Raw genomic sequence first — 55,864 nt, 5'->3', positions numbered from 1 at the left:
CCGCCTGCGTGCTGGCCCTGGGCGTCCACCAGAATGATGGTCTTGGCCTTGTGCTTCTCCAGCTCGCCAACGCGGGCGATGAGTTTGTCCTGGGGAATGTTCAGGGCGCCGACGATGTGGCCGCTGGCGAAATCCTTGGATGGACGCAGGTCGATCACAACGCCCTGTTCGCTGTTGACCAGTGCAGTCAGTTCACGGGTGCTGAGGCTGCGGCCGCCGCGGCTCAACTCGTGAGCGATCAACAGAGCCAGCAGGATGGCGAAGGCGCCGACGAGCAAGTAGTGTTCAGTGGCGAATTGAATCAGGTGAGCAACCATCTAAGGAGGTTCCAGGGCGTTAAAATGTCGGCCAGTATACACAGCCCTCTGGGTCGGCCAAACCCCGCCCGGCGGTGACGCCACCGGAACTTCGCTTTAAACTGCCACTCCCTTTTTCAACACCTCCCTATCCAGCCACGAGTGGACGCCATGACTACCACGCCTAAACCTTTGGTCCTGATGATTCTGGATGGCTTCGGTCACAGCGATAGCCACGAATCCAACGCCGTTTATGCGGCCAACAAGCCCGTCCTGGACCGCTTGTGCGCCAGCATGCCGAACGGCCTGATCTCGGGCTCGGGCATGGACGTCGGCCTGCCCGACGGGCAAATGGGCAACTCCGAAGTCGGCCACATGAACCTCGGCGCCGGCCGCGTGGTGTATCAGGACTTCACCCGGGTGACCAAGGCCATCCGCGATGGCGAGTTCTTCGACAACCCAACCATCGGCGCTGCCGTGGATAAAGCCGTAAGCGCCGGCAAGGCCGTGCACATCCTCGGCCTGCTCTCGGACGGCGGCGTACACAGTCACCAGGACCACTTGGTGGCCATGGCCGAACTGGCGTTCAAGCGCGGTGCCGAGAAGATCTACCTGCACGCCTTCCTCGATGGCCGCGACACCCCGCCGAAAAGCGCCCAGTCGTCCATCGAACTGCTGGACGAAGCCTTCAAGACCCTGGGCAAGGGCCGCATCGCCAGCCTGATCGGCCGTTACTTCGCCATGGACCGTGACAACCGCTGGGACCGTGTGGCCCAGGCCTACAACCTGATCGTCGACGGCAACAGCGAGTTCCAGGCCGACACCGCCCAGCAAGGCCTTCAAGCCGCCTACGAGCGTGGCGAGAGCGACGAATTCGTCAAGGCCACCAGCATCGGCGACAAGGTCCGGGTAGAAGACGGCGACGCCGTGGTGTTCATGAACTTCCGCGCCGACCGTGCCCGGGAACTGACCCGGGTCTTCGTCGAAGACGGCTTCAAGGACTTCGAACGTGCGCGCCAGCCCGCCCTGGCCGGTTTCGTGATGCTGACCCAATACGCGGCCAGCATCCCGGCGCCATCGGCCTTTGCCCCCGGCAGCCTGGAAAACGTCCTCGGCGATTACCTGGCGAAAAACGGCAAGACCCAGCTGCGCATCGCCGAAACCGAGAAGTACGCCCACGTGACCTTCTTCTTCTCCGGCGGCCGCGAAGAGCCCTTCCCGGGTGAAGAGCGCATCCTGGTGCCGTCGCCCAAAGTCGCCACCTACGACCTGCAACCGGAAATGAGCGCGCCGGAAGTCACCGACAAGATCGTCGATGCCATCGAGCACCAGCGCTACGACGTGATCATCGTCAACTATGCCAACGGCGACATGGTCGGCCACAGCGGCGTGTTCGATGCCGCGGTCAAGGCCGTGGAATGCCTGGACCTGTGCGTGGGGCGGATTGTCGATGCCCTGGAAAAGGTCGGCGGCGAAGCCCTGATCACCGCCGACCACGGCAACGTCGAGCAGATGGCCGACGAATCCACCGGCCAGGCGCACACCGCCCACACCACCGAGCCGGTGCCGTTCATCTATGTTGGCAAGCGTGACCTGAAAGTGCGTGAAGGCGGCGTACTGGCGGACGTGGCGCCGACCCTGCTGAAGCTTCTGGACCTGGAAAAACCGGCGGAAATGACCGGTACTTCGATCCTCGTCTGATAGCAAATGGCCCAATAATTGGCTGGAAACAGCTTTTTATGACGAACGCCTCAAAGCAGTTGGCTTTGAGGCGTTTTTTTTGCAGCGATGGGCGGGCATACTAGGCCGTCCCTTTCCCTGGTGTCACCCGCCTCTATGCTTCGCGCCCTGATTGCCCTCGCTTTGACCTGCCTGCTCCAACCGGCCTTTGCCGATGAGCGCGCGCAAACCCAACAACAGTTGGATGCTACGCGCCAGGACATTACCGAACTGAAGAAGCTCCTCGGCAAGCTGCAAGAGGAAAAGTCCGGCGTGCAGAAAGACCTGCGCGGCACCGAGACCGAAATGGGCAAGCTGGAGAAGCAGGTCGAAGCCCTGCAGAAAGAGCTGAAGAAAAGCGAATCCGAGCTGCAGCGACTCGATGAGGAGAAAAAAAAACTCCAGAGCGCGCGCACTGAACAGCAACGACTGATCGCCATCCAGGCCCGCGCGGCCTACCAGAACGGCCGTCAGGAGTACCTCAAGCTGCTGCTCAACCAGCAGAACCCGGAAAAATTCGCCCGCACCCTCACCTATTACGACTACCTGAGCCAGGCCCGCCTGGAGCAGTTGAAGAACTTCAACGAGACCCTGCGCCAGCTGGCCAATGTGGAAAAGGACATCTCCCTGCAGCAGGCCCAGTTGCTGGTGCAGAAAAGCAGCCTCGACACCCAGCGCGAAGAACTCGACAAAGTCCGCAAGGAACGGCAACTGGCCCTGGCCAAGCTCAACGACGACGTGAAGGCCCGCGACCAGAAGCTGCAAGCCCGCGAACAGGACCAGGCCGACCTGGCCAAAGTCCTGAAAACCATCGAAGAGACCCTGGCTCGCCAGGCCCGCGAGGCGGAGGAAGCGCGTCAGAAAGCGCTGATCGCCCAGCAGGAAGCCGAAAAAAAGCGTTTGCTTGAAGCCCAGGCCGATGCCAGCGATGCGCCGCGCAAGCCCGTAAAACCGGCGCCCGGCCCACTGGTTTCGAGCAGTGGCGTGTCCTACGGCGGCCCTTTTGCTTCAGCCCGGGGAAAACTTCCATGGCCAGTTGATGGTCGATTGCTAGCGCGCTTTGGTGAAACCCGTGGCGACGATGCCCGAACCAAGTGGGACGGGGTGATGATCAGCGCCGCCGCCGGCAGCCAGGTGCACGCCGTGCATGGCGGCCGCGTGGTCTTCGCCGACTGGCTGCGAGGCGCCGGCTTGCTGGTGATCCTCGACCACGGTAACGGTTATCTGAGTCTGTACGGGCACAACCAGACGCTGCTTAAAGAAGCGGGCGACATCGTCAAAGCCGGTGAGTCCATCTCCACTGTGGGTAATAGTGGCGGACAAGACACACCTGCGCTGTACTTCGCTATTCGTCAGCAGGGCCGCCCCAGCGACCCGGCACAGTGGTGCCATGCGCAAGGATAAGCGCTGCTACCCCATTTAGGAGTTCGTTCGACATGCTGCATTTGTCTCGCCTCACCTCGTTGGCCCTGACGATCGCCCTGGTGATCGGTGCGCCGCTGGCGTTCGCCGCAGAACCCGCGCCATCGGCCAGCGCCGCGACCACCAAGGCGCCGCTGCCCCTGGACGAGCTGCGCACCTTTGCCGAGGTCATGGACCGGATCAAGGCTGCCTACGTCGAACCCGTGGACGACAAGACCCTGCTGGAGAACGCCATCAAGGGCATGCTCAGCAACCTTGACCCGCACTCGGCCTACCTGGGCCCGGAAGACTTTGCCGAGCTGCAGGAAAGCACCAGCGGCGAATTCGGCGGCCTGGGCATTGAAGTCGGTGCCGAAGACGGCTTTATCAAAGTGGTCTCGCCCATCGATGACACCCCAGCGTCCAAGGCCGGGATCCAGGCCGGCGACCTGATCGTCAAGATCAACGGCCAGCCGACCCGTGGCCAGACCATGACCGAAGCCGTGGAAAAGATGCGCGGCAAGATCGGCCAGAAAATCACCCTGACCCTGGTTCGCGACGGTGGCACGCCATTCGACGTGACCCTGGCCCGCGCCACCATCCAGGTGAAGAGCGTGAAGAGCCAGTTGCTGGAGTCGGGCTACGGCTACATCCGCATCACCCAATTCCAGGTCAAGACCGGCGAGGAAGTCTCCAAGGCCCTGGCCAAGCTGCGCAAGGACAACGGCAAGAAGCTCAACGGCATCATCCTCGACCTGCGCAACAACCCGGGCGGCGTCTTGCAGGCGGCGGTGGAAGTGGTCGACCACTTCATCACCAAAGGCCTGATCGTCTACACCAAGGGCCGCATCGCCAACTCCGAGCTGCGCTTCTCGGCCACCGGCAAGGACGAAAGCGAAGCGGTGCCGATGGTGGTACTGATCAACGGCGGCAGCGCCTCGGCGTCGGAAATCGTCGCCGGCGCCCTGCAAGACCAGAAACGCGCCGTGCTGATGGGCACCACCAGCTTCGGCAAGGGCTCGGTGCAGACGGTGCTGCCGCTGAACAACGAGCGTGCGCTGAAGATCACCACCGCGCTGTACTTCACCCCCAACGGCCGCTCGATCCAGGCCCAGGGCATCGTGCCGGACATCGAGGTGCGCCGCGCCAAGATCACCAGCGAGGCCCAGGACGGCGAGTACTACAAAGAAGCCGACCTGCAGGGTCACCTGGGCAATGGCAACGGCGGCGCCGACAAGCCAAGCGCTGCGTCCACCAAGGCCAAGCCGATGCCGCAGGACGATGACTACCAGTTGGCCCAGGCCCTGAGCCTGCTCAAAGGGCTGAGCATCACCCGCAGCAAGTGACGGAACCTATCGCCGGCAAGCCGGCTCCTACAGACAGGCAACAACCTGTAGGAGCGAGCTTGCTCGCGATAGCGTTTTCATGATCGCCACACCGCCAAGGTCCCACCCCGCCACCATGTCCCTATCGAAGATCACCCGCCCGTGGAGGCTCGTGATGGGGCTCCTGTGCACCCTCGCCGTCGCGCCACTCCAGGCCGCCGAACCCAGCACCACCGCGCCCAAAGCCTACCTGACGCTGATCATCGACGACCTCGGGCAAAACCTGCCTCGGGACCGCCGCGTGCTGGCCCTGCCCGGCCCGGTAACCACGGCGATCATGCCGGATACGCCCCACGCTGCCGAGTTTGCCCGCGAAGCCCACCGCGCCGGCAAGATCGTCATCCTGCACATGCCCATGGACCCCGCCACCGGGCCGTTCGCCTGGCACCCTGACCTGCCCATCCCCGAACTGGAAAAACGCCTGAACGCCGCCTTCGATGCCGTGCCCTACACCAGCGGCATCAACAACCACATGGGCAGCCGCATGACCGCCCAGCCCCAGGCCATGGCCTGGTTGATGGGCGAGTTGCAGCGGCGGCACAAATTCTTCGTCGACAGCCGCACCAGCGCGCAAACAGTGGCCGCCGCCGAAGCGCAGAAAATCGGCCTGGCCAGCGTTTCCCGGGATGTATTCCTCGACGACGAACGCACCGAAGCCGCCATCAGCCACCAACTGCAGACCGCCATCAAACTGGCCCACAAACAAGGCACGGCGGTGATGATCGGCCACCCCTATCCGCAAACCCTGGCAGTACTCGAACGCGAACTGCCCAAGCTCAAGGCCCAGGGCGTGGAATGGATTGATATCAAGTCAATGATCGGCCTGCGCAGCAATCAAGCCACCGCGGCGCATGGCAAGGACGGGAGGTATAGGTGAGGGGCAGCTGCAAGCTTTGAGCTGCAAGCTACAAGCTACAAGCTACAAGCGCACCGATGCCCGCTTGCCGCTTGCCGCTTGCCGCTCAAAACTTGTCGCTCCCCCTCACAAATACCTCCCCATGATTTCGTCCACGAGGCCTTCCTTGCGCAGTTCATCCAGGGCGGCTTGCAGCTTGGCGACGGTGGTGTCCGGGACGTCTTTGTTCAGCGCCAGGTATAACTCGGCGCTGTTGAAACGCAGCACGGTCTTGAGGCCGGTGATGCCTTCCTGCTTGGCCAGGTAGCGCCCGGCCGGGTCGCCGGTGGCCCACAGGTCGATCTGGCCGCTGAGCAGCTTCTTCGCGTTGTCTTGATCGCGCAGCACCACCAGCGGCACCAGGCCTTGCTTGCTCAGGGTCTCGGCAATCGCATCGCCTTTGTAGGCGCCAATCTTGTACGAGTGCGCCTGTTCCAGGGATTCAAGGCTGATCTTGCTGTCGGCCTTGGCCAGCATGATCCAGTCATCCGGGCCGATGGGGCCGACCCATTTGAAGAGCTTTTCCCGGTCCGGCAAGCGGGCCATGACGAACACGCCGTACCCGGGCTGCTCAAGGGCCAGCTTGTAGATTCGCTCCCAAGGGAAGCGCAGGGTCAGGCTGTAATTGATGCCGGCGCGCTTGAACATTTCCCGAACGATATCCACGGCAATGCCGTTGATATTTTCGCCCTGGGCGAAGTTCTTGCCGTTCTTGGCCATGTTGTAGGGGGGAAAGTTTTCGGTCAGCAACACCAGGGAAGGGTCGGACGATTCTGCTGCACGTACGCCGCCGGCAAGAAGGACCGAAGCGCTGGCTAGAACAAGGAGCAGACGTTTGAACATGACGGGCTACCGGAATCCATGGCGTGCCCAAGAGTGCCGTGAGCCCGCCATGCTGTCCAGTGGCTATCGCACAACAATCCCGCGCTGAGCCATGTAGGCCTTGGCCTCGGGAACGGTGTACTCGCCGAAGTGGAAAATGCTCGCCGCCAGCACTGCGCTGGCGTGGCCTTCGAGGATGCCGTCGGCCAAATGCTGAAGGTTACCCACGCCGCCAGACGCGATCACTGGAATGCCCAACGCGTCGCTGATGGCGCGAGTCACACCCAGGTCGAAGCCGTTTTTCATGCCGTCCTGGTCCATGCTGGTCAGGAGGATTTCACCGGCGCCCAGGCCTTCCATCTTCTTCGCCCACTCCACCGCATCCAACCCGGTGGGCTTGCGGCCGCCATGGGTGAAAATCTCCCAGCGCGGGGTTTCGCCCGGGCCGGAGACCTTCTTGGCGTCGATGGCGACGACGATGCACTGCGAACCGAAATGCTGCGCTGCTTCACCGACGAACTCGGGGTTGAACACCGCGGCGGTGTTGATCGAAACCTTGTCCGCGCCGGCATTCAGCAGGTTGCGGATGTCTTGCACAGTGCGCACGCCACCGCCCACGGTCAGCGGGATAAACACCTGGCTGGCCATGCGCTCGACGGTGTGCAGCGTGGTATCGCGGCCATCGACGCTGGCGGTGATGTCGAGAAAGGTAATCTCGTCGGCACCCTGCTCGTCGTAGCGACGGGCAATTTCCACCGGGTCGCCGGCGTCACGGATGTTCTCGAACTTGACGCCCTTGACCACGCGACCGTTGTCGACGTCCAGGCAAGGGATGATGCGTTTGGCTAACGCCATAGACTTAATCTCCGATTAAGAAGCGACAAGCTTCAAGCGACAAGCAAGAGCGGATAGCAGCCACGCGTCCAACTTGCCGCTTGCCGCTTATGCCTTGCTGCTGGCCGCGTAGCCATCACAAAAGGCTTGAGCCTCGGCCACATCCAGCGTGCCCTCGTAAATCGCGCGGCCCGTGATGGCGCCGATGATGCCAGGCGCCTTGGCGTCCAGCAGCGACTTGATGTCGCCCAGGTTGTGGATACCGCCGGACGCGATCACTGGGATCTTGGTCGCGGCAGCCAGGGCAGCGGTGTACGAAACGTTGCAGCCCTGCATCATGCCGTCTTTGGCGATGTCGGTATAAACGATGGCCGACACGCCATCGGCTTCGAACTGCTTGGCCAGGTCGATCACCTGGACGGTGCTGATCTCGGCCCAGCCATCGGTGGCCACGAAACCGTCTTTGGCATCCAGGCCAACGATGACCTTGCCCGGGAACGCGCGGCAGGCTTCAGCGACGAAGGCCGGGTCTTTCACGGCTTTGGTGCCGATGATCACGTAGCTCACGCCGGCTTTGACGTAGTGCTCGATGGTTTCCAGGGAGCGGATGCCGCCACCGATCTGGATCGGCAGGTTCGGGTAGCGCTTGGCGATGGCGGTGACCACTTCGCCGTTGACCGGTTGGCCTTCAAAGGCACCGTTCAGGTCGACCAGGTGCAGACGACGGCAACCGCCTTCAACCCACTTGGCAGCCATGCTCACCGGGTCATCGGAGAACACCGTGGAATCTTCCATACGGCCCTGGCGCAGACGTACACAGGCACCGTCTTTAAGATCGATAGCGGGAATAATGAGCATGCTTTTTCCTTCGTCAAAAGAGTTGCAAGCTGCAAGCCATGAGCTGCAAGCAAGCACGCGTTTCAATTCTTGCAGCTTCACGCCTGAAGCTTGCGGCTACTTCAATTCTTCTCGAGCGCCCACAGATCGCTTTCGATGCTTTCGAACCGCTCTTTAAGGTGCGCCTGCACATCGAAAATCGCCCGATTGTAGTAATGCGGGGCGATTTCGCGGGTAAACAGCTCAAGGATTTCCGCCGCTTCGAACGAACCCAGGTCCAATTCGAAGCGATCCTCCATGAACCGCTTGATCTTGTGATTGGCCTCGCTCTCCTGCTCGGGAGTGAGGGTCAGGATCGGCGGCTTGGTTTTTTTTGCGGCCATTTACCAGCGACCATCCCAGGCGGCGAAGTTCTGCAGCAATTGCAGGCCGTGGGTGTGGCTCTTCTCGGGGTGGAACTGCACGGCAAAACGCGAGCCGTCGGCCAGCGCAGCGGCGAAGTCCACGCCGTAGTGACCGCTGCCCACCACCTGCCGCGCGCTGCCGGCAGCGATGTAGTAGCTGTGCACGAAGTAGAAGCGCGCCAGGTCCGGGATGTTGTGCCACAGCGGGTGACTCACCGCCTGCTGCACTTCGTTCCAGCCCATGTGCGGCACCTTCAAGTGCTCGCCGTCTTCATGCAGGCCCTTGCCGAAAAACTTCACCTGGCCCGGGAACAGGCCGATGCAATCGACGCCGTCGTTCTCTTCGCTGCGGTCGAGCAAGGCTTGCATGCCCACGCAGATGCCCAAGAAGGGACGGTCCTGGCTGACTTCACGCACCAGGCTGTCGAAGCCCAGGCGACGAATTTCGGCCATGCAATCGCGAATCGCGCCCACACCGGGGAATACCACCCGGTCGGCTTCGCGAATCACGTTGGCGTCGCTGGTGATCATCACCTTGCCGGCACCCACGTGCTCGAGGGCCTTGGCCACCGAGTGCAGGTTGCCCATGCCGTAATCGATAACGGCGACCGTCTGCATTACAGGACGCCCTTGGTCGATGGCATTTGCCCGGCCATGCGCTCATCCAGCTCCACAGCCATGCGCAGCGCGCGGCCGAAAGCCTTGAACACGGTCTCGATCTGGTGGTGCGTGTTGTGCCCACGCAGGGTGTCGATGTGCAGGGTGACGTTGGCGTGGTTGACGAAGCCCTGGAAGAACTCCTGGAACAGGTCAACGTCGAAGCCGCCGACACTGGCGCGGGTAAAGGGTACGTGCATCTGCAGGCCAGGACGGCCAGAGAAGTCGATCACGACGCGGGACAGGGCTTCATCGAGCGGCACATAGGCGTGGCCGTAACGACGGATGCCTTTCTTGTCGCCGATGGCCTTGCTGAAGGCTTGACCCAGGGTGATACCCACGTCCTCCACGGTGTGGTGGTCGTCGATATGCAGGTCGCCCTTGCTTTCGATATCCAGGTCGATCAGCCCGTGACGGGCGATCTGGTCCAGCATGTGCTCAAGGAAGGGCACGCCGATATCGAATCGGGCCTTTCCGGTGCCATCCAGGTTGATCGAGGCTTTGATCTGGGTTTCCAGAGTGTCGCGCTCGACAGATGCCTTACGTTCGGCCATCACCAGCTCCGCAAAATCATTGGGCGAAAAAGGCGAACATTATAGGCCCGACGGCGGCCAAACAGAAACACGCAGGACAATATCCTGACGGGCTGAACCCAATAGCACTGGGGCTATACCTGTCATGACAAGCAAAGAAGAGCCGGCATTAGCCACATCGCCATCGCCGGCCAGCCGACTCCTACAAAATCACACACCCTGCAGGAGCTGGCTGGCCAGCGATAGCGCGATGCCCGGCAAGCCGGAAACGGCCGGGTTTAGTGGAACAGCACCGCGGTTTTCTGCAGGGTGACCCACACGCCCCACGCCAACGGAATACCCACCACCAGCCAGGCGACAACCGCCAACGGCACGCTGCTCGACGAGGCTTTCCACTCCAGCACGGTGCTGGTGTCGGCGCCCTTGTCATGGCCCAGGGCCTGTTCGGCCGCCAGTTGCTCGTCGGTCATGAAGTACTTGTCGGCCACCGGGCGCACCAGCAGGTTGCACAGGAAGCCCAGCACCAGCAGGCCGGCAAGGATGTACAAGGTGATGTCATAGGCCGCGGCGCGTTCCACGCCGATGCTCAACTGATACTCACGCAGGTAGTTGACCAGCACGGGACCGAGCACACCCGCCGCCGCCCAGGCAGTCAGCAAGCGACCGTGGATGGCACCGACCATCTGCGTGCCGAACAAGTCCGCCAGGTAAGCCGGCACCGTGGCAAAACCACCGCCGTACATCGACAGGATGATGCAGAACGCCGCCACGAACAGGGCGATATTGCCCAGGTGGCCCAGGTTCGGGATCAGCGCATACAGGGCAAAGCCCAGGGCGAAGAACACGAAATAGGTGTTTTTACGCCCCAGGTAGTCGGAGAACGACGCCCAGAAGAAGCGCCCGCCGATGTTGAACAGGCTGAGCAAACCGGTGAAGCCGGCAGCAATCGCGGCGATCTGCGCCAGTTGCCCGGCGTCCAGTTGGCTGAAGGTCAGGTTATTGCCCAGCAGCTTGCCGGCGAACACTTCCTGCAACAGTGGCGAGGCCATGCCGAGGATGCCGATGCCCGCCGAAACGTTGAGGCACAGCACCAGCCATACCAGACGGAATTGCGGCGTCTTCCAGGCCACATTCACGTGCACATGGCGGTGGGTGATCATTGCGTTGGCGGCTTTTTTCGCCGGGGCGGTCCAGCCTTCAGGCTTCCAGCCGGTTGGCGGCACCCGGTACGACAGCGCGCCACCGATCATGAACACGAAGTAAATCGCGGCCATCACCAGGAAGCTCTGCCACACGCCAACGCCGGTCGGCGAGGCAAAGTGCCCCATCAAGGCCGCCGCCAGAGGAGCGCCAACCATCGCGCCGCCACCAAAGCCCATGATTGCCATGCCGGTGGCCATGCCGCGCTTGTCCGGGAACCACTTGATCAGGGTCGAGACCGGCGAGATGTAGCCCAGGCCCAGGCCGATACCGCCAATCACCCCCGAACCCAGCCACATCAGCCAGATTTGATGGGTGTAGATGCCCAAGGCCGAAATCAGCAGGCCACCGCACCAGCACAAGGCCGACACCACACCGGCTTTACGCGGGCCGGCGTGTTCCAGCCAACCGCCCCAGATCGCTGCCGAGCAGCCCAGGAAGATGAAGAACAGGGTGTAGATCCAGCCGAGCATGGAGATCGGCCAGTCACACTGGGACGAAAAGATCTGTGCGATGAAGCTCATGTCCGGTGCACAAGCCACCGGGGCCGTTACCCCAAGCGCCTTGGACAACGGCAGCCAGAACACCGAAAAGCCATAGGCCATGCCGATGCACAGGTGAATGGCCAGAGCGGCCGGTGGAACCAGCCAGCGGTTGAAACCGGGCTTGGCGATGATGCGTTCTTTGGACAGGAACGCTGGCTGAGCGGCAGGATTGCCCGCTTCAGTACTCGTGCTCATGGATGTTTCCCCCAATTTATTAGAATTATTCGTCGACCACTCTCCTGCGACGACCTTGGCACGCAGGCGGGGTCGTTTTATTGAGTAAAGCTCCATTTTGGCAGGCGCGACATTAAGTCGCGGAAGGACGCACGAACCGCGAGAGGTTACCATTTGCAACGCGCTAAAAAACCAAACTGACATCACCTTTTTTGCAACCACTGCGCCGCTCGGCATTGCCAGCCCGATGATCAATGCACTTCAAATGCCGTCATCGCCCTGTAGGAACTGGCTTGCCAGCGAAGGGTCCACCCGCCTCAACAGGACATCCCATGCCCATCGTTGTCGAGTCATTGCACGAAGCCAGCTACCAGGACCAACAGGACCTGCTGAAGATCTACCAGGACGCTCCGCCCGAGTTGTTCGCGCCGCTGAGCGATGTGCGCGAGCTGATCGAAACCAGCCTGGCCGACGGCAGCCTGCTGGTGGGGCGCTTCAACGATCGGTTGCTCGGCGCGGCGCGCCTGCAACGGCACCCTGAGGCCTGGCGCCTGTCCCATCTGTGCGTACGCAGCATCACCCGCCGCCGCGGCGTCGCCGAACGGCTGGTGAGCCAGGCCCAGGCCATGGCCCGGGATCAGGGCGCCACCCTGCATCTGCTGGCGCCCACCGGGAACCTGCACGCCCAGGCCCTGGCAACCAAACTGCATCTGCCACTGGAGACGCTGCCAGCGTGATCGCTGACCAGTCGTCAGGTTTCGGGCGCTATACTGCCCCGCTCATTTTTTGAATTCGACATACAAGGACTCGCCCATGAAAGCGTTCGGCAAAATCCTGGGTCTGGTCATTCTCGGGCTGTTGCTGATCATCGTGGCTCTCGGCTTTGCCTTGACCCATCTGTTTGATCCCAACGACTACAAAGACGAGATTCGCCAGATAGCCCGCGACAAGGCCCACATCGAGCTGACGCTCAATGGCGACATCGGCTGGAGCCTGTTCCCCTGGCTGGGCCTGGAGCTGCATGAAGCCAGCGTCGCCACCCTGGCCAAACCCAAAGAACCCTTTGCCGACCTGCAGATGCTGGGTCTGTCGGTGCGCGTGCTGCCGCTGCTGCGCCGTGAAGTGCAGATGAGCGACGTGCGCGTCGAAGGCCTGAACCTGCGCCTGAACCGCGACAAGGATGGCCACGGCAACTGGCAAGACATCGGCAAGGCCGTGACCACCGAGCAGCCGCCGGCAACGCCCACCGCGGGCACTGGCACCGGCAGCGAACCCTCGCCCACGGTGGAAAAACCGGCCCAGCCAATCCGCCTGGACATCGACAGCCTGACCGTGAACAACGCCCGGGTTGAATACAACGATGAGCAGACCGGCAAGCAATTCACCGCCGAGAGCATTCAACTGAGCACCGGGCCGATCCACGAAGCCACCAACACCCCGGTCAAGCTCACCGCCTTCCTGGGCAGCAACCAGCCAGCGGTGCGGGTGCGCACCGAGCTGAACGGCGAACTGCGCTTCGACCGTGCCCTGCAGCGCTACCAGTTCGAAGACATGCGCCTGTCCGGCGAAGTGGCCGGCGACCCACTGCAAGGCAAGACCGTGACCTTTGCCGCCCAAGGCCAGTTGCTGCTGGACAAGGCCGCCAACGTGGCGCAATGGAGCGGGCTGAAAGTCTCGGTCAACCAACTACGCGCCCTGGGCGAACTGAAGGTCAACGACCTGGACAAGACCCCGCAAATCAGCGGCGGCCTGTCCATCGCCCAGTTCGACCTGGCGAAATTCGTCGATAGCCTCGGCCAGACCCTGCCGGCCATGGCCGAAGGCAGCCTGAGCAAGGTCGAGCTGGTCAGCCGGATCCAGGCCACGCCCACCAGCCTGGCCCTGGAAGACCTGAACCTGAAGCTCGACGACAGCACCTTCAACGGTCGCCTGGCCGTGGACGACTTCGACAAGCAATCGCTGCGGGCCCAGCTCAAGGCCGACACCTTCAATGTCGACCGTTACCTGCCGCCCAAATCCGCCGAAGCCAATAGCGCCTCCGCCGCGCGCAAGGCCGAAGTGCAAAGCAGTGAAGCCATGGCCGGCGCCGGCACCACACCGCTGCCTGACGCCCCGACCAAGGGCGCCTGGAGCACCGAGCGCCTGCTGCCCGTGGAGCGCCTGAGCAAACTCGACGTGATCGCCGACTTGAGCTTCGGCCAACTGACCCTGGACAAGCTGCCGATCCAGAATGCCGCGCTCAAGGCCACCGGCCAGGGCGGCCTGCTGAAGCTGGAAAGCCTGCGCGGCGAACTCTACAACGGCAGCTTCGACGCCAATGGCAACCTCGATGTGCGCCAACCCACCCCGCTGCTGAACCTGCAGACCAAGATCAGCCGGGTGCCGGTGGAGCGCATCCTCGAAAGCCAGGGCCAGAACCCGCCAGTCAAAGGCCTGGTGACCCTCAACAGCAACCTGAGCGGCAGCGGCAACAGCCAGAAAGCGCTGATCGACAGCCTCAATGGCACCGCCAGCTTCGTGATCAATAACGGCGTGCTGCTCAACGCCAACCTGGAACAACAGCTGTGCCAGGGCATCGCCACCCTCAACCGCAAAACCCTGAGTGGCACGCCACGCGGCAAGGACACCCCCTTCCAGGAGCTCAAGGGCAACCTGACGTTCCGTAACGGCGTGGCCAGCAACCCCGACCTGAAAGTGCGCATCCCCGGCATGAGCGTCAGCGGCAATGGCGACATCGACCTGCGGGTGCTGGGCATGGACTACCGCGTCGGTATCGTCGTCGAAGGCGACAAGAGCGACATGCCCGACCCGGCCTGCCAGGTCGGCGAACGCTTTGCCGGTATCGAGTTGCCGCTGCGCTGCCGTGGCCCGCTGGAACTCGGGGCCAAGGCCTGCCGCCTGGACAAGGACGGCTTGGGCCAGGTCGCCGCCAAACTGGCCGGGGAACGCCTGAGCGACAAGATCGATGAAAAGCTTGGCGACAAAGTCAGCCCGGAACTGAAAAACGCGCTCAAGGGGCTGTTCAAGCGATGAGAGCCGAGGAATTTTCAACGGCGGTGCTGGGCTGGTTCGACCGCCACGGCCGCCACGACCTGCCCTGGCAACAGGACATCAACCCATATCGGGTCTGGGTCTCGGAGATCATGTTGCAGCAGACCCAGGTCAGCACCGTGCTCAACTACTTCGACCGCTTCATGGCCTCGCTGCCCACGGTGCAGGCCCTGGCCGAAGCACCGGAAGACGAAGTGCTGCACCTGTGGACCGGCCTGGGTTACTACACCCGCGCCCGCAACCTGCAAAAGACCGCGAAGATCGTGGTGGCCGAGTACGGCGGCGAGTTTCCCCGTGACGTGGAAAAACTCACCGACCTGCCGGGCATCGGCCTGTCCACCGCTGGCGCCATCGCCAGCATCAGCATGGGCCTGCGTGCACCTATCCTCGACGGCAACGTCAAACGGGTGCTGGCGCGCTTTACTGCCCAAGAGGGCTACCCGGGCGAACCCAAGGTGGCCAAGCAGCTCTGGGCCGCCGCCGAGCGCTTCACGCCCCACAGCCGAGTCAACAACTACACCCAGGCGATGATGGACCTGGGCGCCACCCTCTGCACCCGGAGCAAGCCCAGCTGCCTGCTGTGCCCCCTGGAGCGAGGCTGCGAAGCCCACATGCTCGGCCTGGAGACGCGCTACCCAATTCCCAAGCCGCGCAAGGCGGTGCCGCAGAAGCGCACCCTGATGCCGATGCTGGCCAACCGCGATGGCGCCATCCTGCTGTACCGAAGACCCTCCAGCGGCCTCTGGGGCGGCTTGTGGAGCCTGCCGGAGCTGGATGACCTGGGTGACCTCGAACACCTGGCGCTGCAGCACTCCCTGGCGCTGGGCCAGCAACAGGCCCTGCCCAACCTGATCCACACCTTCAGCCACTTCCAACTGGCCATAGAACCCTGGCTGGTACGGGTCGAGGCCTCGGCCCTGCACGTGGCCGAGGCCGATTGGCTCTGGTATAACCTCGCCACCCCGCCGCGCCTGGGCCTTGCCGCCCCGGTGAAAACACTGCTTAAACGCGCGGCCGATGTCTTGAATGCAGGAGAGTCGTCATGACCCGCACCGTAATGTGCCGCAAATACCAGGAAGAACTGCCCGCCCTTGAGCGCCCTCCCTACCCGGGTGCCAAAGGCCAGGATATTTTCGAACACGTCTCGCCAAGGCCTGGGCCGACTGGCAGAAACACCAGACCCTGCTGATCAACGAAAAGCGCCTGAACATGATGAACGCCGAAGACCGCAAATATTTGCAGGGCGAGATGGATAAGTTTTTCTCCGGCGAGGAATACGCCAAGGCCGACGGCTACGTGCCGCCAGCGGAATAAACCCCGTGAAATCGGGGGGCGGACGTAAGCGACGGTAATAATTAAACATTTTTTTCAAAACTTGCTTGACGACCCTCCGAAAAACCCGTTTAATGCGCCCCGTTGCCCAGATAGCTCAGTCGGTAGAGCAGGGGATTGAAAATCCCCGTGTCGGCGGTTCGATTCCGTCTCTGGGCACCACCTTCAGCTTTCAGGTGGTGTTCGCACCACGTGAAAGCAAACAAAAAACCCGCCTAGTGCGGGTTTTTTGCTTTCTGCGGTTGGTAATCGATCCCTTGCAAACTCAAACGTAGGTGAGCCACCCCGTTATCTAAAGCGGTGGGTTGTCAGCCGCTGGTTTCCACTATGGTTTCACTGGGAAACCCAGCGGATTTTGAAAAAAGACTCGCTGCAAGCCGCCCCTCCTAGCCGTTGCTATTACCGCCTAACTAGCAGCCCACGCAGAAGCAACTCCAGGGCAACGACGCCCTGCTCAAGCCGAGTGTTGCCATCTTCACCATCGGCGATCCAAAACGCGGCTTCAGCCAGGCTGCCGTAGATCAGCGATGCCAAGGCCTGCGAATCGGCCTGGGCAACGACACCGCCCTGCATGAGGCTGTCGATCAGTCGCCGCATAGATTCAACACAATGACGCTGTGAGTCAGGCGACGCCCCTCCTAGCACAGCCCTGGCATCGCGCAGCACGATGCGCTGAATTTCAGGCTCAAGTGCCATCTCCAGGTAGGCCCGACAGCGGCTGCGGAAACCTTCCCACTCATCATCGGCAGCGTCGGAGATCGCTTGCAGGCGCTCGTCCATCTCCGCATCGATTTGCTCCACCGCCGCTGCCAGCAACCCTTTCTTGTCGCCGAAGTGATGATAGAGCGCGCCACGTGTCAGGTTCGCTTGAGCGGTGAGGTCGTCCATAGACGTATCGGCGTAGCCGCGATCGCTAAAGACCTTCCGGGCAATGACCAGCAATGTGGCTCGTGTTTCTTCCATCTCAGCACGCGTGCGACGAACCATTACCACTCCTCTTACATACATTTCGTATGATTATTTACATTCTCTCCGTATGAATATACAGTCCTATTCATACGCCGCGTATGTATCTTCCCACACTCTATCGCCAAGGGAAGCCGTCGCACCGAGGAAAACGAATAACCACTTCTCATCAGCGCCCCGGCCGGAGGTGACGCTGACTGACGGTACTGCGTGTTTCTCTATTCCAAGGATCTGAATCATGAGCACGTCTTCAGCCAAACTCGTTGGAACCTCTGTTCAACACCCATGGCTGGCAGTGACCGCCGTAGGGCTTGCCACCTTTTCCGTTGTGACGACTGAAATGCTCCCGGTCGGACTGCTGACGCCGATTGCCAAAACGCTGGACACCTCCCCCGGAACAGCGGGCCTGATGATTTCATTGCCAGCATTGCTGGCGGCGTTATTCGCACCGCTGGCGGTGATCGCATCGGGCGGCGTGGACCGGCGCAGAATTCTATGCGGGTTGCTAGGGCTGTTAGTGATTGCCAACATTGCGTCGGCTTTGGCACCCAGCATGGCCTGGATGCTGGCCGCCCGTGTTCTAGTCGGATTTTGCATGGGTGGTATCTGGGCGATCGCCGGGGGGCTAGCTTGTCGGCTTGTCCCTGATCACTCTGTTGGTTTAGCCACCTCCATCATCTTCGGAGGAGTGGCAGCTGCTTCAGTGCTGGGTGTTCCACTTGGCGCACTGGTCGGTGACTTTGCTGGGTGGCGCTGGGCCTTCGGCGGCATGGCGCTATTCAGCGGGTTAGTGTTGGCGTTGCATCTTGCTGTTATCCCCAAACTCCCCGTTACTGGTTCGGTGACCGTGCGCCAGTTTGGCGAACAGCTAGGCAACCGGACGCTACAAGTCGGGCTACTTTTGACACTGGCACTGGTGGCCGGACACTTCATGGTTTTTACCTTCGTGCGTCCGTTACTGATGTCGGTATCGGGGTTCGATAGCCAATGGGTGAGCGCACTGTTATTCGCCTATGGCTTAGCGGGCATAGCCGGCAACTTCCTGGCAGGGATCATCGCAGCGCAGCGCACAGCGCAAACCTTGATAGCCATCTCATTGGGCCTGCTACTGGTGCCAGTGCTGTTCCTGATCATCGGCCACTCCAACATTGGCGGCATTGTGCTGCTGGTTTGGGGGTTAGCCTATGGCGGCGTGTCGGTCGGCCTGATGACGTGGATGATGAAAGCCGCGCCGCGTGCCGTGGAAATTGCTACGGCGCTGTATGTAGGCGTTTTCAATGTCGGAATTGCATTAGGAGCCTGGGCGGGTGGCCTCGTTTTAGATGGGATCGGCCTTACCGGTAACCTCTGGGTAGCCGGCGGGCTCGCCACTATCGCCTTGCTGCTGTCTCTCAGTATCTGTGTGGCTGAGCACAGAACAACCGTTTGATTGCGGAGCATTTTGGGGGCTCCTGACTCGGCTTCCACTGATCGAAAGCCTCAGTGAATTAATCCGCCAGTCACGCAAGCAGGTATTGCGTACCGTCGACACATTGCACGTGCAAACCTGCGGGCAGATGGGCCGGCATACCGCGTTACAGGGCGGGCTCACCCGAGCCCTGGAACGCCAGATCGGCACGCTCTATGACGAACGCCCTTGAGCAGCCAGGATCGAATCGATCCTGGCTGAACTGACACATGGCCTGCGTCCGCAGGTCAGGACGTTTTGTCAGCCCACTCCGTCGCCCTGCCCTGCGCCACATCGAGCAGGGCTACGCCATCACCGAGCAACAGTGCGGCGATGTCGGCGATCTGGAACAGGTCGCTGTCGTCGGCTGTTTGCGCGGTCATGCAGGACAGGCTGTTCATCAGTTTGTGGATGGCGCGGATGCGCTGATCGGCGCAGGCCAGGAGGTCCAGCAGCGGTGCATGGGGATTGATCAGCAGGACAGGGTTGTCTGCGGCGGTGCTTTGAAGAGGGATATATCCGTTCATGGGCGAAACTCCTTGTGTGTGAGGAGCTACCACCCAACTTCCTACCGGCCAGGTGGCAGCTGCACGCGGGGGTAGGAACCGGTCACAAGATCCGGCCACGCCGAAGCGTGCCCGCGTACAGCCGCCATAACGCATAGGCAGCAGAAGACACCCAAAAGGCTGGGTGCCTGTACGCATCTTATGATCGGGTTCCTACGCCCGGTCGCTGATTTGGCAGCGACCGGCGCAGAGTAAAGAGCGGGTCAGGTGAGCGCAAGCCCTCGCCTGATGACTGAACGTTACAGGGCCAACCCGCGCCCCAGGCTCAATCGCGCCCCGCTCACACCTCCCCCTCCAAGCGCCGCGCACGTTCCCGGCGGGCTTCGATCCGGGTGGGCGGGAATTTGCCGTAACGCACCATGGGCACGATCTCGATGTGTTGCGCCGCAGGCAGTTGCGCCACGCGCTTGATCATCCGCAGCACCGAGTATTCACTGCGATGGGTGTTGATGCGCAGGCTGTATCGCTCGAACAGCGGCACCCTCAGCTGGATCTGGTAGCTGCGGAAATGGAATATCCCCGAGCGCCCCATGTTGCGGTACTCGTTGAAGGTCTTGATCTGGACCATGTCCTCGAACGCGATGAAGTGCTGGTAGCTCGCGCAGGGCGCCTGTTGAGTGCCGCACAGCAGGTGCAGGCCTTGGGCATCGAACCAGGCCAGGCGCTGCTCGGCTGGGCTCAGCCAGTGGTGCAGCAGCAAGAAGACCACGGGGTAGCACAGGGTCGACAAGCCCAGGGGCAAGGTCAGCGTGCTGCCGGTGAACAGCGCGGCGACAAAGCCCACGGCCAGCAGCAGCCAGAGTACCGGGAACAGGCGCGCCGCCCAGGAGCGGGGCACAGGAAGGAGGAACGGATGCCCGCACTCGTCCAACAGGGCCACATCCTCGGGAAACAGCTTGATCTTGATCTCCGGGGCCGGTGACGACGCCTGTTCGTCGGGCACCGGCGGCTCACTCACCGCATCCGACATCAGGCGCCGGCCGTGGGCTGCTCGGCCTGCCAGTGCTTCATCTCTTCAGCGATAAAGTGCTGCACCAGGTCGCTGTACATTTTCTCGATCGCATCCGGGCTCAGGCCTTCGGCCGCCGCCCATTCGCGGCGGGTGGCGAGCATGGCCTTGAAGCGCTCCGGGGCGCGCACCGAGGTGGCCGAGGTCTTGAACTTCGAGGCGGCAAGCACGTACTGGAACCGTTGGCCCAGCAGTTGAATGACGCTCTGGTCCAGGCGGTCGATTTCCCGGCGGATATCGTCCATGCCCTGGCATTCCTGGGGTTGCAGCGTTTTTGTCGCGTCCATGTGTGCAGTCCTTAGTGAATGACTATTTCTTCAAAGTTTCGCCGGCCTTGGCCAAGGCTTGTCGGTACTCGTCTTCGCTGGTTTCGGTCAGACCCACGTCGCGCTCGTAGCGATAGAACGTTCGCTTGTCCCGAGCGAATTTGGCGTCGAGAAACTCCAGGGTCGGCAGGTCGATACGCTTGGCGCTCTGCGGGCGGCGGCCGCAGAACAGTTTGCGGGTCCCCAGCTGCAGAAACTCCGGGTGCGGCACCGACACTTCGTCCATGGTGAATTCCACATCCAGCGGTTTGCCAGCCCACGACATCAGTTCGGGGCTGAAGGCATAACTGCCCAAAAAGCGCGTGGTCGCCGGGTTGAGGTGTTTTTTTATTTCGCCGTAGCAGTACACCGCCGACGCATCCCTGGCCCAGCCATGGCCGAAGGTTTCGAAAGTGGCGAGATCGGCTTTGCGCAGCAGTTCTGGCAGGTGGTAGTGAATCCAGTGCTTGAACACGGCCTTGCCATCGGTGATGTACACCTCATCCAGGAACCGGAAATGCTCTACAGGCTGGGTCGAAAAACGCTCGGCGGCCATGTTGGCCCTCGAATAGTAATCAATGCGGTACAAGCCATTGGCATCGCCGCACAGGCTTTCGTTGAGCAACCTGAAGCTCGCCGCGTCCAGGCCTTCGATCTTATTCCCCTGGAAGTACACACTGCGCCCCAGGCTGAAGCCCTGGCCGATATCCCGCAGGCTGGCCGGGTCTTCCTCTGCTTCAGGCTGCTCACGTTGCGCCTGCATGCGGTGCCACCAGTAATCCTCTCGCTCAGGGTGCGCGGCAAAGTACGGCGCCCACTGCTCGAACATCGCGTTATTAAGCACCCCACCAGCGTTCAGGGGGCCATGCCGGTCGCCCACCAGCACCGGTGCGTATTCGCCCTCGCCCCGATACAGCTTGGCCACCACCAGGCTGTCCACCTCAAGCTCCAGCAGTTGCTTGCCCAGATAAGCGCGCTGCTGATCGCAGTAATGGTTGAAGCCCAGGGAGCGAAAACTGGGACCGTGAGCGCCGCGCAATCGGGTGCCGGCGGCGTAGACGTATTGCTCGTCCACGGCAAAATAGCGATCGTCGCTCTCCGTGCTCGCCACCACACGCCCGCCGGCGTCGAACTGCGGGTACTGCTCCTTCACCAGACGGAACTCGCCGACATTGCGGAGGGTTCTGCCGGTGATGTAATAGGCGCGTCGGGCATCCTTGGCATAGCGTTCGTTGAGCACGGTGAAGCTGGCGAGGTCGACGTCATCGATGCGGTAGAAGTATTCGTAGCTCACGCTCGAACCTTGCTGCGCCTGGACGATGATCGACTGACCATCACTGAACCAGCGGCCCGCGACCTGATGGAAACCCTCCGGGTTGGCGATGGGCAACGGGCTGCCGTCCTTCTGGTGCAACGGCTTGAACCCTCGGCAGACCTGGCCATTGACCACTTGGTAAGCCCGGCAGTTGGTCGCCCGCACCTGATCGCCCGCATTGGCCACGCGACGGCCATAGAGAAAGAGCCCCACCCCGTCGGTGTACAGCGGTGCAGGCACGACCCCCTCAGTCAGGTCCTGCTCGAGCAAGGCAAACGCCCCATGCTGCACGTCCTGCATCGCGCGCACTTCGTAATCGGTAAAGAAATAGAGGGTCAAGCGATCGCGCCAGTACCCATGGAGCAGGCTATGCAAGGGCTCGCGGAACTGGAACGGCAAGGCAAGCAACGCCTGGAAGCCATAGCGTCCGTCGTAATGCGGCTGGCAGTAAAAGACGCAGCGCGCATCAGCCAGCAAGTGGCGGTTGCGGCGATGGCGCCAGACCGGCTCTCCGGGGATCAGCGGTGTCGGCCAAAAGCCCCCGGCCGCAGCCTCTTCGGCCACTACCTGGGGCGCCTTGCCCTCCGGGTTGAGCAGGATGTAGGTGTCGCGAGCCTGGGCATCGCCCAGCAACTCGCCCTGGACAAACCCATAACCCTGATGCCACTCAAGCGCCAATGGCTCCCAATCGGCAAGATCCCTTTCCAGCAATTCCATGTGCGGTAGTCCAAGGTGGCAGAGGCGCCGATTATCGTGATCGGCCGGGGGCGAGTAAAGTTACCCGCCGCGCCCCATCGCAGGGGGCCGCCGCAGACTGCCACAAAGGAATGTTGCCCATGAGCCAGAAAAAAGTTCGCGTCCCCTTACCCCACCCCGCCCCCGACAACCCGCGACGCGGCGCCTGGGTCTTTGTGTTGATCGGGGTGTTCCTGTTGCTGCTGGTGGGCGGCCTGGGTTTCCTGCTGGTGGACAGCGTGGTGCAAGGTCAGATCGTCACGGGCAACCGGGTCGGCCCACGACGGATTTATACCCTGGCCACAGAGCCCGGGCGCTTCTGGTTCGAAATCGTCATGCACGGCCTGATTGCCCTGGTGCTCGCCGCCCTCGCCGTTGCAGCGTTCTGGGTAAGCCGGGTATTAATGGGCACGGCCGCCAAACACCCCTAGCCCCGACCACGCTCAGGGCGCGCCATTGCGCCACAGGAGCCCCGATCATGACCGTGCACACGCCACCCACCCCCTTGCCGACGCTGAACGCCACAAAGCTGCCTGGCGCCGATGTGGCCTTCAGCGAGGCGGCGGCTGACGGCTTCCTGCTGGGCGGTTTCAGCTGGCGCCATTGCCAGCCAGACCGCCAGCGCCCGGTGGTGATCATCAACCCGGCCACCTCGGTGCGCTGCCGGCACTACTCGCGGTTTGCCGAGTACCTGTTCGCCCATGGCTTCGAGGTGCTGCTGTATGACTATCGCGGCATCGGCGAGTCGCGGCCGACCTCGCTGAAGGGGTTGCACGCGTCGTGGTCGGATTGGGGCGCGCTGGATTTCGAGGCCATCTTGCAACGCGCCCAGCGCGAGTTTCCCGGGCAGCCGATCGACGTGGTGGGCCACAGTTTTGGCGGCTGCGCGGCGGGCCTCGGCGCCTCGGGCGCAGCGATCCGCCGGCTGGTGACAGTCGGTGCGCAATTCGCCTACTGGCGCGATTACAGCCCCCAGCAACGCTGGCGGATGTTCGGCAAATGGCACCTGGTGATGCCCCTGGTCACCGCACTGTGCGGCTACTTCCCAGGCAAGCGCCTGGGCTGGCTCGAAGACACCCCGGCCGGCGTGGTGCGCGATTGGGCCACGCCGCGCGCACGCTACGAGCAGCGCCCCAGCGGTCGCCAGCTGGTGCGCCAACACGCTGGCCTGCCCTTCGCCTGGGTCGAGGCCGACCTGCTGGCCATCAGCATTGAGGACGACCCTTACGGCACCGTGCCGGCCATCCAGCGCCTGCTGGGGTATTTCACCGGCAGCCGCTGCACCCATTGGCGCATTGCGCCCGAAGACATTGGCGAACAGGACGTCGGGCACTTCGCGTTTTTCCGCAGCCACTATCAAGACCGCCTGTGGCCGATTGCCCTGCACTGGCTGCAACACGGCACCCTGGCGGCAGGCACGCCGGGGCGCCCCGTGCCGCCTATGGTCATCTAAAGGTGCCGTGGCGACCTTTTACTGGCATCCTTTTGCACCTGAGTTTCAGCTCCCCCTTCTGCAACAGGTAAGGCGCCCATGGCATCTGCGAACAAGCAACACAAAAGAGCCCAGCGGGCGAAGACCAAAGCCAAGCAAAACCGCACCCAGCGCAACGTTGCGCCCGTGGAACTGGACCCGAACGATGACCGCATCGACTTCGAGTCGGTGGACCTGACCGAGCTGTTCAAAACCATGCGTGATGCCGAGCAGACCAGCCTGCAAGCGCTGTGCACGGCGTTCCTGGAAGACCCGCTGCTGGCCCTGGTGCTGGAGCAGGAAGGCGAGGAAGGCGCCACCGACTTCATCCTCGCGGCGCTGATCGAGTACCGCCAATGGTCCACCGAAGCGGACGAAGCCAGCGCCCTGGCGTGGATCGAATCGCCGGCGTTCCAGACCGCTTATGTCACCGCCTCCCAAGCCCTGCTTGACGCCGCCGACTGAGCCCCGCCTGCGATAAAAAAAGGGCGCATTCAGTGATGAATGCGCCCTTTTTGCATCGCCCGAAACACTCAGGCCTCAAGCGGCTTGCAGTGGTGGGATGGCCACGCCGATCCGCGTGCTGATGGCGTCGAGGTTGCCACTGGCGACGGACTGCGCCTTGAAGCCGGCGCCGACCAACTCGGCGATGTGCAGCCTGTTGTAGGTAAAACCGAACACCACATTGCTCAGGGTGAAGGTGAAGATCCCCAGGGCAAACAGGATCGCGCCCCATTTCCAGTCTTCCCGGAACAACGGCGGCAGAAAGCCGAAAAACAGCACCGTCCAGGAAAAGCCCACCGGCGCTGCCCGTACCGCCCCGGACTCCGGGTGCTTGAAGATGATCTTGGTGAATGCCATGCGTGCTCCTGCGTGCCCCGGCTTGAGAATCTGAGGGCCGGACTATAGCCATAAGCCGCCAGGGGTGGAACCGTCACCCAGCACCGAATGCCGGGGACAGGCCAGTAAAACGAAAAAGCCGCGGTCGGCATCGACAGCGGCTTTTTCAGTGGAGCGAAGGCTCAGGGAATCAGTTGAGCACCGCCGCGCCAGCACGTTCCAGCTTGCGACGCCGCGCCACAAACAGGCCGGCCGCAATCACCAGAAGGCTCAACACACCGGTGGCGAGGATCTCCACCCGGTGGTCTTCCTGGAACAGCATGATGCCCAGCACCGCAACGATAAATACGATCACCGCGTAGGTCAGGCCCGGGAACAGCCACATGCGGAAGGCGATTTTCTCACCAGCCGCCACGCGTTTCTGACGCATGCGCAATTGGGATACGGCAATCACCAGGTACACCAGCAGGGCAATGGCGCCGGAGCTGGCCAGCAGGAACTCGAACACCGCCGCTGGCGCCACGTAGTTGGCGAACACCGCCAGGAAGGCCGCAGCCGTGGACAGGATCACCGCCCAGTAAGGCGTGCCGCTGCGGTTGGTGCGCTTGGCAGCCGCCGGCGCGTCGCCGCGCTTGCCCAGGGAGAAGAGCATGCGCGAAGCGGTGTACAGCGCCGAGTTCAAGCAACTGGTCACGGCCACCAGCACCACCAGGTCAACGATCAGCTTGGCGTTGGGGATGCCCATGCGATCGAGCACGGTCTGGTAGGAACCGACGTTGGCCAGGCTTGGGTCGTTCCACGGCACCAGGGCCACAACGATAAAGATCGACACCAGGTAGAACAGGCCGATCCGCCAGATCACCGAGTTGGTGGCCTTGGAGATCTGCTGGCCCGGGTTCTTCGATTCCGCCGCAGCAATGGTGACGATCTCGGTGCCCATGAACGAGAACATGGTGGTCAGCATCGCCGCCAGCACTGCGCCCATCCCGTTGGGCAGGAAGCCCTGGGTGTCGAACAGATGGGACACGCCGCTGACCTGGCTGGTGGGCAGCAAGCCGCAGATCGCCAGCAAGCCGAGGATCACGAAGCCGATGATGGCCACGACCTTGATCAGGGCGAACCAGAACTCGAACTCGCCGTAGTTCTTCACGCTGAACAGGTTGGTGGCGGTGAGCAGCAAGGTGATCACCAGGGTGAAGACCCAGATCGCAATGTCGGGGAACCAGGCATGCAGGATGGTCGCCGCGGCGTTGGCTTCCAACGGAATCACCAAGACCCAGAACCACCAGTACAACCAACCGATAGTGAAACCGGCCCAATGGCCGATGGCGCGGTCCGCATAGGTAGAGAACGACCCGGTGTCCGGCGAAGCGACGGCCATTTCCGCCAGCATGCGCATCACCAGCACCACCAGGGTGCCGGCAGCGGCGTAAGCCAAGAGAACAGCAGGGCCGGCTTCGGCGATGGCGTGGCCGGAGCCGACGAACAGCCCGGCACCGATTACGCCAGCGATCGACAGCATGGTCACATGCCGCGGTTTGAGCCCCTGTTCGAGGTCATTGGAGAGTTGCGTACCGCTCATGAAAAGCACCTTTGCAACGAAATAAAAATTCATTCCACCCGGTCTGCATTCCTTCTCGTAAAAAGAATCCAACAGGGCGTTGTTTATTTCTTACGCAAGATTTGCGCCAAAATGTTACGGGCTCCCGGATTCCGCGGGCTGCAAGGCGACCGACGGTTTTACGCAAGTCATTGAGATTAATGGCATTTCGCCAGAACGTTACCGGTTCACCCATCTGCTAGACGAAACCGCGCACCCGAAACACACCCGAAAAGTGCGCTACGCACAATAAAGGGGCGGATCCATGACCTTTGGCCCGTTGCTGCTTCCAACACCCGGCCAAAGCTGGCAACATCGCGCCTTTTTTTACGCGACACCGGCCGCAAACACGGATGAAACGGGCGTCGGGTTGTAGATGGCGCGACAGTCTGCTGCGCCGATGCGACAACCTGTCACGCCCCTTCCGTTTAGCCCCGGTGACGCTGTTGGCTGCGCTTGGACCCCTATGCTAGGTTGGCGCCTCGCCAGGAAGGCCAGCCAACAGCAGGAGCGCAATGAACTCTATGAGGACCGCACATGGCTGAGGCCACGCCCGCGCTTGAAATCCGCAACTTGCATAAACGCTACGGTTCGCTGGAGGTACTTAAAGGTGTCTCGCTGACCGCACGCGACGGCGACGTGATCTCGATCCTGGGCTCCTCCGGTTCCGGCAAGTCCACCTTTCTGCGCTGCATCAACCTGCTGGAGAACCCGCACCAGGGACAGATCCTGGTGGCCGGTGAAGAACTCAAGCTCAAGCCGGCGAAAAACGGCGAGCTGGTGGCCGCCGACGGCAAGCAGATCAACCGCCTGCGCAGTGAAATCGGTTTCGTGTTCCAGAACTTCAACCTCTGGCCGCACATGAGCGTGCTCGACAACATCATCGAGGCGCCGCGCCGGGTGCTGGGCCAAAGCAAGGCCGAAGCCATCGAAGTGGCCGAAGCCCTGCTGGCCAAGGTCGGCATTGCCGACAAGCGCCACGCCTACCCGGCCCAACTGTCCGGCGGCCAGCAACAGCGCGCCGCCATCGCCCGCACCCTGGCGATGCAGCCTAAAGTCATCCTGTTCGACGAGCCGACCTCGGCCCTGGACCCGGAAATGGTCCAGGAAGTCCTCAACGTGATCCGCGCCCTGGCCGAAGAAGGCCGTACCATGCTGCTGGTCACCCATGAAATGAGCTTCGCCCGCCAGGTATCCAGTGAAGTGGTGTTCCTGCACCAGGGCCTGGTAGAAGAGCAAGGATCGCCACAGCAGGTCTTCGACAACCCGCTTTCGGCGCGCTGCAAACAATTCATGTCCAGCAACCGCTAACGGAGCTACACGCATGCAGAGCTATAAGAAAATCCTCCTGGCCGCTGCCGTCAGCCTGGCCTTCAGCGCCACGGCCGCTGCCGAAACCCTGAAAATGGGCATCGAAGCGGCCTACCCGCCGTTCAACAACAAAGACGCCAGCGGCCAAGTGGTCGGCTTCGACAAAGACATCGGCGAAGCCCTGTGCGCCAAGATGAAAGCCGAGTGCAGCATCGTCACCTCCGACTGGGACGGCATCATCCCGGCCCTGAACGCCAAGAAGTTCGACTTCCTGATCTCGTCGATGTCGATCACCGACGAGCGCAAGCAAGCGGTGGACTTCACCGAGCCCTACTACTCGAACAAGCTGCAGTTCATCGCGCCTAAAGCCGAGGCCGGCTTCAAGACGGACAAAGCCTCGCTCAAGGGCAAGATCATCGGCGCACAACGGGCGACCCTGGCCGGCACCTGGCTGGAAGACAACCTGGGCGACGACATCACCATCAAGCTCTACGACACCCAGGAAAACGCCTACCTGGACCTGACGTCCGGCCGCCTGGACGCGATCCTGGCCGACAAGTACGTCAACTACGAGTGGCTGAAAAGCGAAGCCGGCAAGCCTTACGAGTTCAAGGGCGACCCGGTGGAAGAAAGCGACAAGATCGGCATCGCTGTACGCAAGGGCGACCCGATCCGCGAGAAGCTCAACGCGGCCCTGAAAGAAATCGTCGCTGACGGCACGTACAAGAAGATCAACGACAAGTACTTCCCGTTCAGCATCTACTGATCCTGACGGTCCTGACCGGCGCCCGCCCCCTGGGCGCCGGCCTTTAGCAAAGCCTGGCAAACCCCATGAATATCGACCTCTACGGATTCGGCCCGGCGCTCGCCGCGGGCGCGTTGATGACCGTCAAACTGGCCCTCTCGGCGCTGTGCCTGGGGCTGGTGCTCGGCCTGCTCGGCGCCCTGGCCAAGACCTCCCCGTACAAGCCCCTGCAATGGCTGGGCGGGACCTATTCGACCCTGGTGCGCGGGATCCCCGAACTGCTCTGGGTGCTACTGATCTATTTCGGCACGGTCAACCTGATGCGTGCCCTGGGCGAGTTCTTCGGCAACCCCGATCTGGAACTCAATGCCTTCGCCGCCGGCGTCATCGCCCTCGGCCTGTGCTTCGGCGCCTACGCCACTGAAGTGTTCCGTGGCGCGATCCTGGCGATCCCCAAGGGCCACCGTGAGGCCGGCGTGGCCCTGGGCCTGTCGAAGACACGGATTTTCACCAAGCTGATCATGCCGCAGATGTGGCGCATCGCCCTGCCCGGCCTGGGCAACCTGTTCATGATCCTGATGAAAGACACCGCCCTGGTTTCGGTGATCGGCCTGGAAGAAATCATGCGTCACTCGCAGATCGCCGTGACCGTGTCCAAACAGCCCTTCACCTTCTATATGGTGGCGGCCTTCATGTACCTGGGCCTCACCGTGCTGGCCATGACCGGCATGCACTACCTGGAAAAACGCGCCGCTCGCGGCTTCGCGAGGAGCACCCAATGAACTGGGAAGTGATCATCAAGTGGCTGCCCAAGCTGGCCCAGGGCGCGACCCTGACCCTGGAATTGGTGGCCATCGCCGTCATCGCCGGGCTGCTGCTGGCCATCCCACTGGGCATCGCCCGCTCGTCGCGCCTGTGGTACGTGCGGGCCTTTCCGTACGGCTACATTTTCTTCTTCCGGGGCACGCCGCTGCTGGTGCAGTTGTTTTTGGTCTACTACGGCCTGGCCCAGTTCGATGCGGTGCGCAATAGCGCCCTGTGGCCCTACCTGCGGGACCCGTTCTGGTGCGCCACCGCCACCATGACCCTGCACACTGCGGCCTATATCGCGGAAATCCTGCGGGGCGCGATCCAGGCCATTCCGCCGGGCGAGATCGAAGCGGCGCGGGCCCTGGGCATGTCCAAGCCCAAGGCGCTGTTCTACATCATCCTGCCCCGGGCGGCGCGCATCGGCCTGCCGGCCTACAGCAACGAAGTGATCCTGATGCTCAAGGCCAGCGCCCTGGCCAGCACCGTGACCCTACTGGAGCTGACCGGCATGGCGCGGACCATCATTGCCCGGACCTACCTGCCGGTGGAGATCTTCTTCGCCGCGGGGATGTTCTACCTGCTGATGGCGTACATCCTGGTGCGCGGCTTCAAGCTGCTGGAACGCTGGCTGCGGGTCGACGCCTGCCAGGGCCGCTAAACCCCCTGACGCTCCCCAGGCCCTGGCCTGGCGGAGCGGCCGGGCACTGCTGGGCCTGAACACCCCTTTCAATACCCCGAGCGCCAAGCATGCCCGCGATCCTCCAAGGCCCCGAACTCCTGACCCGCTTTCAGGCCCTGGAACACTTCCTGCTGGCCCACCAAGGGCTCTGGCGCCCGCGCCCCTTCACCCACCTGCAACTGCCCTGGGAAGCCCAGCACCCCGAACTGGCCTGCTGGCTACGCGAGCGCTCACTGGCGGACGCCGAAAGCGCCCACAACCACCCGGAACAGCTCGACGCCCCAGGCCCCTTTCCCGCGCTGGCTGCCGAGTCCCTGGCCCTGGGCTCGGTTGGCGAACTGCCGAGCCTGCCGCTGCACGCCGCCCACCCACGCTTGAACGTCGACGTGCCCGGACGCAAATGGCAGCAGATCGAGGCCTTTGCCAGCCGCCTGGACTTTGCCCACCGCCCCGAACACTGGTTGGACTGGTGCGCCGGCAAAGGCCACCTGGGCCGGCGCCTGCTGCAAGGCGAGCAGCAACTGACCTGCCTGGAATACGACCCAGCCCTGGTCGCCAGCGGCCAGCAACTGAGCCAGCACCTGCAACTGCCGGCCGAGCATGTGCAGCAGGACGTCATGGCCGCCGACGCCGCCGCGCGCCTGGGCGCCCAGCACACCCCGGTGGCCCTGCATGCCTGCGGCGACCTGCACGTGCGCCTGATGCACCTGGCCAGCGCCGCCGGCTGCCGGCACCTGGCAATCGCCCCCTGCTGCTACAACCGCATCGCGGCTGAGCGCTATCAGGGCTTATCCACAGCCGCCCAGGCCTCCCGCTTGCAACTGTCCCTGGAAGACCTGGGGCTGCCCCTGAGCGAAACCGTGACCGCCGGGGCCCGGGTCCGCCGCCAGCGCGACACCTCCATGGCCCGGCGCCTGGGCTTCGATCTGCTGCAACGCCAGCTGCGCGGCGTCGACACCTATTTGCCCACGCCTTCGCTGCCCAGCGCCTGGCTGGACAAGCCCTTCGCCGACTACTGTCGCGACCTGGCGGCGCTCAAAGGGTTATCCACAACCGCCACGCAGGACTGGCCAGCCCTGGAAGCCGCCGGCTGGCAACGCCTGGCCCAGGTGCGCAACCTGGAACTGCTGCGCGGCCTGTTCCGGCGGCCCCTGGAGCTGTGGCTGGTGCTCGATCGGGCGCTGTTCCTAGAGGAACAGGGGTATGCCGTGCGTCTCGGCTCGTTCTGCCCGGCGCCCCTGACCCCGCGCAATCTGCTGCTGCTCGCCGAACGCCGATAACGCACTGCGACAGTGCGTCGCAAGCTGTGGATAAGTCTGTTGATGAATAATTGGCGAAGCCTCGAAAAACAACGCTTTCAGGAGGCATTCGCAATTGGTCATTTTTTGTTCATAAAATAAATCTTCGAAAAAACAGCCAGTTGCAGGCTGCTGTGAAGGGCTTCACAGATTGGCCGGTAAAACGCCGGAAATACCCGCCCGTTGTGCATAAACACTGCAGGCAACGGGCATAAGGGCCCCTTGTAGACGCAACCAGCGGCCCCGCAAAGGGCCTGATTCGGGCCGTAACAACGCTCCATCCGATCGACCGGCACTGCGCGCTCCCCTCTTCTAGACTTCAAGGGGGTCGTGGACGGAACCGAACACGTCGCTTTCGTACCGACCCATCCGGGGCAGCGTGGCAAGCTGCCTGTTATGCCCTGAATAGGTGCGGCAAAGACCGCACCGGGTCCAACAAGATGCCCGCTCAGGGTGCCTGGCCACCGGCCTGAACATGCCGCGAAAACCGTGACGTGGTGTGAATGCCGCAGCCGACACTTTCGGACAACCGACAGCCTTATTGGTGTGTCCGTGACCGTGAGGATTGCTGTATGCCTGATGACACGCTGCAACTGCCGATGCTCAACAGCCTGCTGGAGCGCCACCAAGGCTCCCCGGGGGCGCTGTTACCGATCCTGCATGAGATCCAGGCGAACCTGGGTTACATCCCCGATGCCGCCGTTCCCGAAATTGCCCACGCCCTGAACCAGAGTCAGGCCGAAGTGCGTGGGGTGATCAGTTTCTACCATGACTTCCGCACCGCCCCGCCGGCGCGCCACATCCTGCGCCTGTGCCGGGCCGAGTCCTGCCAGAGTCGGGGCGCCGAGCAGTTGGCGGCGCAGTTGCGCGAGCGCCTGCAACTGGACGACCACGGCAGCAGCGCCGACGGCAGCATCAGCCTGCGGCCGGTGTATTGCCTGGGCGCCTGCGCCTGTTCGCCGGCCCTGGAACTGGATGGCCAGGTGCATGCGCGGCTCAGCGCCGAGCGCCTGGATGCCCTGCTCGATCGCTGCCAGGAGGACACCTGATGCTCAGCCTTCATCTGCCCTGTGATTCCCTGGCCCGCGCCGTCGGCGCCGATGAGGTGGCGGCGGCCCTGATCACCCAAGCCGCACACCGCAACCTGCCACTGGACCTGCGCCGCAGCAGTTCCCGGGGCCTGTATTGGCTGGAGCCGCTGCTGGAACTGGACACCCCGGAAGGCCGGGTCGGCTTTGGCCCCCTGAGCGCCGCCGATGTGCCGGGTTTGCTCGATGCGCTGCTCGGCGACGCCGCAGCCCATCCACTGGCCCTGGGGCGGGTGGAACAATTGCCCTACCTGCACAGCCAACAACGCTTGCTGTTCGCCCGCGCCGGCATTACCCGCCCCCTGTCCCTTGAGGACTACTGCACCTACGGCGGCTTCGAAGGGCTGGCCAACGCCATCACCCTGGGCGGCGAAGCGACGGCCACCGCGGTCTTTGATTCCGGCCTGCGTGGCCGGGGCGGCGCGGCCTTCCCTGCGGGGATCAAGTGGCGCACGGTGCGCGGCACCACAGCGGCGCAAAAGTACGTGGTGTGCAACGCCGACGAAGGCGACTCCGGGACCTTCGCCGACCGCATGCTGATGGAGGGCGACCCGTTCCTGCTGATTGAAGGCATGGCCATTGCCGGGGTCACCGTGGGTGCCAGCTACGGCTATATCTACGTGCGCTCGGAATACCCCCAGGCGGTGGCAACACTCAACGCAGCACTGGAGATCGCCCGCACCGCCGGCTACCTCGGGAACAATGTGTGCGGCAGCGGCCTGGCGTTCGACATGGAAGTGCGAGTCGGCGCCGGGGCCTACATCTGCGGCGAAGAAACCGCGCTGCTGGACTCCCTCGAAGGCAAGCGCGGGATTGTCCGCGCCAAGCCACCGATCCCCGCACTGCAAGGCCTGTTCGGCCAGCCGACCCTGGTGCACAACGTGCTGACCCTGGCCTCGGTGCCGCTGATCCTGGCCAAGGGTGCAGCCTTCTATCGCGACTACGGCATGGGCCGTTCACTGGGCACCATGCCCTTCCAATTGGCGGGCAATATTCGCCACGGCGGCCTGGTGGAACGGGCCTTCGGCCTGACCCTGCGGGAACTGGTGGACGACTACGGCGGCGGCACCGCCAGCGGCCGCCCCCTGAAAGCCGCGCAAGTGGGCGGCCCGCTCGGCGCCTGGGTGCCACCTTCGCAATTCGATACGCCCCTGGACTACGAAGCCTTCGCCGCCATGGGCGCGATGCTCGGCCACGGCGGCGTGGTGGTGGCCGACGACAGCCTGGACATGGCCCATATGGCGCGCTTCGCCCTGCAGTTCTGCGCCGAGGAATCCTGCGGCAAATGCACGCCGTGCCGCATCGGCTCGACCCGCGGCGTGGAGGTCATCGACCGCCTGCTGGCCGCCCCCGATCAGGGGCAGCGCGACGAGCAGGCGCTGATCCTCAAAGACCTGTGCGACACCCTGCAATACGGTTCGCTGTGCGCCCTGGGCGGGATGACCTCCTACCCGGTGGCCAGCGCGTTGAAGCACTTCCCCGCTGACTTCGGTCTGCAGCCCTCGGAGGCCGACCAATGATCACTCTTTTCGACCCTGCGACAGACATCGACCTGGGCACGCCCGCCCGCGACAGCCAGGTGCAGATCACCCTGAACATCGACGGCCGCAGCATCAGCGTGCCCGAAGGCACCTCGGTGATGCGCGCCGCGGCCTTGATGGGCACGACGATTCCCAAACTCTGCGCCACCGACAGCCTGGAAGCGTTCGGCTCGTGCCGCATGTGCCTGGTGGAAATCGACGGCATGCGGGGCTACCCGGCCTCCTGCACCACCCCGGTCAGCCAGGGCATGAACGTGCACACCCAGACGCCGAAACTGGCGAGCTTGCGCCGCAACGTGATGGAGTTGTACATCTCCGACCACCCGCTGGACTGCCTGACCTGTTCGGCCAACGGCAACTGCGAACTGCAAACCGTGGCCGGCCAGGTCGGCCTGCGGGAGGTGCGCTACGGCTATGACGGTGCCAACCACCTGCAAGAGCAGAAAGACACCTCCAACCCTTACTTCGACTACGACCCCAGCAAGTGCATCGTTTGCAACCGCTGCGTACGTGCCTGCGAAGAAACCCAGGGCACCTTCGCCCTGACCATCACCGGCCGGGGCTTCGAGTCCCGGGTGGCGGCGGCCGGCGGCGACAACTTCCTCGACTCCGAATGCGTGTCCTGCGGCGCCTGCGTGCAGGCCTGCCCCACCGCCACCCTGATGGAAAAAAGCGTGGTGGAGCTGGGCCAGCCCGAGCGCAGCGTGATCACCACCTGCGCCTATTGCGGCGTGGGCTGCTCGTTCCGCGCCGAAATGAAGGGCGAGCAACTGGTGCGCATGGTCCCGGACAAAAACGGCCAGGCCAACCATGGCCACTCCTGCGTCAAAGGGCGCTTCGCCTGGGGCTACGCCACCCACCCGGACCGCATCACCAAACCGATGATCCGCAAGCACATCAGCGACCCGTGGCAGGAGGTCAGCTGGGATGAAGCCGTCAGCTACGCCGCCAGCGAAATGCGGCGCATCCAGTTCAAATACGGCCGCGACTCGATCGGCGGCATCACCTCCAGCCGCTGCACCAACGAAGAAACCTACCTGGTGCAGAAGCTGGTGCGCGCCGCCTTCGGCAACAACAACGTCGACACCTGTGCCCGCGTCTGCCACTCGCCCACCGGCTACGGCCTGAAACAAACCCTGGGGGAATCCGCCGGCACCCAGAGCTTCGACTCGGTGATGCAGGCCGATGTGATCCTGGTGATGGGCGCCAACCCCAGCGACGCCCACCCAGTGTTCGCCTCCCAACTCAAACGCCGCCTGCGCCAGGGCGCTCGGCTGATCGTCATCGACCCCCGGCGCATCGACCTGGTGGACTCGGTGCACGCCCGCGCCGAACTGCACCTGGCCCTGCGCCCGGGCACCAACGTCGCCATGCTCAACGCCCTGGCCCATGTGATCGTCACTGAAGGCCTGCTGAAACAGGACTTTATCGACGCCCGTTGCGAAGGTGCGGATTTCGCCCGCTGGAGCGAGTTCGTCAGCCGTGCCGAGCACTCGCCTGAAGTCCTCGGCCTGATCTGCGGCGTGCCCGCCGCCGACATCCGCGCCGCCGCCCGGCTGTATGCCAGCGGTGGTAACGCCGCCATCTACTACGGCCTGGGCATCACCGAACACAGCCAGGGCAGCACCGCCGTGATGGGCATCGCCAACCTGGCCATGGCCACCGGCAACATCGGCCGTGAAGGTGTCGGGGTGAACCCGCTGCGCGGGCAGAACAACGTCCAGGGCTCGTGCGACATGGGCTCCTTTCCCCATGAACTGCCCGGCTACCGGCACATCTCCAACCAGGCAGTGCGCAACCAGTTCGAACAGGCGTGGAACGTCAGCCTGCAACCCGAACCCGGCCTGCGCATTCCCAACATGTTCGAAGCGGCCCTGGGCGGCAGCTTCAAGGGCCTGTACTGCCAGGGCGAGGACATCGCCCAGAGCGACCCCAACACCCAACACGTGACGGCTGCGCTGTCGGCCATGGAATGCGTGGTGGTGCAGGACATCTTCCTCAACGAAACCGCCAAGTTCGCCCACGTGTTCCTGCCGGGCGCCTCGTTCCTGGAAAAGGACGGCACCTTCACCAACGCCGAGCGGCGCATCTCCCGGGTACGCAAAGTCATGGAGCCTCTGGGCGGCAAGGCCGACTGGGAAGGCACCCTGGCCCTGGCCGCAGCGCTGGGCTACCCGATGCACTACAACCACCCCTCGGAGATCATGGATGAAATCGCCCGCCTGACCCCGACCTTCACCGGCGTCAGCTACGCCAGCCTGGAACGCCACGGCAGCCTGCAATGGCCGTGCAACGAAGCGGCGCCCGACGGCACGCCGACCATGCACATCGACACCTTTGTGCGCGGCAAAGGCCGCTTCATGCTCACCGGCTACGTGCCCACCGAAGAGAAAATCAACGGGCGCTACCCACTGCTGCTGACCACCGGACGCATCCTCAGCCAGTACAACGTCGGCGCCCAGACCCGACGCACCGACAACGTCGCCTGGCACGACGAAGACCGCCTGGAAATCCACCCCAGCGACGCCGAAAGCCGTGGCATCAACGAAGGCGATTGGGTGGGCATCGGCAGCCGCGCCGGGCAAACCGTCCTCCGCGCCCGGGTCACCGAGCGCGTGGCCCCGGGCGTGGTCTACACCACCTTCCACTTCCCCGAATCGGGGGCCAACGTGATCACCACCGACAACTCCGACTGGGCCACCAACTGTCCGGAATACAAAGTCACGGCCGTGGAAGTCAGCCGCGTCTACCACCCTTCCGAATGGCAGAAACGCTTCCAGGCCTTCAGCGAAGAACAACAGCGCCTGCTCGACCAGCGGCGCCAGGCCCGCAGCGCCAAAGCCGAGGTACGCCGATGAGCACCGCCAACCTGATCAAAATGGCCAACCAGATCGCCTCCTACTTCGCCAACGAACCCGACCAGGACCAAGCCATGCTCAGCGTGCGCAACCACCTGCAAATGTTCTGGACCCCAGGCATGCGCAAGGAACTCCTGGCCTGGCAAACCGAGCAGCAAGGCGCAGACCTGCACCCCCTGGTGCAAAACGCAGTCAAAGGCGCAGGCTGGGAGGCATGACCGCCGATTGAAGCTTCATTTAGAAACCGGCTTGCCAACGAAACGCCCCTCAAATCCGGCACAAACCTTGAGGACGTTATCGCTGGCAAGCCAGCCTCTAAAGCCACCGCACAGGCGTCCGCCAACGGCGCCACGGGCGTCCTCACAAAGGGTGCCAGCGACACGCCAAAGGCCCATGCAAAAATAGTCAGATTTCAGGGGTTTACAGACGCCCGCCAATCGCTATAATCGTCGCCCTAACACGCCGGTATAGCTCAGTTGGTAGAGCAACTGACTTGTAATCAGTAGGTCCCGGGTTCGACTCCTGTGCCGGCACCATACAAAACAAAGCCCTCGTAGAAATACGAGGGCTTTGTTGTTTCTGGGGTTTGGAAACTCCCCCTAGAACCTGTCACATGGCTGCGCGGACACTCGTTAATGTCCGTCAGGGTCGAAAGCTGCTTGCTCCGCTATTGCAGCGGAACATACACATCAGTTTGCCACTGATCCTGCGGTGTCTCGGGATAGGCGCTCAGGTAATGAAAGAACAGCGGCTGGTCACGAAGTTCCTCTCCACTGGCCGGGAGCCAATCGCGGTAAATCGGATAGATCGTTTCGCCGATGTGGTCCGGTGACCCCGCGTGTCGCACCACGACGCAGCGACCGCCAGGAATGACGATCTCGTGCACACCGAACGCATTCGACGCCACGGCCTCGTGAATCTCGCCGCAGATTGCGAAGCGGAATTCTTGTGGCGGTGTCGTATCGGGGTTGCCATAGGGAATGCCAAAGGTTCGACTCGATGCCACCGGCGACTGTCCGCTCTGCATACGCCACTCGATGAACTTGCATACGCTCTCATTGACGAGCCCAGCGGGTCCGCAGTGTTCAAGCGTTGCGACCCTGACTTCAGGGAATTCCACGATTCGTACTTGCATGATGATAGTCCTGGAAAAGTGAGGGATTGCGAACACCGTACTCCAGACCTGCCAGTTCGGTTCCTTCCTGAACGCACTCGGCGTCATACCGAACGCCCGCCTGAACGCCCTGCAAAATGCCTCGGGACTTTCAAAGCCGGCACCGAGTGCGGCGTCCAGTACCGAGTGATCCGCGAGGGAGGCCAGGCGATGTGCCGCGCGTCGTAGCCGCATCAGTTGCACATAACGCGAGACAGACACTCCTACGAACGCGGTGAATTGCCGATGGAAGTGAAACGCCGAAAAGTTCGCCACATGGCTCAACGTCTTCACCGACAGGTCACCTTCGAGATTGGCATCAATGTAGGCGAGTACGGCGTTGAAGCGTGTTGTGTAAGCGAAGTTGGTCGGCATGTCAGACACTGGGAAAAGCCTCCGGGAAGTACGGTCGGCAATAGAGTCGACTATAAGGGCGTGAACGCGCCTAGCCGCGTTTGCTCAAGGTGCGTTTTGTGTTGGCCAATGTGATCTCTTCCAAGGCGATGCAAAGGCCGGTGGCATCCAGGTGTCCACTTCTGACCGTCTGCTGCATGTACGACGGGCAACTCCTGCAACGATAAGAGCGCAGCCTGACCTCACAGGAGTAAGCCCCCCATCAAATCGTCTACCGCTTGGTACTACGCTCATACGCCGCCAAAACGGTGCGTTCCGATTGCACCAGGTAGCTCTCGAGCATGGTGGCGGCGTCGTTGGGTCGGCCTTCTTCCAAGCATTGGAGAATCGAGGCATTCATGTCGAGGAACGGCAGGTGCAGGAATTGCGGGTCGTTGAGCAGCCCGAAGGCGAGTCGCAGTTCGGCCGAGATCTGGCCGTAGAACACCACCAGGCGTGGGCTGTCGGCGAGTTCAACGATTGCTTTGTGGAACATCATGTTGGCGGTGCCGACCGCCACCCAGTCTTTGGTTTCCCGCGCGCGGACGCCGGATTCGACCGCTTCGCGCATGTGCAGTGTGCCTGGATGCTGGGGATAACCCTGGGCGATCGCTTTGCATTCGATGAAGCGGCGCACCCTGTAGATGTCGATGATCGAGCCCATGTCCGGCTCTGCCACGGTCACCCCACGGTTGGGTTCGTGCTTGAGCAAGCCCTCGCGAGTCAGGACCCTGAACGCCTCTCTCAGGGTGTTGCGAGAGATATCCAGATTTTCGGCAAGGGCGGCTTCTGACAGGCGTTGGCCGGGTACCAGCTCACCCTCGACCAGCATTCTGCGTATCTCTTGGGTAATGGTTTCTCCCAGTGTGCGAGGAAGAGCGGGAGAGGCGTCGTTCATAAAAGATCCAGGATGAGAAAAACCGCGCCGGTATTCCATCAGAGCTTAGTGCAGGGCACAAGGATCAAGCATGAAGCGTGCTTCATTAAGTAGCACTGCTGGGTTTTGAAGTAACAACTTGGTGCAAATGACTCACTCAAAATATATAGATTGTTCAACAATAAACGATTGATGCACCTACATTGCAGGGGTGATGTTTGAGTCTTGGCATGCTCATTGCTCAGCCCAGGTATCTCTCACCGTAGGAATGATGCCGTGACACAGACCACTCAAGAGTTCACAAAAGCGCGGCGCGCCTCTTTGGTCGCCGCCATATTCATGATGGCCACGTCCGCCATTGGGCCAGGTTTCCTGACCCAAACGGCGACGTTCACCGCGACCCTGGGTGCTGCGTTTGCGTTCGGTATCCTGGCCTCGATCCTGATCGACTTCGTCGTGCAGCTGAACGTCTGGCGCATTGTGTCGCTGACCAAAATGCGCGCGGCGGACCTGGCCAACGCGGCCATCCCGGGGAGTGGCTACCTGCTGACGTTATTGGTGCTGTGTGGCGGCCTGGTGTTCATGCTGGGCAACATTGCCGGCGCGGGCCTGGGCTTGAATGCCTTGACCGGCCTGGACCCGAAATGGGGAGGTGCGTTGAGCGCGCTGCTGGCCATCGCGATTTTCTCGTCCCACCGCGCCGGCATTGCCATGGACCGCATCATGATGGGCCTGGGCATCCTCAAGGTGTGCCTGATCCTGTTCGCCGCCTTCGCGACCCATCCGCCGTTGGGCGAAGCCCTGCGTCAATCGGTGTGGCCTGACTTCATCGACTTCGCCTCCATCACCACCATCGTCGGTGGCACCGTGGGCGGCTACATCACCTACGCCGGCGCGCACCGCTTGCTCGATCGCGGCACGGTGGGTGTGGAAAATATCGAGGCCGTCTCCAAGGCCGCGCTGACCGGCATCCTGGTCACCGGCGTCGCCCGCTACGTTCTGTTCCTGGCGATCCTCGGGGTCGTGGCCAGCGGCGTGGTCATCGACGTGTCGGGCAAAGGCGCCAACCCTGCGGGCCAAGCGTTCCAGGCGGCTGCCGGCAACATCGGCATGATGATGTTCGGCCTGGTGCTGTGGGCGGCGGGGATCAGCAGTGTGATCGGTGCGTCTTACACCTCGATGTCCTTTATCACCGTGTTCTCGAAGCGTATTACTGAGCGGGTGCGCCACCTGGCCACCGTTGTTTTCATTGTCATTTCGCTGATTGTTTATATGGTGCTGGGCAAGCCACCGGCGGCCCTGCTGGTCTTCGCGGGCGGCTTCAACGGCCTGATCCTGCCGCTGGGCCTGAGCATCTTCATGTATGTGGGCTGGCGCCGTTCCGACCTGATGGACGGCTATCACTATCCTCGCTGGTTGCTGGTGCTGGGCATCCTGACTTGCCTGCTGTCGTGGTTCATGGCTTACAAGTCGGCAGGTGCCATCTTTGCGTTCATCGGCGCAGCGTGATTTAACCGGAGATTATTCAGATGCGTGCAATTGACCTTAACAGCGACCTGGGAGAAAGCTTCGGCGCCTGGAGCATGGGCGACGATGCCGCGATGCTCGATGTGGTGACCAGCGCCAACGTCGCGTGCGGTTTCCACGCCGGCGACCCGGCCGGCATCCTGCGGACCCTGAAAGCCGCGGTGGCCAAGAATGTCACCATCGGTGCCCATGTCGCCTACCCGGACAAAGTGGGCTTCGGCCGACGGAACATGGACGTGGCCAGCGATGAGCTGACCGCTGACGTGATTTACCAGATCGGTGCACTGCAAAGCCTGGCCAAGGCCGCCGGCACCTCGGTGCGCTACGTGAAACCCCACGGCGCCCTGTACAACACCATTGCCCACGACCGCCGCCAGGCGCTGGCGGTGATCGAGGCCATCCGTGCCATCGACCCCACGCTGGTGCTCGTGGCCCTGGCCGGTTCCGAGCTGATTGAGCTGGCACGCAACGAAGGTTTGCAGTGTGTCGCCGAAGCCTTCGCGGACCGTGCCTACACGCCCCAGGGCACCCTGGTTTCGCGGCGCGAGCCCGGGGCCGTGCTGCACGACCCCAAGCTCGTGGCCCAACGCATGCTGCGCCTGGTGGAAGACGGCACCATCGAAGCCATCGATGGCAGCCGAACGCGCATCCAGGCCGACTCGATTTGTGTCCATGGCGACAGCCCCGCCGCCGTGGAAATGGCCCGCGAACTGCGCCGAGTGCTGGAAAACGCCAACCTGTCCCTGCGGCCTTTTGCTGGAGATCGCCCATGAATGCCCTCGCCCGCGCCCGTCAGACGGCCATCGCCGCGGCCCAGGAAGCACGCAAAACTTACCGTGGCGGCCTGATCACACCCACGGCCGGCATTGCCCCGGGCATGACCCAGGCCAACCTTATCGCCTTGCCACGCGAATGGGCCTACGACTTTCTGCTGTACGCCCAGCGCAACCCGAAAGCCTGCCCGATCCTCGACGTCAGCGATGCCGGCAGCCCGAGGACCCTGCTGGCGCAAGGCGCCGACCTGCGCACCGACATCCCCCTGTATCGCATCTGGCGTGACGGGAAAATGGTCGAAGAAGTCAGCGACGCCACCCAGGCCTGGGCCGAACACGACGATATGGTGGCGTTCTTGATTGGCTGCAGCTTCACCTTTGAAACCGCCTTGCAAGAGGCCGGTATCGAAGTGCGGCATATCGCGGACGGCTGCAACGTGCCGATGTACCGGACCAACCGCGCCTGCCGCCCGGCGGGACGCCTGCAGGGTGAAATGGTGGTGTCGATGCGGCCGATCCCGGCCGATCGCGTGGCCGAGGCCAGCGGGATTTCCGGGCGCTACCCCTCGGTCCACGGCGCCCCGGTGCACATCGGTGAGCCGGCACTGCTGGGTATCCAGGACCTGAGCCGACCCGACTATGGCGATGCCGTGCGCATCGAGCCGGGCGAGGTCCCGGTGTTCTGGGCCTGCGGTGTGACGCCCCAGGCGGCAGTGGCGGCCTCGGGTGTACCCTTCGCGATCACCCACGCCCCCGGTCACATGTTCATCACCGATGTGCCCGACAGCACCTACCACGTCTAGGAGTTTCCTGTGCGCTTTCTACCGGTCAACCTGGACGCCCTGCTCGTCGAACTGAACGACCTCGACGAGACCTTGGCCTTGTTCGACGCCCTGATGGCGGAGCCTATTGCTGGCGTGGAGGAAATTGTTCCTGCCGCTCGAACGCTGCTGATCCAATTCCGCCCCAGCGCCATCGAACGCCAGGCGCTGGTCGACCGCATCGCCGGCCGCGACCTGAGCCAGCGCCGCGAAGGCGAGCAGCGCCGGGTGGAAATCCCCGTGCATTACAACGGTGAAGACCTCGACGAGGTCGCCACGCTGCTGGGCATCAGCCGCAATGAAGTGATCCAGCGCCACACCGCCCATGACTACAGCGTGGCCTTCTGCGGCTTCGCGCCGGGCTTCGCCTACCTCACCGGCGGGGCCGGGTTCCAGGTGCCACGCCGTAAAACCCCACGCACCCGCATACCGGCGGGCGCCGTGGCCCTGGCCGGGGATTTCAGCGGCGTCTACCCGCAAGCCAGCCCCGGCGGATGGCAGATCATCGGGGTCACGCCCTTGCAGATGTGGGACCTGAACCGCGCCGAACCGGCCCTGCTGCGTCCTGGCTACAAGGTGCGCTTTACCGATGCCGGCCCGCTCCCGGCCAACGGCCTGCCTGCTCCGGCAGCACCCGCCCGGGCCGCCGACCCCAGCGGCGCCTACCTGGAAATTGTCAGCCCCGGGTTACACAGCGTATTGCAGGACCTGGGGCGCCCCGGCCAAACCGGCCAAGGCGTTTCCCGCTCCGGCGCGCTGGACCTGGGCGCCCTGCGGGCGGCCAACCGCGCCGTGGGCAACCGCTCGGACATGGCCTGCGTGGAGTCGGTACTCGGCGGCCTGAGTTTCGTTTGCCATGGCCGCGCCGTGATCGCGATCACCGGCGCGCACACCCCGGTGACCATCACCAACGCCAGCGGCGTGCAATGGCCGGCCAGCAACTACCAGCCCATCGAACTGGACGTGGGCGACCGCGTCAACCTGGGTTCCCCCCTTGCGGGGCTGCGCAGCTACCTGGCGATTCGTGGTGGCTTCGAGGTCACACCGGTGCTCGGCAGCTTGTCCACCGACACCCTGGCCCAGGTCGGCCCACCGGCACTGGCCGTCGGCGACCGCTTGGGCTTTACCACACTGACCACGGGCACCAGCGTCTCGCTGAACGAAGCCCCGGCGTTCGAACTGCCGACGACGGCGGAGATCATCACCCTCGACGTGGTCATGGGGCCGCGCACCGACTGGTTTACCGCAGACGCCATCGAGCGCCTGAGCAGCCAGCTCTGGCGCGTCACCCCACAGTCCAACCGGGTCGGCATTCGCCTGGCCGGTGACACGCCGCTGACGCGCAGCAATCACCAGGAGCTGCCCAGCGAAGGCACCTCCGTCGGCGCTATCCAGGTTCCAGCCAGCGGCCAACCCGTGCTGTTCCTGGCCGACCACCCGCTGACCGGCGGTTATCCGGTGATCGCCGCCGTGGCCAGCCACCATCTGGACCTGGCGGGGCAGATACCGATCAATGCGCAGATTCGCTTCAACCCTCTGGACGGCTTCCAGGACATTCAACCCAGCACCGAAGCCTCTTTTTCAACTGCCGATGCGAAGAAAACCCCATGAAAAAATTACTGATCGCCAACCGTGGTGAAATCGCCGTCCGCATCGCCCGCGCCTGCCGCGACTACGGTGTGCAGTCGGTCGCCGTCTATGCCGATGCGGACATCGACGCCCTGCATGTGCGCCAGGCCGACGAAGCCTTTTCCCTGAACGGCCAACGCCCGGCAGAGACCTACCTGGATATCCAAAAGCTCATCGCCATCGCCCAACGCAGCGGCGCCGATGCGGTGCACCCCGGCTATGGCTTTCTGTCGGAGCGGGCCGACTTCGCCCGCGCGGTGATCAACGCCGGGCTGATCTGGGTCGGCCCCAACCCCGAGACCATCGACGTGCTGGGGGACAAGGTCGAGGCGCGGAAATTGGCGCAGCAGGTCGGTGCGCCCCTGGTCGCCGGCACCCCCGGGCCGGTTGAAAGCGCCGCCGAAGTGCTGGCCTTTGCCGAGCAACACGGCCTGCCGATTGCCATCAAGGCCGCCTTCGGTGGCGGCGGCCGTGGCATGAAAGTCGCCTGGCGCCTGGACGAGGTCGCCGAACTCTACGCGTCCGCTGTACGTGAAGCAGAAGCGGCCTTCGGTCGTGGCGAATGCTTCGTCGAGCAGTTCCTCGACCGCCCTCGACACATTGAGGCGCAAATACTGGCCGACAAACACGGCAAGGTGGTGGTGGTCGGAACCCGTGACTGCTCGCTGCAGCGCCGCAACCAGAAGCTGGTGGAAGAAGCGCCCGCGCCCTTTATCAACGACGCCCAGCGCCAGCGCATTCATCAGGCTGCCGAGGCGATTTGCACCAAAGCCGGCTACGTGGGCGCCGGCACTGTGGAGTTCCTGCTCAGCCAGGACGGAACCCTGTCGTTCCTTGAGGTCAACACGCGCCTACAAGTCGAGCACCCGGTGACCGAAGAAACCACCGGCGTCGACCTGGTGATCGAACAACTGCGCATCGCCGACGGTTTGCCGCTGTCGTTCAGCGAAACACCGACCCCGCGTGGCCACAGTTTCGAGTTCCGCATCAACGCCGAAGACGCGGGCAAGGGCTTCCTGCCGACGCCTGGGGAAATCAGCGAATTCCTGCCGCCCTCCGGCCCGGGCGTGCGCCTGGACAGCGGCGTGGTCAGTGGTTCACGGGTGCCCAGCACCTTCGATTCGATGATGGCGAAACTGATCGTCAGCGGCGCCACCCGCGAGCAGGCGATTGCCCGCGCCCGACGCGCCCTGGCCGAGTTCAAGATCGAGGGCATCGCCTCGGTGCTGCCCTTCCACCGGGCCGTGATGGACCATGCCGATTTCACCAGTGCCGATCGATTCGCTGTGCACACCCGCTGGATCGAGACCGATTTCGCCGAGCAAGTCACCATCGCCCCACGCAACCCCGTGTCGGCCGACCCTGACGTGCTGCGCACCTTCGTCGAGATCGACGGCAAGCGCCATGAACTGGGCCTGCCGGCCGCGCTGTTGCGGGGCGTCAGCCTGACTGCAGCAGGCCCCGCCGGCGAAAGCCCCCGTCCAAGCGAAGCCGCTGACCCACAGGCGGTACTGACACCGGTAGCGGGCAATCTGCATACCTGGGTCGTCGCCGATGGCGAAGCGGTGAGCGCGGGGCAAGTGATCGCGGTGGTCGAAGCGATGAAGATGGAAACCTCGATCCTCGCCCCCTGTGCCGGCCAGGTGCAGATTGGCCAACAGGCCGGTGCCTACTTCGAAGCCGGTTCCATGATCGGCCGCATCAAGACCGCTGATTGATTTAAACGCTTTTCTTTTCGCAGACAGTACGCGCAACGGGGTAATAACCCGGTTGCTGCGTGCTGCCCGCAGAAAACTGTAGATGTAACTTTGCACTCAACATAACGATAAAACTCAATCAATAAATCTGCCGTTATCTGGAGCATAAAGAGCATGTTGATCAATAAGGTTTTTACCCTTGCCAGTGCGTGCGCGTTAGTTTTCCCATTAACTGCATCGGCAGACTTTATTGCTGACAGCAAAGCCAGCGTGGAACTGCGCAACTTCTATTTCAACCGTGACTTTCGCAACGGCCCGCCTACCGCCCAGCGTGACTCAGCAGCGGAGTGGGCGCAGGGCGCCATGGTGCGTTTCGAGTCGGGTTACACCGCCGGCACCCTGGGGCTGGGCGTGGATGCCCTGGGCATGCTCGGCTTGAAGCTCGACGGCGGGGACGGTTCTGGCGGCACCGGTTTGCTGCCGGCCGACCTGAGTTCGAACAACGGCCGGGGCTCCCAGAGTGAGTATTCCAAGCTGGGGCTGACGGCCAAGGCCAAGGTGTCCCAGACCGTGCTCAAGGTCGGCTCGCTGGCCTTTCGCAGCCCGGTGGTATCGAGCAACGACACTCGCCTGCTGCCGTCCACCTTCGAAGGGGCGCTGCTGACCTCGAACGACATTGACCGGCTGGCCCTGCAAGGCGGCAAGCTGCAGCAAATCAAATTCAACAGTTCCTCCAACTACGAGGACTTCACCGGCAACCGCATCGGCGGGGTCAGCGATGACTTTCGCTTTGCCGGCGGCACCTACAGTTTCAGCAAAGCCCTGAGCACCAGCCTGTACTACGGCAACCTGGAAAACGTCTATCGACAGTTGTTTGGCGGCGTGGTCTACGAGATTCCCCTTGCCGCGCAACAGTCGCTGAAGTTCGACCTGCGCTATTCAAAAAGCACCGACGACGGCAACTTCCGCCCCCTCGACAACCGTGCCGCCAACGGCCAGGTCGCCTACACCCTGGGCTCCAACGTCTTCACCGCGGCCTATCAGCGCATGAGCGGTGACGACCCGTTCCCCTACATCGCCAACAGCGACCCCTACCTGGTCAACTTTGTACAGATCAACGATTTCGCCAACACCCAGGAACGCTCCTGGCAGTTGCGCTACGACTACAACTTCGCCGCCCTGGGCATCCCCGGGCTGACGTTCATGAGCCGTTATGTCCAAGGTGACAACGCCCTGGTCGCCGGCCACAACACCGGCAAAGAGTGGGAACGCGATACCGATATCGGTTACGTGATACAGAGCGGCTCGCTGAAGAACCTCGGCCTCAAGGTCAGAAATGCCACGGTTCGTTCGAACTTCGGCAATGACCTGGATGAAACCCGCTTGATCCTGAGTTACACCCTGGCCCTGTGGTAAGCACTCGGCCCCGTAATAACGCTCAAACTTAAGTTCTATCCCACCCGTTAACACTTCACCCTGGACCTTCACAGGTGCGCAACTTCGTGCGCCTGACAGATAGAGACAGCAAGGATGCTTTTACCTGTTGCAACGCAACTTTCCGATCTGTTCAAGGCGCCTTCATAGGCATAGGCGCAAATAGCATGAGCCGACATTTAAAGTTCAACCAGAAGATAGGACTGATCGCCACCCTGGTGTTCGTCAGTGAGATGCAGACGTTCAAGTGATGAGGCGATGGGGCACACTACCCGCCCATGATTGGATCGCACGGACTCAAACACGATACCCAGCGCGACATTACGTTTTTATGGAGGAACAACCAGCATGATCAGCAACCGCCACGCTATTGAAAAATACATTCTGGCCAAGGATGGAAATCGACCTGATCTACTGCGCCAGGCATTCACGGCCGAGGCGACGGTCAAAATGCTCGTGCATACGGACACGATTGCCTTTCCGCCCGATGTCGAAGGCTTCGAAGCCATTGCCGACGTCCTGGTGCGTCGCTTCAACCAGACCTATGAAAACATCTACACCTTCTGCCTCGGCGAACCACCGCTGGCGGGCGCATTGGCACACACCTGCAAATGGCTGGTGGGAATGTCCGTCAAAAGCACGGGGGAAGTGCGGGTCGGCTGCGGTGAATACCACTGGCAGTTTGATCCTCGATCAGGGCTCGTCAGCCACTTGAGCATCACCATTGAACACATGCAGGTCAGCCCGGCCGTGGAGCTGGTGTCGGTGATGGATTGGTTACAGCCCCTCCGCTATCCGTGGTGTCAGGCTGACGAAGTCATCGCACAGGCCCCGCCACTCAGCCATGTAGTGCCTGTGATCGAATACCTGAAAAGTCAGTAGTCGGCAGGCGCTTCCCCCTCAGCCACGTCCCCGTTCGACACCGGGTGCCGCGTCATGCAACACCAGGCGCGCGCCCTCAAGAACCGATGTACTTGCAGTACAGCGCCCACTGCCCATCCTGCTCCCGCACTTCGAGGTGCAATAGCGCCTCACTCGGGGCGCCGTCGGCAAAGAGTACGCACTCCAACCCCAAGGTCTGGGCGTGGGTGATGTAGGTGTCGATAAAGGGACGGGAACGGCCATCACTGGCAAAGGCTTGCGCTTCGGGCGCCAGGGACAGGCGGGTGCCGGCCTCGAAAAAGTCGGCGAGGGTTTGGTACAGCTCTTCCTGCACGGCAGGCGAGAGGCCGAAGTCACGCTGCAGGGCCTGGTGATCCCGTTGGTCCAGGGCGTGGACCAAGGCCTGAGCCAGGGCGAAGGCTTGTTGATGGGTGGCAATATTCATGGTCAGTCCGCCTCGCCCGGGCCTTCGACGGTGCGCAAAAAATCTGCAAAGCCTTCGGCCACCTGTCGTGTTTGCGCCGTCTCGTGGGACCACAAGACCACCACTGGCTCGCCGGCCTGGCCTTGTCGCCCGTAGTCGAAGCAGTAGTAATCCCCGGTGCCGAACTCGGCGAAAGGCAGCAGCGCGGCGCTGTCGCTGGCACCTTGGGCGTGAACCTCCAGCCAGGCCTGCCAGCCCTGGTTGAAGTGGCGGACGATGGACTCCCAAGTCTTGCGCGGATCCCGTTCATCGAACACCGGAAACAGGGTCAAGGCGCCCAGGGAGCGGCCATTGTTCACCAGCAGCCAATCGCGAAAAGCCCCTGGCAGGGTTCGGCCCAACTCTTTTTCAGCGGCTTGGATGGCCTCGATCGAGGTGCCGATTACCCGTGCTCTAGCCATGAATCCTCGCTTAACGACACGCTGGGTGCCTGGGCCTGTGTGTGATCACCGGACGCGCAGATTACCTGAATCGGCCGGACGTGCCCCAGACCATCCACAATGGCCGCCCGACATGCTCCAATAGCCCGCCCCTGAGCCACCGCCAATATGGAGCCGTACATGCAGAAATCCACCTTCTTGCCCCTGGCCCTGCTGCTGGGCCTGGCGCTGTTCAACGGCGCGGCCCAGGCAGCCGGCGATGCTGAAGCCGGTGGCAAGCTGTTCACCCGCATCTGCGGCGGCTGTCACAACGTCGGGCCTTCGGTGCGCAGTTCCTTCGGGCCCCAGCTCAACGGCATTTTCGGGCGCACGGCGGGCAGCGTGGCGGACTATCAGTACTCGGACGCGATGAAGTCTTCCGGCATCGTATGGACCCGGGACAAGCTGGTGGCCTACCTCGACGAACCCCGGGCTGTGGTGCCCGGTACGCGAATGATTTTCTGGGGCATCAGCGACACGGAAAAGGTCGAGAACCTGCTGACCTATCTGCAAACCTTCCAGGATCTGTAACCCGGGCACGCCTGCAGCCACCCGGCAAAACGCCGCGGGCTGCGGTTGGAGCACGCGGCGTTTTTTTGCTTCAGGCCTGCCGTCGAACTCAGACCAGCACGGTCTGCGCCTGGCGCTGCTCGGTGTCTGGCACGCCCACCAACGCATCCAGGGTGTGCAAGAACAGGTCGTGGCTGAGGATGCCCGTGGCCAGGGTCGACAGCACCTCGTGGCCGGCCTCGTCGCGGATCACCACCTTCTCGGTCCAGGTGTTCAGGTCGACGCTGCGCAGGCTCGACAGCGGCACGCTACGCCCCTGCACTTGCAGGTCGTGCTGGGTCAGCGTGATCGGCTGGGTATTGATCTTGAGGAAACCGCCCGTTACCCGCTTGCGCCACACCTGGTTGCTGCTGATGAAGTTGAAGGTCACGGCCTGGTCGGCCTGCAGGGCCTGCAGCACACTCGGCAGGCGCCCGCGTACATAACGTTCGCGCACCAGTTGGATGAAGTCGTGGAAGCCTTTGAGCGAATAGACAGCGTGGTGCCAAGGCTGGCTGGCATTGCGCCGATAGGCCAGGTTGGTGATCATGCCGGTAAGCGCGACTTGCCCGGAGGAGAACAGGTACAGGTCTTCGATGTCGCTGAAGGCCAGGTACTCGCTCTGGTTGCCGGTGACTTCGGCGATGCCGTTCTCGTAGACCTCGAAGCTGGATTTGCGCAGGCGCTTTTGCCAGGCCCGCATCAACAGCATGCACACCCCCAGGACCGCCAGCAGGCCACTGGTGAAGTAGATCAGCATCAGCGGGCTGGAGAAGTTCATCTCCAAGCCACGGCGCCCCTGCAAATGAACCGGGCCCGCGCTGGCCGCGTCCACCGGCAAAATGGTGCTCAGGTACAGCACAAAGGCCGAGAAGCCGAACAACACCAGGGAAAAAACCAGCAGCCCGATGGGCAGCGCCTGGCTATGGCTGAAGCGCCCGAGCAGGGCGCCTTTGGAGGTGGGTTGAGCAGAAGAGGATGGTTGCATAAAGCTCTAGCGTCCCTGAGCAGAGTGGGGGGAAGTCAGCCGCGAATCCCGCGCCGGCCGAAGAGGTTCGACAAGGCGAAACCACGGTCTTTCCTGACGGCCACAGGCTTGTGGCCGGCCGTTCAGGAACTGCTTCGAGCATGGCCAAACAACATCGTTCCGCCATCACCCCCTTAATCTGCCGATCTGTGACCCAGTTCCCACCTGATGCTCTAGAGCGCCCATTGCGCCACAAAATCTTCGAAAGCGCGGACCCGTTCCCGGGTATCGGCAAAGGCACCGTAATAGGCCACTTCGGCCCGCTGGCGGCGAAAAATCTCCGAGCCCGACCCAAAGGCCAAAAGTGCAACCACTGCGGCGCTTTGCAGCAGCCAATAGATATCCGGCGACGCTTCATGGGCCTTGGAACAGCCCAGATTCATGGCGTGCTGGTGCAGGTCCTTGAACAAGCCCTCGGCGACCTCGGGGGAGCACGCGGTGTGTGCCAGGAACTGGCGGTAACGGGCCACCAACACCTCGCTGGAGTGGATCAAAGGCGGGCATTCCAGGGGATCGAACACAGGTGGGGTTCTCTTCAGAGGGCGACAACCGAATTGGCTCCCCAGCCTAATCGTTCGATCCAGGCCGGTGGAAAAATAAATACCGCTGCGCGCCATAGCGGGGCAAAATCGCCGCGCCCGTTTCGCTCGCCAAGCCGCACTTGGCAGAAAACCTCACCTGGTTGGCACCCCCTTGAGTGCCCCACACTTGCCGCTTCACAAGGACGTTTGATGAGACTCCCCCGCCTGTCGCTGGCCACTGCCGGCCTCGCCCTTGCCCTGCTCACGCCGCCGGCCGCAGCCGCCGGTTTCGATTGCAGCAAGGCCTCGACGCTGATTGAGAAGACGGTCTGCGACACCCCGACCCTGTCCGCCAAGGACGACGAGCTGAACCGCCGCTACAAGACGCTCAAACACCTGCAGGTGATCCGCCAGTTGCAGGCGTACTGGCTGAGCGATGTGCGCAGTTCCTGCGAGACCAGCGACTGCCTGGAAGCGACCTACCGGGCCCAGGTCAAGCTGCTCGGCCCGGTGCCGATTCCGGCGCTGCCGAACCCGGACCAACTGCGCCCCTTGGCCCCCGGCCAGCATTACACCGTCTATGAAAACGATAACTGGCCGCGCTTCACCCTGGCCACGTTCACCCCGGCCTCGATCCCCGGCGACCAGCAGATCGTCGATGCCCAGGTGATCGATAACGTGTTGCACGTGGTGCTGTTTGTCGGCCGTTACCTGGCCGGCGAGCCGACGTATGTGGGCACCCTCTACGAGTACCGCGATGACCGTCCGGGCCTGCATCCCATTGCCAAGGACGTTGCCTTTGTCGGCTGGAGCTCGCCGGGGAGCAACGATCAGGGCATCCGCTTCTCCGGGATCGTCGACGGGGTGCTCTATTACCGCCAGCACATCGGCGGCAACCTGCAAAAAGCCATGAGCTACCGGCTGGGCTCGCGCAGCCCTGCCGAGGAAAGCCGGCACGTGTTCCAGGCGGCGTCCAATACCCATCGCCATGCCCTGGCCCGAGTGCGGGAGCAACTGAACGAGAGCAGTAACAGCCTGTCGCTCCAGTACGACGCGCCCACCCAAGGCACCTACCAGGAAACGATCACCGACCAGAACGAGCCGGATGACGGCTGGAGCATCGTCAACCCGACATGGAGCGCCACCCGGCCCGTGCTGTATTTCGACAACAGCGGGGCCAAGGCCTGTGTCTGGCGAGTCGATGTGCGCCTCAAGGTGCTGTCGAAGATCGTGCCGGAGCATGAGGCGATGTCGGCGCGGCCTGTGGATATCTTCGGCCGCGAGGCGGTGGTGTACCTGCAGGGCGGGCAGTTGAAGTTCGCCATGCAACCGGACGATTAAAAAAAGGGCGCCCTCTTCGGCGCCCTTTTTCCACTTGCCCAGCCGACCTCAGTGATGCGCCGGCGCGGTGCCGCCCTGGCCATTGGAGAGTTCGATGCTGACGTTCTGCATCATGCCCTGGTCCTCGTGATCGAGGATGTGGCAGTGCAGCACGAACTCGCCGATGTAGCGCTCGTAACGGGTGCGCACATAGAGCGTATAAGGCTTGCCTTCCACCGGCCCCTTGACGAACAGGGTGTCCTTCCACACGCCCTTGAGCCCGGCGTACTGGGTATCGCCGTCGGTTTTATCCACAGCCCCCGGCGCGCTCAGGTCAGTGACGCCATCCGGAGCGATGATCTTGACGATCTCAAACGGGTTGACGTGGATGTGGAACGGATGACTGGCAAAGCCCGATTGCAAGACCCAGGTCTGCGCCGTGCCCAGGGTCAGGCGGCGGTTGATCACCCCCGGCTGGTAAGGCTTGACGTCGGCCATGCTGGTGCCCACTTCGAACTTGGTGTTTTTCTTGTCTTTGGTGTCGATGAAGAACACCAGTTTCTCCTCCGGTACGCCCTTCACTTCCTCGTCGCTGATGCTCGCGTGGGGCACGAACTTGCTCAGGCGCAGGTCTTTTTCCAGGTCAGCCACCACCTGCTGCTGCACCTCGGTGGGCATGTTGTGCTTGGCCGACTCCACCAGCACCTGGGTCACGTGGGCCTTGGTGTCCTTGACGATGCTGCCCTGCGCCACATCGACGAAGCCAAGGATCTGGCGCCCACTCGCGGCCTGGGAAATACCGCTGTTGGCCGACTGTGCAGCGTCCACCACGCAGTAGCGGCCGGGTTCGGGAAAGACCATCAGCAGGTCATTGCGGTAGCCCGGCTGCAGCGTGACTTGGCTCAGGGTCTGGGCCTGATTCAGGGTCAGGCCGTCGGCGGCAATCACTTGGTACGCCACGGGTTGGCCGACGCATTGCTGACTGACGAAGTTGTCGGCATCGGCCGCCGCCACACCGCTGTTGCTTTTCAGAAGGCCGCTGTCGGCGAGCTTGCGAAACTCCAGTTTGATGGTGTCGCGAATCCCCGCGTGCACCAGGCGCCAGCGCTCCACCTGGCCGCTGCTGGCACTGAACGTCGGCTGCACCAGGCCGTTGATGCTGGTGTAGCGCCCGGACTCGCCCCAACTTCCCGGGGCGAACTGAGCGAAGTCCTCGACCACACCCACTTCCTTCGGACCGCAACTCCAGTCCACGGTCTTTTTCTCGGTCTTCGGATCGACCTTGACCCCTTTGCAGGCGTAGGGAATCTGTTGCATCACCAGCAGCCGCTCCGGGAACGCTGCACCCTGGTCCGAGCGGAGCAAGGTATCGATGTCACCGTTGGCGTGCTCGCTAGGCTTGCGATCACCGTGGATGATCAACGCACCGGCCATGCCGCTGGCAACCTGGATGGCCGTGGAACCGTGGCGATGGGGGTGGTACCAGAAGGTCCCGGCCGGGTGATCCGCCGGGATGTTGTATTCGTACTGGAAGCTGACCCCGGGGTTGATCGACAGCAGCACGTTGTCGCTGTTGCCTGTCGGGCTGACCCACAGGCCGTGGGAGTGCAGGTTGGTGCTGTTGAAGCACTGCGGCTGGTCGGGCTTGTCGGAGTGCTCGGCGCACGGCTGGTCGTTTTTAAGCTTGTTGTTGAGGGTGACGCGCACCGTGTCGCCTGGGGTGACATCGATAGTGGGGGCGATAAAGGGCGCCTTGGGGTCCACGTCCTTGCCCTGGTAACCACGCAGGTGCACCGCGACATCGCGCCCGCTGGCGGGATCGAAAATCGTGCTGTTGGTGTAATCGATATTCAGCTCCAGGGCCCGCTCGCTGCCGCCATGGGCGCGCGGTTGGCTCTGGGCCGCCGAGGCGGTTTCGGACGACATCAACAAGGTGCTGTGCCCGGCCTGTTGTACCGGTGCCTGCTGTTCCAGGCTGGGGGGGTTGGCAAAACTTCGCGGGGCCTCGGCGGCCATGGCGCCGGGCATAAAGCAGGTCAGCGCCAGCGCGGCACCTGCGCCGCAGGCGTGTGCCGGTTTAAATCCTTTCATGGTGTTCTCCTGTGCTCCAGGACGGTCAGACGATAGGGCCCGCCGCAGAGCGGCAGCAGGTCCATACAACATCGGCAAGCACAGGGACGCCCCTCGGAACCACAAGAATCTCCCGCCTCCATTGCGGCCAAGTGCCATCCCTGACGGCATAAAGCTAGTGCGGATTGGCCGAAATGCAATGTTCCCGGGGGGCGGGTTTATCAACAGGCGAAAATCAGACCTCACTGACCTCGAAGACAAAGGAAATGCGCTGGCTGCTGGCGCTCCACACATAGCGCAGGTGCTTGCCCTGGCGCGGAATCGACACCGCCGGCGGGCGCAGGGCGGCGATGCACTCGTGGCCCTCCAGGCGCACGCTGTTGTACAGCAGGCCCCAGGACTGCTGCTCCCGCAGGTGCTTGGCAAACGCCTGGGCCGGGGCGTAGCCGAGGGGGTCGGGGTCGTGCAGCTGCGGATGGTTGGCGCGCACATCGTGCAAGGGCTTGAGCACCTGATTGACGTAGGTGCGCAGGGTCAACTCGATGTCCGGTTCCTGGGTGGCCGCCAGGAAGCGCTCCTGGTGATAACGGGTTTCGGCGATGGCCGCAGCCTGGCTGCTGGCCGCGTAGTAAACCCCAAAGGTGCCATCGGTGAAGCGGCTGGCTTTGCCGATGTGGGTAAAGGCGGCCATCACCGGCGTCGAGCCGGGCCCACTGACCCGGTCTTGCGGCAATACCCGGGACAGCTCACCGGCCTCGGCCCGCAGCCGGTCGTTGGTCAGGGCTTCCAGGGCGTAGGCAAGCTCCAAGTCTTCAGGGTCGAGCACGTCCTCAAACAACGTGATGGGCGGGAAGCTGCTGTTGACGATGCGGTAAGCCTTGGGCCAGTCCGGCAGTTTCAGTGGCGGCGTCATCAACCGCGCACTCCGTCGAGGTAACGGCGCACATCGGCGATGTCCACCACACGCCCGGCCAGCATGTAGTCCAGGGCCGTGCGACCATTGAACGGCGCCGCACTGTTAGGGCTGCTGACCCATTGATAGGTGCGCTCGCGGCTGTTGCTGAAGATGATGCTCAGGGCCTTGTGGATGCCCATCAGGTAGGAGATGCGCTCCAGGGTGTCGTGGGGCAGGCGCACCGTAGCCGGCAACTGTTTGTATTTATAGAACGTGGTGTTGCCGATCTTGCCGAGCAAGGTGCGTTGCTGCTCGACGCTGCAACCCCAGTGGGTCATCAGGTTGAAAAAGAACTTCAGCGCCACTCGGCTGGCCTGAGGGCTGTCGAGCCCGGGCTCGGGCCGCGTGACCGAGGATAAGGTGGCCATGGGTCAGGCTCCTGCAGGGCGGTGGTGGGTGTCAGTTCAGCTTAGTACAGATACGAACTAATCCAATATTTTTATCCGTAATTGAACAAACTCTTCAGCGCCTGGTACGCCACCTGATCGCGCTTCGCCCTGCCGGCGCTCGTTCCCGGCGCCCATAAAAAAGCCACGAACCAGTCGGGGCTTTTTTACTGCGGCCCTGGTACAGGCCACATCAGGCGTTCATCAGAACACGTTGATCGGGTAGTCGACGAACACACGCAGTTCGTTGCCGCTGCTGTTGTAGGCGCTTGGATTTC

53 protein-coding genes, 2 tRNA genes and 1 pseudogene (1 of these 56 cut by a window edge) are annotated in these 55,864 nt (G+C 62.8%); 32 read left to right on the top strand and 24 right to left on the bottom strand.

The window, feature by feature from the left end; genetic code table 11:
• Positions 1 to 317 carry the 5' portion of a rhodanese-like domain-containing protein gene (locus M1B35_RS27015; protein ID WP_123329222.1) on the bottom strand. 97 nt of this gene lie to the left of the window's left edge, so 317 of the gene's 414 nt are visible here — the first part of the coding sequence; the start codon lies at positions 315 to 317; its stop codon lies beyond the left edge, outside the window.
• A 150-nt stretch (positions 318 to 467) separates the two neighbouring features.
• Between M1B35_RS27015 and gpmI the strand changes: the two genes are divergently transcribed.
• The 4 genes from gpmI (at position 468) to M1B35_RS26995 (ending at position 5,678) form a co-directional block, all read left to right on the top strand.
• A complete protein-coding gene (gene gpmI / locus M1B35_RS27010; protein ID WP_268263588.1) occupies positions 468 to 1,997 on the top strand; it encodes a 2,3-bisphosphoglycerate-independent phosphoglycerate mutase in 1,530 nt (509 codons plus the stop codon).
• 135 nt (positions 1,998 to 2,132) lie between these two features.
• A complete protein-coding gene (locus tag M1B35_RS27005) occupies positions 2,133 to 3,419 on the top strand; it encodes a murein hydrolase activator EnvC family protein (protein ID WP_123329218.1) in 1,287 nt (428 codons plus the stop codon).
• A 32-nt stretch (positions 3,420 to 3,451) separates the two neighbouring features.
• Entirely contained in the window at positions 3,452 to 4,762 is a 1,311-nt protein-coding gene (locus tag M1B35_RS27000; protein WP_268263587.1) for a S41 family peptidase, read from the top strand.
• Between the two features lie 154 nt (positions 4,763 to 4,916).
• Positions 4,917 to 5,678 carry a divergent polysaccharide deacetylase family protein gene (locus tag M1B35_RS26995; protein ID WP_425273455.1) on the top strand — a complete coding sequence of 254 codons (762 nt, stop codon included), beginning with the start codon at positions 4,917 to 4,919 and terminating at the stop codon, positions 5,676 to 5,678.
• Between the two features lie 105 nt (positions 5,679 to 5,783).
• Here M1B35_RS26995 and M1B35_RS26990 read toward each other — a convergent pair whose 3' ends face one another.
• The 7 genes from M1B35_RS26990 to M1B35_RS26960 form a co-directional block, all read right to left on the bottom strand.
• Complete coding sequence (locus M1B35_RS26990; protein WP_268263586.1) at positions 5,784 to 6,539, bottom strand: substrate-binding periplasmic protein; 756 nt, start codon at positions 6,537 to 6,539, stop codon at positions 5,784 to 5,786.
• A gap of 63 nt (positions 6,540 to 6,602) precedes the next feature.
• On the bottom strand, positions 6,603 to 7,373 hold the full coding sequence (gene hisF, locus M1B35_RS26985) for an imidazole glycerol phosphate synthase subunit HisF (RefSeq protein WP_020299543.1): 771 nt from the start codon (positions 7,371 to 7,373) through the stop codon (positions 6,603 to 6,605).
• A gap of 87 nt (positions 7,374 to 7,460) precedes the next feature.
• Entirely contained in the window at positions 7,461 to 8,210 is a 750-nt protein-coding gene (gene hisA, locus M1B35_RS26980; protein WP_123329210.1) for a 1-(5-phosphoribosyl)-5-[(5-phosphoribosylamino)methylideneamino]imidazole-4-carboxamide isomerase, read from the bottom strand.
• A gap of 101 nt (positions 8,211 to 8,311) precedes the next feature.
• Positions 8,312 to 8,572, bottom strand: coding sequence for a DUF2164 domain-containing protein (locus tag M1B35_RS26975; protein ID WP_268263585.1), 261 nt, complete (start codon positions 8,570 to 8,572; stop codon positions 8,312 to 8,314).
• Positions 8,573 to 9,211: an imidazole glycerol phosphate synthase subunit HisH gene (gene hisH / locus M1B35_RS26970; RefSeq protein ID WP_268263584.1), complete on the bottom strand. Its 639-nt coding sequence runs from the start codon at positions 9,209 to 9,211 to the stop codon at positions 8,573 to 8,575.
• On the bottom strand, positions 9,211 to 9,804 hold the full coding sequence (gene hisB, locus M1B35_RS26965) for an imidazoleglycerol-phosphate dehydratase HisB (RefSeq protein ID WP_123329204.1): 594 nt from the start codon (positions 9,802 to 9,804) through the stop codon (positions 9,211 to 9,213). Before hisB ends, hisH begins: the two co-directional genes overlap by 1 nt.
• 257 nt (positions 9,805 to 10,061) lie before the next feature.
• Positions 10,062 to 11,723 (bottom strand): OFA family MFS transporter, encoded by a 1,662-nt coding sequence (locus M1B35_RS26960; RefSeq protein WP_123329203.1) that lies wholly within the window; start codon positions 11,721 to 11,723, stop codon positions 10,062 to 10,064.
• 311 nt (positions 11,724 to 12,034) lie between these two features.
• Between M1B35_RS26960 and M1B35_RS26955 the strand changes: the two genes are divergently transcribed.
• The 5 genes and pseudogenes from M1B35_RS26955 (at position 12,035) to M1B35_RS26935 (ending at position 16,247) form a co-directional block, all read left to right on the top strand.
• Positions 12,035 to 12,439 carry an acetyl-CoA sensor PanZ family protein gene (locus tag M1B35_RS26955; RefSeq protein ID WP_123329201.1) on the top strand — a complete coding sequence of 135 codons (405 nt, stop codon included), beginning with the start codon at positions 12,035 to 12,037 and terminating at the stop codon, positions 12,437 to 12,439.
• 76 nt (positions 12,440 to 12,515) lie between these two features.
• Entirely contained in the window at positions 12,516 to 14,735 is a 2,220-nt protein-coding gene (locus M1B35_RS26950; protein WP_123329199.1) for an AsmA family protein, read from the top strand.
• Complete coding sequence (mutY, locus tag M1B35_RS26945) at positions 14,732 to 15,799, top strand: A/G-specific adenine glycosylase (RefSeq protein ID WP_268263583.1); 1,068 nt, start codon at positions 14,732 to 14,734, stop codon at positions 15,797 to 15,799. The genes M1B35_RS26950 and mutY overlap by 4 nt, the downstream gene beginning before the upstream one ends.
• Positions 15,796 to 16,067 (top strand): annotated as a pseudogene (locus tag M1B35_RS26940) (oxidative damage protection protein). The gene mutY and the pseudogene M1B35_RS26940 overlap by 4 nt, the downstream one beginning before the upstream one ends.
• Positions 16,068 to 16,171: 104 nt before the next feature.
• Positions 16,172 to 16,247 (top strand) — tRNA-Phe (locus tag M1B35_RS26935).
• Between the two features lie 237 nt (positions 16,248 to 16,484).
• Here the strand turns inward: M1B35_RS26935 and M1B35_RS26930 are convergent.
• Positions 16,485 to 17,072 (bottom strand): TetR/AcrR family transcriptional regulator, encoded by a 588-nt coding sequence (locus M1B35_RS26930; protein WP_268263582.1) that lies wholly within the window; start codon positions 17,070 to 17,072, stop codon positions 16,485 to 16,487.
• Positions 17,073 to 17,289: 217 nt separating this feature from the next.
• Here M1B35_RS26930 and M1B35_RS26925 point away from each other — a divergent pair, with 217 nt between their 5' ends.
• Positions 17,290 to 18,480 (top strand): MFS transporter, encoded by a 1,191-nt coding sequence (locus M1B35_RS26925; RefSeq protein WP_268263581.1) that lies wholly within the window; start codon positions 17,290 to 17,292, stop codon positions 18,478 to 18,480.
• Between the two features lie 266 nt (positions 18,481 to 18,746).
• Here M1B35_RS26925 and M1B35_RS26920 read toward each other — a convergent pair whose 3' ends face one another.
• From M1B35_RS26920 to M1B35_RS26905, 4 genes are all read right to left on the bottom strand, one after another.
• Positions 18,747 to 19,025, bottom strand: coding sequence for a hypothetical protein (locus M1B35_RS26920; RefSeq protein WP_268263580.1), 279 nt, complete (start codon positions 19,023 to 19,025; stop codon positions 18,747 to 18,749).
• A gap of 319 nt (positions 19,026 to 19,344) precedes the next feature.
• On the bottom strand, positions 19,345 to 20,034 hold the full coding sequence (locus M1B35_RS26915) for a hypothetical protein (RefSeq protein ID WP_268263579.1): 690 nt from the start codon (positions 20,032 to 20,034) through the stop codon (positions 19,345 to 19,347).
• On the bottom strand, positions 20,034 to 20,360 hold the full coding sequence (locus M1B35_RS26910) for an isochorismate lyase (RefSeq protein ID WP_123329185.1): 327 nt from the start codon (positions 20,358 to 20,360) through the stop codon (positions 20,034 to 20,036). Before M1B35_RS26910 ends, M1B35_RS26915 begins: the two co-directional genes overlap by 1 nt.
• 22 nt (positions 20,361 to 20,382) lie before the next feature.
• Positions 20,383 to 22,410: a DKNYY domain-containing protein gene (locus tag M1B35_RS26905; RefSeq protein ID WP_268263578.1), complete on the bottom strand. Its 2,028-nt coding sequence runs from the start codon at positions 22,408 to 22,410 to the stop codon at positions 20,383 to 20,385.
• Between the two features lie 119 nt (positions 22,411 to 22,529).
• On the opposite strand from M1B35_RS26905, the gene M1B35_RS26900 reads away from it, so the two are divergent.
• The 3 genes from M1B35_RS26900 to M1B35_RS26890 all read left to right on the top strand — a co-directional run bounded on the left by M1B35_RS26900 (position 22,530) and on the right by M1B35_RS26890 (position 24,364).
• Positions 22,530 to 22,859 carry a hypothetical protein gene (locus M1B35_RS26900; protein ID WP_123329181.1) on the top strand — a complete coding sequence of 110 codons (330 nt, stop codon included), beginning with the start codon at positions 22,530 to 22,532 and terminating at the stop codon, positions 22,857 to 22,859.
• A gap of 47 nt (positions 22,860 to 22,906) precedes the next feature.
• Positions 22,907 to 23,881 carry an alpha/beta hydrolase family protein gene (locus M1B35_RS26895; protein WP_268263577.1) on the top strand — a complete coding sequence of 325 codons (975 nt, stop codon included), beginning with the start codon at positions 22,907 to 22,909 and terminating at the stop codon, positions 23,879 to 23,881.
• A 78-nt stretch (positions 23,882 to 23,959) separates the two neighbouring features.
• Positions 23,960 to 24,364, top strand: coding sequence for a hypothetical protein (locus M1B35_RS26890; protein ID WP_123329177.1), 405 nt, complete (start codon positions 23,960 to 23,962; stop codon positions 24,362 to 24,364).
• 75 nt (positions 24,365 to 24,439) lie between these two features.
• Here M1B35_RS26890 and M1B35_RS26885 read toward each other — a convergent pair whose 3' ends face one another.
• Positions 24,440 to 24,760, bottom strand: coding sequence for a hypothetical protein (locus tag M1B35_RS26885; protein WP_268263576.1), 321 nt, complete (start codon positions 24,758 to 24,760; stop codon positions 24,440 to 24,442).
• Positions 24,761 to 24,929: 169 nt separating this feature from the next.
• Positions 24,930 to 26,321, bottom strand: coding sequence for a GABA permease (gabP, locus tag M1B35_RS26880; RefSeq protein ID WP_268263575.1), 1,392 nt, complete (start codon positions 26,319 to 26,321; stop codon positions 24,930 to 24,932).
• Between the two features lie 555 nt (positions 26,322 to 26,876).
• On the opposite strand from gabP, the gene M1B35_RS26875 reads away from it, so the two are divergent.
• The 10 genes from M1B35_RS26875 to M1B35_RS26830 all read left to right on the top strand — a co-directional run bounded on the left by M1B35_RS26875 (position 26,877) and on the right by M1B35_RS26830 (position 37,205).
• Positions 26,877 to 27,650 carry an ABC transporter ATP-binding protein gene (locus M1B35_RS26875; protein ID WP_123329173.1) on the top strand — a complete coding sequence of 258 codons (774 nt, stop codon included), beginning with the start codon at positions 26,877 to 26,879 and terminating at the stop codon, positions 27,648 to 27,650.
• Positions 27,651 to 27,663: 13 nt separating this feature from the next.
• Complete coding sequence (locus M1B35_RS26870) at positions 27,664 to 28,416, top strand: ABC transporter substrate-binding protein (RefSeq protein ID WP_123329171.1); 753 nt, start codon at positions 27,664 to 27,666, stop codon at positions 28,414 to 28,416.
• A 65-nt stretch (positions 28,417 to 28,481) separates the two neighbouring features.
• The gene (locus M1B35_RS26865) at positions 28,482 to 29,177 is read left to right on the top strand and encodes an ABC transporter permease (protein ID WP_123329168.1); all 696 of its coding nucleotides are present in this window, start codon (positions 28,482 to 28,484) and stop codon (positions 29,175 to 29,177) included.
• The gene (locus M1B35_RS26860) at positions 29,174 to 29,863 is read left to right on the top strand and encodes an ABC transporter permease (RefSeq protein ID WP_123329166.1); all 690 of its coding nucleotides are present in this window, start codon (positions 29,174 to 29,176) and stop codon (positions 29,861 to 29,863) included. Before M1B35_RS26865 ends, M1B35_RS26860 begins: the two co-directional genes overlap by 4 nt.
• 89 nt (positions 29,864 to 29,952) lie before the next feature.
• Positions 29,953 to 31,164 (top strand): methyltransferase, encoded by a 1,212-nt coding sequence (locus M1B35_RS26855; RefSeq protein ID WP_268263574.1) that lies wholly within the window; start codon positions 29,953 to 29,955, stop codon positions 31,162 to 31,164.
• Between the two features lie 590 nt (positions 31,165 to 31,754).
• Positions 31,755 to 32,231 carry a formate dehydrogenase subunit gamma gene (locus tag M1B35_RS26850; RefSeq protein WP_268263573.1) on the top strand — a complete coding sequence of 159 codons (477 nt, stop codon included), beginning with the start codon at positions 31,755 to 31,757 and terminating at the stop codon, positions 32,229 to 32,231.
• Positions 32,231 to 33,790 carry a formate dehydrogenase beta subunit gene (locus M1B35_RS26845; RefSeq protein WP_268263572.1) on the top strand — a complete coding sequence of 520 codons (1,560 nt, stop codon included), beginning with the start codon at positions 32,231 to 32,233 and terminating at the stop codon, positions 33,788 to 33,790. Before M1B35_RS26850 ends, M1B35_RS26845 begins: the two co-directional genes overlap by 1 nt.
• Positions 33,787 to 36,669: a formate dehydrogenase subunit alpha gene (fdhF, locus tag M1B35_RS26840; protein WP_268263571.1), complete on the top strand. Its 2,883-nt coding sequence runs from the start codon at positions 33,787 to 33,789 to the stop codon at positions 36,667 to 36,669. The genes M1B35_RS26845 and fdhF overlap by 4 nt, the downstream gene beginning before the upstream one ends.
• Entirely contained in the window at positions 36,666 to 36,887 is a 222-nt protein-coding gene (locus M1B35_RS26835) for a formate dehydrogenase subunit delta (RefSeq protein ID WP_123329156.1), read from the top strand. The genes fdhF and M1B35_RS26835 overlap by 4 nt, the downstream gene beginning before the upstream one ends.
• A gap of 243 nt (positions 36,888 to 37,130) precedes the next feature.
• Positions 37,131 to 37,205 (top strand) — tRNA-Thr (locus tag M1B35_RS26830).
• Between the two features lie 131 nt (positions 37,206 to 37,336).
• Here the strand turns inward: M1B35_RS26830 and M1B35_RS26825 are convergent.
• Positions 37,337 to 38,206: an AraC family transcriptional regulator gene (locus M1B35_RS26825; RefSeq protein ID WP_268263570.1), complete on the bottom strand. Its 870-nt coding sequence runs from the start codon at positions 38,204 to 38,206 to the stop codon at positions 37,337 to 37,339.
• A 241-nt stretch (positions 38,207 to 38,447) separates the two neighbouring features.
• Positions 38,448 to 39,113, bottom strand: a complete 666-nt coding sequence (locus M1B35_RS26820) for a GntR family transcriptional regulator (protein WP_123329147.1) — start codon at positions 39,111 to 39,113, stop codon at positions 38,448 to 38,450.
• A 255-nt stretch (positions 39,114 to 39,368) separates the two neighbouring features.
• Between M1B35_RS26820 and M1B35_RS26815 the strand changes: the two genes are divergently transcribed.
• From M1B35_RS26815 to M1B35_RS26785, 7 genes are all read left to right on the top strand, one after another.
• Positions 39,369 to 40,601, top strand: a complete 1,233-nt coding sequence (locus tag M1B35_RS26815) for an NRAMP family divalent metal transporter (protein ID WP_123329145.1) — start codon at positions 39,369 to 39,371, stop codon at positions 40,599 to 40,601.
• A 20-nt stretch (positions 40,602 to 40,621) separates the two neighbouring features.
• Positions 40,622 to 41,392 carry a LamB/YcsF family protein gene (locus tag M1B35_RS26810; RefSeq protein ID WP_268263569.1) on the top strand — a complete coding sequence of 257 codons (771 nt, stop codon included), beginning with the start codon at positions 40,622 to 40,624 and terminating at the stop codon, positions 41,390 to 41,392.
• Complete coding sequence (locus tag M1B35_RS26805) at positions 41,389 to 42,195, top strand: putative hydro-lyase (RefSeq protein WP_268263568.1); 807 nt, start codon at positions 41,389 to 41,391, stop codon at positions 42,193 to 42,195. Before M1B35_RS26810 ends, M1B35_RS26805 begins: the two co-directional genes overlap by 4 nt.
• A gap of 9 nt (positions 42,196 to 42,204) precedes the next feature.
• Positions 42,205 to 43,824, top strand: a complete 1,620-nt coding sequence (locus M1B35_RS26800) for a 5-oxoprolinase subunit B/C family protein (protein ID WP_268263567.1) — start codon at positions 42,205 to 42,207, stop codon at positions 43,822 to 43,824.
• Entirely contained in the window at positions 43,821 to 45,560 is a 1,740-nt protein-coding gene (locus tag M1B35_RS26795) for an acetyl/propionyl/methylcrotonyl-CoA carboxylase subunit alpha (RefSeq protein WP_268263566.1), read from the top strand. Before M1B35_RS26800 ends, M1B35_RS26795 begins: the two co-directional genes overlap by 4 nt.
• Before the next feature lie 153 nt (positions 45,561 to 45,713).
• Positions 45,714 to 46,955: an OprD family porin gene (locus tag M1B35_RS26790; RefSeq protein WP_268263565.1), complete on the top strand. Its 1,242-nt coding sequence runs from the start codon at positions 45,714 to 45,716 to the stop codon at positions 46,953 to 46,955.
• A gap of 366 nt (positions 46,956 to 47,321) precedes the next feature.
• Positions 47,322 to 47,855, top strand: coding sequence for a hypothetical protein (locus M1B35_RS26785; protein ID WP_268263564.1), 534 nt, complete (start codon positions 47,322 to 47,324; stop codon positions 47,853 to 47,855).
• 76 nt (positions 47,856 to 47,931) lie between these two features.
• Here M1B35_RS26785 and M1B35_RS26780 read toward each other — a convergent pair whose 3' ends face one another.
• Together M1B35_RS26780 and M1B35_RS26775 are read right to left on the bottom strand one after the other, a co-directional pair.
• Complete coding sequence (locus M1B35_RS26780) at positions 47,932 to 48,300, bottom strand: hypothetical protein (protein WP_268263563.1); 369 nt, start codon at positions 48,298 to 48,300, stop codon at positions 47,932 to 47,934.
• A gap of 2 nt (positions 48,301 to 48,302) precedes the next feature.
• The gene (locus M1B35_RS26775; protein WP_268263562.1) at positions 48,303 to 48,740 is read right to left on the bottom strand and encodes an SMI1/KNR4 family protein; all 438 of its coding nucleotides are present in this window, start codon (positions 48,738 to 48,740) and stop codon (positions 48,303 to 48,305) included.
• Between the two features lie 159 nt (positions 48,741 to 48,899).
• Between M1B35_RS26775 and M1B35_RS26770 the strand changes: the two genes are divergently transcribed.
• Positions 48,900 to 49,289 (top strand): c-type cytochrome, encoded by a 390-nt coding sequence (locus M1B35_RS26770; RefSeq protein ID WP_268263561.1) that lies wholly within the window; start codon positions 48,900 to 48,902, stop codon positions 49,287 to 49,289.
• Between the two features lie 88 nt (positions 49,290 to 49,377).
• Here the strand turns inward: M1B35_RS26770 and M1B35_RS26765 are convergent, their stop codons facing one another.
• Together M1B35_RS26765 and M1B35_RS26760 are read right to left on the bottom strand one after the other, a co-directional pair.
• On the bottom strand, positions 49,378 to 50,295 hold the full coding sequence (locus M1B35_RS26765) for a hypothetical protein (protein ID WP_268263560.1): 918 nt from the start codon (positions 50,293 to 50,295) through the stop codon (positions 49,378 to 49,380).
• Positions 50,296 to 50,507: 212 nt separating this feature from the next.
• Complete coding sequence (locus M1B35_RS26760; RefSeq protein WP_268263559.1) at positions 50,508 to 50,855, bottom strand: hypothetical protein; 348 nt, start codon at positions 50,853 to 50,855, stop codon at positions 50,508 to 50,510.
• Between the two features lie 210 nt (positions 50,856 to 51,065).
• Between M1B35_RS26760 and M1B35_RS26755 the strand changes: the two genes are divergently transcribed.
• A complete protein-coding gene (locus tag M1B35_RS26755) occupies positions 51,066 to 52,196 on the top strand; it encodes a lysozyme inhibitor LprI family protein (RefSeq protein WP_268263558.1) in 1,131 nt (376 codons plus the stop codon).
• Positions 52,197 to 52,244: 48 nt separating this feature from the next.
• Here the strand turns inward: M1B35_RS26755 and M1B35_RS26750 are convergent, their stop codons facing one another.
• The 3 genes from M1B35_RS26750 to M1B35_RS26740 all read right to left on the bottom strand — a co-directional run bounded on the left by M1B35_RS26750 (position 52,245) and on the right by M1B35_RS26740 (position 55,568).
• Complete coding sequence (locus tag M1B35_RS26750) at positions 52,245 to 54,266, bottom strand: multicopper oxidase family protein (protein ID WP_268263557.1); 2,022 nt, start codon at positions 54,264 to 54,266, stop codon at positions 52,245 to 52,247.
• Positions 54,267 to 54,480: 214 nt separating this feature from the next.
• The gene (locus M1B35_RS26745) at positions 54,481 to 55,158 is read right to left on the bottom strand and encodes an RES family NAD+ phosphorylase (protein WP_268263556.1); all 678 of its coding nucleotides are present in this window, start codon (positions 55,156 to 55,158) and stop codon (positions 54,481 to 54,483) included.
• Positions 55,158 to 55,568, bottom strand: coding sequence for an MbcA/ParS/Xre antitoxin family protein (locus M1B35_RS26740; RefSeq protein ID WP_123329116.1), 411 nt, complete (start codon positions 55,566 to 55,568; stop codon positions 55,158 to 55,160). The genes M1B35_RS26745 and M1B35_RS26740 overlap by 1 nt, the downstream gene beginning before the upstream one ends.
• Between the last annotated feature and the right edge of the window lie 296 nt (positions 55,569 to 55,864).

This window comes from Pseudomonas morbosilactucae, assembly GCF_023241665.1.
Classification (GTDB): Bacteria; Pseudomonadota; Gammaproteobacteria; order Pseudomonadales; family Pseudomonadaceae; genus Aquipseudomonas; species Aquipseudomonas morbosilactucae.
The sequence above is the reverse complement of the archived record's forward strand: the minus strand, read 5'-3'. Positions and strand labels throughout refer to the sequence as shown.

Coding starts and splice junctions, on each gene's coding strand:
- gpmI (WP_268263588.1), top strand. CDS start 468: ATGACTACCACGCCTAAACCTTTGGTCCTGATGATTCTGGATGGCTTC.
- M1B35_RS27005 (WP_123329218.1), top strand. CDS start 2,133: ATGCTTCGCGCCCTGATTGCCCTCGCTTTGACCTGCCTGCTCCAACCG.
- M1B35_RS27000 (WP_268263587.1), top strand. CDS start 3,452: ATGCTGCATTTGTCTCGCCTCACCTCGTTGGCCCTGACGATCGCCCTG.
- M1B35_RS26995 (WP_425273455.1), top strand. CDS start 4,917: ATGGGGCTCCTGTGCACCCTCGCCGTCGCGCCACTCCAGGCCGCCGAA.
- M1B35_RS26990 (WP_268263586.1), bottom strand. CDS start 6,539: ATGTTCAAACGTCTGCTCCTTGTTCTAGCCAGCGCTTCGGTCCTTCTT.
- hisF (WP_020299543.1), bottom strand. CDS start 7,373: ATGGCGTTAGCCAAACGCATCATCCCTTGCCTGGACGTCGACAACGGT.
- hisA (WP_123329210.1), bottom strand. CDS start 8,210: ATGCTCATTATTCCCGCTATCGATCTTAAAGACGGTGCCTGTGTACGT.
- M1B35_RS26975 (WP_268263585.1), bottom strand. CDS start 8,572: ATGGCCGCAAAAAAAACCAAGCCGCCGATCCTGACCCTCACTCCCGAG.
- hisH (WP_268263584.1), bottom strand. CDS start 9,211: ATGCAGACGGTCGCCGTTATCGATTACGGCATGGGCAACCTGCACTCG.
- hisB (WP_123329204.1), bottom strand. CDS start 9,804: ATGGCCGAACGTAAGGCATCTGTCGAGCGCGACACTCTGGAAACCCAG.
- M1B35_RS26960 (WP_123329203.1), bottom strand. CDS start 11,723: ATGAGCACGAGTACTGAAGCGGGCAATCCTGCCGCTCAGCCAGCGTTC.
- M1B35_RS26955 (WP_123329201.1), top strand. CDS start 12,035: ATGCCCATCGTTGTCGAGTCATTGCACGAAGCCAGCTACCAGGACCAA.
- M1B35_RS26950 (WP_123329199.1), top strand. CDS start 12,516: ATGAAAGCGTTCGGCAAAATCCTGGGTCTGGTCATTCTCGGGCTGTTG.
- mutY (WP_268263583.1), top strand. CDS start 14,732: ATGAGAGCCGAGGAATTTTCAACGGCGGTGCTGGGCTGGTTCGACCGC.
- M1B35_RS26930 (WP_268263582.1), bottom strand. CDS start 17,072: ATGGTTCGTCGCACGCGTGCTGAGATGGAAGAAACACGAGCCACATTG.
- M1B35_RS26925 (WP_268263581.1), top strand. CDS start 17,290: ATGAGCACGTCTTCAGCCAAACTCGTTGGAACCTCTGTTCAACACCCA.
- M1B35_RS26920 (WP_268263580.1), bottom strand. CDS start 19,025: ATGAACGGATATATCCCTCTTCAAAGCACCGCCGCAGACAACCCTGTC.
- M1B35_RS26915 (WP_268263579.1), bottom strand. CDS start 20,034: ATGTCGGATGCGGTGAGTGAGCCGCCGGTGCCCGACGAACAGGCGTCG.
- M1B35_RS26910 (WP_123329185.1), bottom strand. CDS start 20,360: ATGGACGCGACAAAAACGCTGCAACCCCAGGAATGCCAGGGCATGGAC.
- M1B35_RS26905 (WP_268263578.1), bottom strand. CDS start 22,410: ATGGAATTGCTGGAAAGGGATCTTGCCGATTGGGAGCCATTGGCGCTT.
- M1B35_RS26900 (WP_123329181.1), top strand. CDS start 22,530: ATGAGCCAGAAAAAAGTTCGCGTCCCCTTACCCCACCCCGCCCCCGAC.
- M1B35_RS26895 (WP_268263577.1), top strand. CDS start 22,907: ATGACCGTGCACACGCCACCCACCCCCTTGCCGACGCTGAACGCCACA.
- M1B35_RS26890 (WP_123329177.1), top strand. CDS start 23,960: ATGGCATCTGCGAACAAGCAACACAAAAGAGCCCAGCGGGCGAAGACC.
- M1B35_RS26885 (WP_268263576.1), bottom strand. CDS start 24,760: ATGGCATTCACCAAGATCATCTTCAAGCACCCGGAGTCCGGGGCGGTA.
- gabP (WP_268263575.1), bottom strand. CDS start 26,321: ATGAGCGGTACGCAACTCTCCAATGACCTCGAACAGGGGCTCAAACCG.
- M1B35_RS26875 (WP_123329173.1), top strand. CDS start 26,877: ATGGCTGAGGCCACGCCCGCGCTTGAAATCCGCAACTTGCATAAACGC.
- M1B35_RS26870 (WP_123329171.1), top strand. CDS start 27,664: ATGCAGAGCTATAAGAAAATCCTCCTGGCCGCTGCCGTCAGCCTGGCC.
- M1B35_RS26865 (WP_123329168.1), top strand. CDS start 28,482: ATGAATATCGACCTCTACGGATTCGGCCCGGCGCTCGCCGCGGGCGCG.
- M1B35_RS26860 (WP_123329166.1), top strand. CDS start 29,174: ATGAACTGGGAAGTGATCATCAAGTGGCTGCCCAAGCTGGCCCAGGGC.
- M1B35_RS26855 (WP_268263574.1), top strand. CDS start 29,953: ATGCCCGCGATCCTCCAAGGCCCCGAACTCCTGACCCGCTTTCAGGCC.
- M1B35_RS26850 (WP_268263573.1), top strand. CDS start 31,755: ATGCCTGATGACACGCTGCAACTGCCGATGCTCAACAGCCTGCTGGAG.
- M1B35_RS26845 (WP_268263572.1), top strand. CDS start 32,231: ATGCTCAGCCTTCATCTGCCCTGTGATTCCCTGGCCCGCGCCGTCGGC.
- fdhF (WP_268263571.1), top strand. CDS start 33,787: ATGATCACTCTTTTCGACCCTGCGACAGACATCGACCTGGGCACGCCC.
- M1B35_RS26835 (WP_123329156.1), top strand. CDS start 36,666: ATGAGCACCGCCAACCTGATCAAAATGGCCAACCAGATCGCCTCCTAC.
- M1B35_RS26820 (WP_123329147.1), bottom strand. CDS start 39,113: ATGAACGACGCCTCTCCCGCTCTTCCTCGCACACTGGGAGAAACCATT.
- M1B35_RS26810 (WP_268263569.1), top strand. CDS start 40,622: ATGCGTGCAATTGACCTTAACAGCGACCTGGGAGAAAGCTTCGGCGCC.
- M1B35_RS26805 (WP_268263568.1), top strand. CDS start 41,389: ATGAATGCCCTCGCCCGCGCCCGTCAGACGGCCATCGCCGCGGCCCAG.
- M1B35_RS26795 (WP_268263566.1), top strand. CDS start 43,821: ATGAAAAAATTACTGATCGCCAACCGTGGTGAAATCGCCGTCCGCATC.
- M1B35_RS26790 (WP_268263565.1), top strand. CDS start 45,714: ATGTTGATCAATAAGGTTTTTACCCTTGCCAGTGCGTGCGCGTTAGTT.
- M1B35_RS26785 (WP_268263564.1), top strand. CDS start 47,322: ATGATCAGCAACCGCCACGCTATTGAAAAATACATTCTGGCCAAGGAT.
- M1B35_RS26780 (WP_268263563.1), bottom strand. CDS start 48,300: ATGAATATTGCCACCCATCAACAAGCCTTCGCCCTGGCTCAGGCCTTG.
- M1B35_RS26775 (WP_268263562.1), bottom strand. CDS start 48,740: ATGGCTAGAGCACGGGTAATCGGCACCTCGATCGAGGCCATCCAAGCC.
- M1B35_RS26770 (WP_268263561.1), top strand. CDS start 48,900: ATGCAGAAATCCACCTTCTTGCCCCTGGCCCTGCTGCTGGGCCTGGCG.
- M1B35_RS26765 (WP_268263560.1), bottom strand. CDS start 50,295: ATGCAACCATCCTCTTCTGCTCAACCCACCTCCAAAGGCGCCCTGCTC.
- M1B35_RS26755 (WP_268263558.1), top strand. CDS start 51,066: ATGAGACTCCCCCGCCTGTCGCTGGCCACTGCCGGCCTCGCCCTTGCC.
- M1B35_RS26750 (WP_268263557.1), bottom strand. CDS start 54,266: ATGAAAGGATTTAAACCGGCACACGCCTGCGGCGCAGGTGCCGCGCTG.
- M1B35_RS26745 (WP_268263556.1), bottom strand. CDS start 55,158: ATGACGCCGCCACTGAAACTGCCGGACTGGCCCAAGGCTTACCGCATC.
- M1B35_RS26740 (WP_123329116.1), bottom strand. CDS start 55,568: ATGGCCACCTTATCCTCGGTCACGCGGCCCGAGCCCGGGCTCGACAGC.